Source organism: Halomonas lysinitropha (genome assembly GCF_902500215.1).
Taxonomy (GTDB): Bacteria; Pseudomonadota; Gammaproteobacteria; order Pseudomonadales; family Halomonadaceae; genus Halomonas; species Halomonas lysinitropha.
Genome location: NZ_CABVOU010000019.1, coordinates 1 through 57,671, shown reverse-complemented (window position 1 = coordinate 57,671; position 57,671 = coordinate 1). Strand labels below are relative to the sequence as shown.

The window sequence follows — 57,671 nt, the reverse complement described above, 5'->3', positions numbered from 1 at the left end:
GGCCAGCCCACCCACCAGAGCCATGTCGCCGCCATGATCGCGGTGGATCAGCCGCATCAGGCTCCCCTGCCCCATCCCCATGGCGACACCCATGGCCACCAGCAGCCCCAGGAAGCCCCATAGCGGGGCCGCATAGTGCAGCGTCAGTTCGCCATGAATGCCTTCGATACGCATCGAGAAGGGGGGATAGGAGAGCAGGAAGAGACAGACCAGCACGAAGGCGCTGACCCACCAGCGCAGGCTGCGGAAGTCACGCCAATCGGCCAGGGCGCCACCAATCACCTGTCCCGCCCCGACGGCGAGTGTGAAGGGCAACGCCCAGAGCGCCGCGGCCTGCAGCGAGAGCCCGTAGCGAGCCGTCAGGTGACCGGGCAGCCACAGCGCCAGAGCCACGAAGGCACCGAAGAAGAAGCTGTAGGTGATGGCCAGCCGCCATAGCTGCCAGTCGGCGAGGCAGGCAACCAGACGCATGGCTCGCCTCATCGGCGTGGCGCGAGCCGCCGGCGCCTCCTCATCCTCTGTCCCAACGACGGGCGCGGGTGCATCGCCATCATCGGCAAACAGCCACAGCAGGGCCGCCACCAGCAGCACCGGCATCAGGTAGAGCAACGGTGCCATGCGCCAGCCATAGGCCTGACTGATCAGCGGTAGCAGCAGGTAGCTCAGCCCCGCCCCCACCATTCCGGCTCCATAGAGGCCCAGCGCCAGGCCCGCATGGCGCGATGGCCCCAGTTCTGCCACATAGACCAGACCCGCCGCTAGGGCCCCGGCACCCAGGCCAAGCCCCAGACCGGCCAGCAGGAATTCCAGATAGTGATGCGCCTGACTGATCCACCACAGGAAGGGACAGATCAGCAGCAGGCAGACGAGCATCACCCGACGCCCCCCGAGGCGACGGGCCAGTAGTGCCATGGGCAGGCTGGCCAGGGCCCCGGCGAGCATCGGCATGGCCAGCAGGACGGCGAAGCCGACGCTGCCCAGGGCCAGGTCCCGGCGAAGCTCTACGCCGAGCAAGGCGAACAGGGTCCAGCAGGCGAAGACCAGGGCAAAGGCCAGCGGCGAGAGCACGACCACCACCAGCGAGCGATAGCCGGGGGGCGCCGATTCGCCATGGACCGACGCATCGCGGGGCTCGTTCGGGAAGGAATCGGGAGCGCGAGACATGGGCCGGAGCTCGAGAGGTTTGGCTGAATTCTCGGGAGCCCCGAGGACAGGGTCAAAAGGGCAAGGGAGGTACACCTTTGAGGGAGCAACCACTACCCATTAGGGTATAGTGATGCCCTAGATCACTTCTCTAGTGCCGCGTGCGGAGGGCTCTCCCACCGATGAAACTGCTGCAACGCTCCCTGGTGGCGCGCATCGTCGCCTCGCTGCTGGCGATCAGCGCCCTGGCACTGATCAGCATCGTGGTGACCATGGTGATGGCCAACGGCAGCCGCGGCGATGCGGCTGCCATCAACGTGGCCGGCTCGCTGCGCATGAACACCTACCAGATTGTCGCGGCCCTGCAGCGTTACGAACGCCAACCCGAGCCGGCGCAGCGCGAACGGGTCGAGGCACTCAGCGAGCGCTTTCGCGAACGGCTGGCCAATCCCCGGCTGACCAAGGCCCTGCCCGAGGCCGAGGACCATCCCCTTCAGGCAAAGTACCGGATGCTGCAGGCTCGCTGGGACGAGGCGCTGGCGCCCCAGGTGACCCGCGCCATTGCCGGTGAAGGAGTAGAAGTCGAGGCACTGCGCCAGACCCTGGACGACCTGGTGGGCGACATCGATCAGATGGTCACGCAGCTGGAGCAGAACAGCGAGGCCAAGATTCGCCTGCTCAGCGTGTTGCAGATCCTCTTCCTGGCGCTGACAGCCGTGGTGGTGGCCATCGCCCTCTACGACATCCGCCACAACCTGGTGGCCCCCCTGCACCAGCTGGTGGTGCTGGCCCGGGAAGCCGCCCGCCACAACTTCCACTATCGCACCCGGCTCAAGGGCCGCGACGAGCTCGCCTTGCTGGGTCGCACCTTCGACGGTATGGCCGAGGAGCTGGCCGCCAGTTACGCAGCGCTGGAAAACCGGATATCGCAAAAGAAGGCTGAGCTCGAACGCAGTAACCAGGTCATGCAGGTGCTCCACGACGGCAGCCGAGCCCTATATGGCGGCGGCAACGACCTCTGCGCCAGCGCCGCCCCGATGCTGCGCCGCATTGAACAGGTGCTCGACATCGGTCCGATCCGGCTCTCGCTACATGACCCCGTCGATGATCGCGAGGTGCCGATACTGGCCACCCACTCACCCAGCCGCCCGACCTACTGTCGCGACCACGACTGCCACGCCTGCCTGCTCGACCCCGAGCCCCTGGCGCTCTCCGGGACCGACAAGGCGGAGTGCCTGCTGCTGCCGGTGAGCGTCGGCGCGACCCTGCTCGGCACCCTGGAGGTCTGGTATTCCAAGGACCACACGCTCACCGACAGTACCCGCCGGCTGCTCAACGCCCTGACCGATCAGCTGGCCACGGCAGTCTATTTGCAGCGGCGCATCGAGGAGCAGCAGCAGGTAACGCTGATGAACGAACGCACCATCATCGCCCGGGAACTCCATGACTCCCTGGCCCAGTCACTCTCCTACCTCAAGATGCAGGTCGCCAGGCTCGAGCGCATGCAGGCCAGGGAGATGCCCCGCGAGGCTCAGACGGCAGTGTTCGGTGAGCTGCGCACCGGTCTGGATAGTGCCTACCGTCAGCTGCGTGAGCTGCTGACCACCTTCCGCCTCAAGCTCGAGGGGCCCGGCCTCTCGAGCGCCATGCGCCAGACCACCGAGGAGTTCGCCGAACGACTTGGCTTCCCGGTGGAGCTTCACTTCGACGTGCCACCACATCTTCTCAATCCCAACGAGGATATCCATGTGCTGCAGGTGGTTCGCGAGGCGCTGGCCAATATCCACAAGCATGCCCGTGCCCACTGGGCGGCGGTCACGGTGCGATTCCAGCACGCCCGCCTGCATGTCATGGTCGAGGACGATGGTATCGGCCTGCCGGACGACGGCTCGCCACCCATGCACTATGGCCTGGTGATCATGCGCGACCGCGCCGATACCCTGGGCGGTGAATTCACGGTGTGCAACCGCCAGGCCGGCGGCACCCTGGTGGAGCTCGCCTTCTCGCCAAAGACCGCACGACTGATCACCAAGCAGCCGGCCGTGCCCGACGCCGCCGCCCTTCAACACGGACAGAGAGACTCGCCAGGATGAACCGGACCGATCACGATACCCCTGCCACGATCCTGCTCATCGACGACCATCCGCTGCTGCGCCGCGGCGTGGCCCAACTGCTCGAATTGGAAGACGACCTGGAGCTGGCCGGCGAGGCGGGCGAGCCGGAGGTCGGCATCCGGCTGGCCAGCGAGCTAGACCCCGACATGATCCTGCTCGACCTCAACATGCCCGGCATGGACGGTATCGCCACCCTGAAGGCGCTGCGAGAGCAGGGCTATGCCGGGCGCATCGTGATGTTCACCGTCTCGGATCACGAGGAGGACGTGGTGGCCGCCCTGCGCAACGGTGCCGATGGCTACCTGCTCAAGGACATGGACCCCGACGAGATGGTGCGCCAGCTGCGCCAGGTGGCCCTGGGTCGCATGGTGATCAGCGAGAGCCTCACTGCCCTGCTGGCCGAGGCGCTGCGCAGCCAGCGCAACCAGCCCGCGGCCCCGGACATCCACAGCCTGACCCAGCGCGAGCGGGAGATCCTGTGCGAGCTGGCCGCCGGCCTCTCCAACAAGCTGATCGCCCGAAAGCTCGACATCACCGAGGGCACGGTGAAGGTACACGTCAAGCATCTGCTCAAGAAGCTCAACCTGCGCTCGCGGGTGGAGGCCGCGGTCTGGGCCGTCCAGGCGGGTGTGGACAAGTAGATCCTGTGTGGATACCTCCAAAGACTCCCGGGGCCTCCGCCGCCTTCCCCCTTGCCCCATCTTCCACGAGAAGAACTTTTAAAATCAATGATATAAAACAGGATACCTCCTACCTCCCTGGAGGTATCCTGCGGACTTTCCGGCATTTTCCCCCCGTTTCGTCGTTGCCCCACGAGGCGTATCTTTCGCGGCAAAGCCCCCGCCTTGATATCGGTCAACCAGGATCGCGGGCCGGGGCCTCACGCAAGCGCTCTGAGGGGAAACGCCATGACCAGAAAGAATGCCGACATCGAAAACTGGGATGTCGAGAACGAGGAGTTCTGGGAGAGAGAAGGCAAGAAGGTTGCCAGCCGTAACCTCTGGATCTCCATACCCAGCCTGCTGATGGGCTTCGCCGTCTGGCTGATGTGGGGCATGATCACCACACAGATGCAGAATCTGGGTTATCCCTACAGCGTCGATCAGTTATTCACGCTGACTGCCCTTGCCGGGCTTGCCGGCGCCACCCTGCGCATTCCCGCCTCCTTCATGATCCGCATCGCTGGCGGGCGCAACACCATCTTCCTGACCACCGCGCTGCTGATGATCCCTGCGCTGGGCACCGGCATCGCGCTGATGAATCCGGACACGCCCTTCTGGATGTTCCAGGTGCTGGCGCTGCTATCGGGCATCGGCGGGGGTAACTTCGCTGCCTCCATGAGCAACATCTCCACGTTCTTTCCGAAAAAGCAGCAGGGTTATGCCCTGGGCATGAACGCCGGCCTGGGTAACTTCGGCGTCACCACCATGCAGATCCTGATTCCGCTGGTGATGACCGTGGGTATCTTCGGTGGTCTGGCCGGTGCGCCCATGGCGCTCGAAAGCGCGAGCGGCACCCTGATCGGTCGTATCGAAGCCGGGACCGACACCTGGATCCAGAATGCGGCCTTCATCTGGCTGGTTTTCCTGATTCCGCTGGCCTTCGCCGGCTGGTTCGGCATGAATAACCTGCGCGCCATCACGCCGAATCCGGGCACGCCGGCCCAGGCCTTCGGCAAGATTCTGGGGCTCTATGGCGTGGGCCTGGTGACCTCGGTGATCGGCATGCTGGCGCTGGTCTGGCTCAACATGTGGATCGCCCTGCCGCTGACCATCCTGATCACGGTCTTTGCGCTGCGCCTGATTCCGGGTGACATCCAGCCCAACATCCGGAAGCAGTTCGCGATCTTCAACGACAAGCACACCTGGGCGATGACGGTGCTCTACATCGCCACCTTCGGCTCCTTCATCGGCTTCTCTGCCGCACTGCCGCTCTCCATCAACGTCATCTTCGGCAACATGATGGAAGTGGCCGCCGACGGCAGCGTGACGCGGGTGGTCAACCCGGACGCCCCCAGCGCCCTGACCTGGGCCTGGATCGGCCCCTTCGTCGGTGCCCTTATCCGCCCGGTAGGCGGCTGGATCTCCGACAAGGTCGGGGGTGCCGTGGTCACCCAGGCGATCTCCGTGGTGATGGTGCTGGCCTCCGCCGCCGTGGGCTACGTGATGATGCTCGCCTACAACGCCACCGACCCCAACAGCTACTTCCCGATCTTCCTGATCCTGTTCATCGTGCTCTTCGCTGCCAGCGGCATCGGCAACGGCTCGACCTTCCGCAGCATCGGGGTGATCTTCGATCAGCAGAGCAAGGGACCGGTGCTGGGCTGGACCTCGGCCGTGGCTGCCTACGGCGCCTTCATCGCCCCGCGGGTGATGGGCGAGCAGATCCAGGCCGGCACGCCGGAGATGGCCATGTACGGCTTCGCGGTCTTCTACGCGCTCTGCCTGATCGTCAACTGGTGGTTCTATCTGCGCAAGAACGCCTACGTGAAGAACCCCTGATTCCCAGAGTCGGTCGCGCCCGGGGGTGTCCCCGGGCGATCCCCCTACCCGATGTATAGAGAACCACCATGAAGATCATGCTTGCCTACGATGGGTCGAGAAATGCCAGGCTCGCCCTGGATCAGACCATGCAGATGTTTAAGCAGAATGCACCCACGCTGGTGCTGGTCGGCGTCGCCGAGAACCCGAGAGATAGCAGCGGTGCCAACGAGGAACTCTTCCAGGAAGAGTACGAGGAACTCAAGGGCCACCTGAAAGCGGGCGTCGAAGCCGCCGTCGAGCAAGGTTTCGACGCCGAGATTCTGATCGCCGAGGGCGATGCGCGCAAGCTGTTGCTGCAGGCCACGCACAAGGAGAGGCCCGACCTGCTGGTGATTGCCCGCCACAGCCACGAACCCGACCCGAGCTTTATCGCCAAGTCGCTGAACGCCATCTTCGATGAATTCGACTACATGACCTTCGGCAGCGTCAGCTCCTTCCTGGCTCGTCGTGCCGAATGCCCCCTGTTGATTCTTCCCACTGGCGAATCTGCTTCACAGGAATAAACGATCATGAAAGTCTCTTCCGTCTTCAAGGTGAAAAGCCCGGAGATCCGGGCCCTGCACCTGACCTGGATCGCCTTCTTCATCACCTTCTATGTCTGGTTCAACATGGCGCCGCTTGCCTCGAGCATGCTCAAGAGCGTCGACTGGCTGACCCAGGATGACATCAAGCTGTTCGCCATCTGCAACGTGGCACTGACCATACCCGCGCGCATCATCGTCGGTATGGCGTTGGACCGTTTCGGCCCGCGGCGAGTGTTCTCGATTCTGATGGTCACCATGTCGGTTCCCGCCCTGGTCTTCGCCTTCGGCGATACCATGACTCAGCTGCTGGTCTCGCGCCTGGTGCTCAGCTCCATCGGTGCAAGCTTTGTGGTCGGTATCCACATGACGGCGCTGTGGTTCAAGCCACGGGATATCGGCTTTGCCGAGGGGTTCTATGCCGGCTGGGGTAACTTCGGTTCCGCTGCCGCCGCCATGACCCTGCCCACCATTGCCATCACCATGTACGGCGGCGACGACGGCTGGCGCTGGGCCATCGCCCAGAGCGCCATCGTGATGGCCGCCTACGGCGTCTACTACTGGTTCGGCATCACCGATGGCCCTGATCCCAAGGCCCACCGCAAGCCGCGCAAGGCTGCTGCCATGGAGGTCAGCAGCTGGTCCGACATGATCAAGTTGATCCTCTGGACCATCCCGCTGGTCGGCGTGCTCGGCATCCTGGTCTGGCGCATCCAGAACATGGGCTATCTCTCCACCACGGGCGCCGCCATCGCCTACCTGGTGATCGTCGCGGTTGTCATCTACCAGATCGTGCAGATCCTGCGCGTCAACGTGCCGATCCTAAAGGAGGGCGTTCCCGAGGACGACAAGTACCCCTTCAGCAGCGTGGCGGCACTCAACAGCACCTACTTCGCCAACTTTGGTGCCGAGCTAGCCGTGGTCTCGATGCTGCCCATGTTTTTCGAGGAGACCTGGGGACTCAGTGCTGCCATGGCCGGCCTGATCGCCGCTTCCTTCGCTTTCGTCAACCTGGTGGCGCGCCCCATGGGCGGCATGGTGTCGGATCGCATGGGCAACCGTCGCTTCGTCATGCTCAGCTACATGTTCGGCATCGGCATCGGTTTCGTGCTGATGGCCATGCTCAACTCGAGCTGGCCGTTGATCGTGGCCGTGGCCATCACCATCTTCACCTCCTTCTTCGTACAGGGGGCGGAAGGCGCGACGTTCGGCATCATTCCCTCGATCAAGCGCCGCATCACCGGGCAGATCTCAGGCATGGCCGGGGCTTACGGCAACGTGGGGGCGGTGGTCTACCTGACTATCTTCACCTTCGTCACCCCAACCCAGTTCTTCTACATCATCGCCACCGGCGCCTTCCTCAGTTGGCTGATCTGCCTGCTCTGGCTCAAGGAACCGGAAGGCGGCTTTGCCGAGGAATATCATGTCTCGTCGGTGGATCGCATGATCGAGGAGCAGGCGAACCTCAAGGCTGCACAAGCCTCCCGCTGAAGACCTCACCCGGCCCGGGCGGCTCAACGACTGTCCGGGTCGCTGCGTCTTAAGGCGTTGCGCTCTGCATGTCATGGGCGCCTATCCAGGAGATCTACCACCAGAGGGTTAGAAAGGATTTCTCAAGAGGTAGTGGCAGAAAGACTTGATGCATATCAATCATGACGTCACCAAGCCTGACAGTCTGTAAGACGATACTTCATGCACCAGTGAAGGAGGCACGACATGCAACATCTCGAGGGGGTAACCCGACCCCAGCAGTACCGGGCCCTGACATTGAGTACGCTGGCGTTCACTACCTGCTTCGCGGTGTGGACGATCTTTTCCATCATCGGTGTGCAGATCCAGCAGGACCTGGGCCTCAGCGAGACCCAGTTCGGCATCCTGGTGGCCACGCCGATCCTGACCGGCTCCATCAGCCGAATCTTCCTGGGCATCTGGACCGAACAGTTCGGCGGTCGCCGCGTCTTCAGCCTGCTGATGCTGATCACCGCGGCCTGTGTATTCATGCTCTCCTACGTCGAATCCTACGCCATGTTCCTGGTCGCGGCGCTCGGCGTGGGCCTGGCGGGCGGCTCCTTCATTGTCGGCATCGCCTACACCTCCTACTGGTTCGAGAAGGAGAAGCAGGGCACCGCGCTGGGCATCTTTGGCGCCGGCAACGCCGGTGCCGCGGTGACCAACTTCGCCGCGCCCTTCCTGCTGGTGGCACTGGGCTGGGAACAGACCGCAGTGGTCTACGCCATCGTGCTGACCGTGGTCGCCGTGGGCTTCTGGGTCTTCTCCAAGGAGGATCCGCTGACCCTCTCGCGGCGCGGCCAAGGTGGCAAGAGTACCTCCACCCGAGAACAGTTGGAGCCGCTCAAACACCTCCAGGTCTGGCGCTTCGCTCTGTACTATTTCTTCGTGTTCGGCGCCTTCGTCGCCCTGGCCTCCTACCTGCCCCGCTACTACGTCGGCGCCTACGACGTCAGTATCGCCGTGGCGGGTACCTTAGCGGCCCTCTACACCTTGCCGGCCAGTGTGTTTCGCGCCCTCGGCGGGTGGATGTCCGATCGCTATGGCGCACGGGCGATCATGTACCTGACCTTCATTGCCTCGCTGGTGTGTCTATTCTTCCTTGCCTATCCCGAGACAAGCTACGTCATCCAGGGCAAGGAGGGCGAGATCGCGTTCACCATGATCCTGCCGCTATGGGCCGTGGTGGTCCTCACCGTGCTACTGGGCTTCTTCATGTCGCTGGGCAAGGCCGCTGTCTATAAGCACATCCCGGTCTACTATCCCGAGAATGTTGGCTCAGTGGGCGGCCTGGTCGGCATGATCGGCGGCCTGGGCGGCTTCTTCCTGCCGATAATGTTCGGCGCCGTGCTCGATATCACCGGCATCTGGACGAGTTCCTACATGGTGCTGTTCGTGCTGGTGGCGGTTTCCCTGGCCTGGATGCACGGTGCCATCCGCCGCATGGAGCGCCAGAGGGTTCCCGAACTCGGGGAAGAGCGCTATCGCTACCTGCCCGAGATCCAGGGACCTGCGGAACAGTATGCCGAACGCAGAAGGACCCAGAAGACCGAGGAGTGACATCGCGTGCTGCAAAGACGGAATGCCACCTACCGGGTGGCATTCTCGTTTTCGGCGGGGGTGACTTGATCCAGGCCAAGGCTTCTCGCAACTTCTCGCGATATAGTAGCATCTGTAATGCATCATTAGGTCGGCCCCAGCGCCGGCCAACTGCCAAGCGAGGATCCGCCATGTCCACTCTCCAGGCCTCTCCTGCCGCCGATCACCTCGACAAGGCCGCCCGCGGCCGCGGCGCGGCCATTGTCGTCTACATGCTCTTCCTGGGCAGCGTGCTGGCCGTGGTCACCGCCCCCGTCGGCGTGCTTATCGCCCACCTCAAGCGTCGCAACGCCGAGCCCTGGGTACAGAGCCACCTGCAGTTCCAGATCCGCACCTTCTGGCTGGGCATGCTGGGCGGCGGCCTCTTCGTTGCCACCTGGCAGTTGCTGGGCTTTGCGGGAGCCCCGGCCGTGGCACCCTGGGCGCTGGGCTATATCTATTTCACCGCCTGCCTGATCTGGATGGTGGCACGCTGCGGCGTGGGCATCACCCGCCTGACCTCCAACCAGCCGGTGACCAACCCGCGCAGCCTGGCATTCGGCGGCGCGCGGGTGACCCTGGCGGACGGATGAACGAACGCAAGTTGCCCAACCCCGGGTGGGGGCCCCTCTCGGCACTGCCCGGCAACCCGCTGATGTGGGTGCTGATTCTCAGCGAGATGCTGGTCTTCAGCGCCTTCTTCGCCCTCTATGCCGCGGAACGGGTGTCGGCGACGGCCCTCTTCGATGCTTCCCAGCGCGAGCTCGATCCACTGATGGGCGGGCTCAACACCCTGGTGCTGCTGACCAGCGGACTCTGCGTGGCGCTGGCCGTGGAGGCTGTCAGCGCCGCACGGATCCGCAGGGCCCGCCAGTGGTTGGCCGCCGCCATGGCGCTGGGCGTGCTGTTCGGGGTCATCAAGGTAGTCGAGTATTCAAGCAAGTTCGCCGCCGGCATCACCCCCGAGACCAACGCCTTCTTCGGCTTCTACTACGGGCTCACCGCCTTCCACTTCGCCCATGTGCTGTTCGGTCTGGCACTGCTGGCACTGGTGACCTGGCGAACCACCACCGAGAACGTGGAGACCGCCGCCGCCTTCTGGCACATGGTCGACCTGATCTGGATCCTGCTCTACCCGCTGCTCTATCTGTTGCGCTGAGGGCTCGCTACCTATGACGATGCGGGCCCTCTACTGCGCTGACTCGGAGGCCGTATGACATCGCTGCCCGGCACCCGTCGCCTGCTGATGACCTGGGCCCTGCTGATGGCCCTGACGGTACTCTCGATGGTCTCGGCGCGTCTCGACCAGGACGACTGGCAATCGCTGCCACTCTGGTCGGCGGGGCTGGTGATTGCCGCCACCGGCTTCAAGGCCCAGCGGCTGCTGATGGTCTACCTCAATCTGCGCGCCGCCACCCCTGCCTGGAAGGGCACCTTCGTGGGCCTGGTAATACTGACGCTGGCGTTGATCGCCGGTAGCTACCTGGTGGCAAGATTGACCGGTTGACACCGATACCAGCCACGGATCGAACACGCTGGCGCCTTCAGCGAGCAGCGATGTCGATTTGCCCCTTATCGCTGCCCGCGCGTCAGCGATAACGTGCCACGCACAAGGATGCCTGTTATAAGAGAAAGTGTAGGCGGCAAGCACCGCGCCGTTGGAAGCGTTACATGCACAGATTCCACTTCCGCATTTCTCAACAGCGTCGCTGAGCGACGAAAGGATTATGACCTCGCCACCCTCCACGGCATCCTCCTCGGCATCCGGCACCCTTGTGGCCATTGGCGGTGCCGAGGACAAGACATCCGATCTCGAGATCCTCAGACGGGTCTTCGCCCTGGCTCCGGCGGGCAACCACGAGGTTGCGGTCATCGCCACGGCCAGCAGCATACCCGACCAGGTCCTGCCCGAATACGAAGCGGCCTTCTCCCGCCTGGGCGCCAGCCGTGTCCATTCGCTGGAGATACAGGATCGCCAGCAGGCCGCCGACACCGATACCGTGCGACTGATCGAGCAGAGCGGCGTGATCTTTTTCAGCGGCGGTGACCAGCTGCGCCTGACCAATGTCCTGGGGGGCTCCCGGGTTCTCACGGCTATCCGCGAACGCCTCGACGACGGCGCGGTGGTGGCCGGCACCAGTGCCGGGGCGGCGGCCATGCCGGGCACCATGATCTACAATGGCGCTGCTGCCGATGCCCTGCGCAAGGGCGCCGTCAACATGACCCTCGGCCTGGGACTGGTCGATGGCCTGATCATCGATAGCCACTTCCTCGAGCGTGGACGCTTCACGCGCCTGATGGAAGTCGGGGCCAGCAACCCGGAACACCTCGGGGTGGGCCTGGGAGAGGATGCCGGCGTGATCATCCACCCCCACGGCATTCTCGAGGCCATCGGGCCCGGGCATGTCATCCTCATCGACAGTCGCGACCTGGCGAGCTCGAATATCGCCGGCCTGTCCATGGGCGAACCGGTGGCCATCGAGCACATGATCCTCCATGCGCTGGTCAGCGGCCATGGGTTCGACATCGAAGCGCGACGCTATCTCGTTCCCGATGCGCTCGGCTCACTACTGGCGGAGTCCCAATGAACATTCTTCAGCACCGTGCCCTCCGCGGCCCCAACTACTACAGCCGCTACCAGGCCATCTTCATGCGTCTGGACATCGGCGAGTTGGAGGAGCGACCCAGCGACACCGTTCCCGGCATCGTCGGGCGCCTCACCACCCTGATGCCCAGCCTGCAGGAACACCGCTGCTCGGTAGGCCGCCCCGGCGGCTTCCTGGAGCGCCTGGAGCGCGGCACCTGGGCCGGCCATGTGGTCGAGCACGTAGCCATCGAGCTGCAGAACCTGATCGGCTTCTCGGTGGGCTACGGCAAGACCATCGACTCCTACGAGACTGGCATCTACAACGTGATCTACCGCTACCGCGACGAAGCCTGCGGCCTGGCAGCCGGGGTCGAGGCGGTGGATCTCGTCACGCGGCTGTTCAACGACGATGAGATCGACCTGGAAGCGATTCTCGACCGCCTCCGGCAGGTGCGCGACGACCACATGCTGGGGCCCTCCACGGCCTCCATCGTGGCGGCCGCCGTGCGTCGCGACATCCCATCCACCCGCCTCAGCGAGGACAGCAGCTACATCCAGCTGGGGCATGGCCATCGCCAGAAGCGCATCCAGGCCACGGTGACCTGCCAGACTGACCTGATCGGCTACAGCATTGCCGACGACAAGGACTGGACCAAGCAGATCCTCGGCGATGCCGGCATACCGGTACCCCGCGGGCAGGTGTGCAGCTCCTTCGAGGAGGCGCTCGAGGCGGCGCGCTACATCGGCTATCCGGTGGCGACCAAGCCCCTGATCGGCAACCACGGCCGCGGTGTGAGCACCAACATCGAGGATGACCACGCCCTGCGCGAGGCCTTCGAGATCGCCTCGCACCGCAATCCCTCGGTGATCGTCGAGCAATATATCCACGGCGAGGACCATCGCCTGCTGGTCATCGACGGCAAGCTCGTGGCCGCCGCCAGGCGCCGCCCGGCCCATGTGGTCGGCGATGGGGTCACCAGCCTGCAGGCCCTGGTCGAGAGGGAAAATCAGGACCCGCGGCGCGGCGTCGGCCACGAGAACCTGCTCACCCAGATACAGCTCGACGAGCAGTCCGAGCGAATGCTCGACCAGCAGAACCTGACCCTGCAGAGCGTGATTCCGAAGGACGAGATCGTCTATCTCAAGCCCACCGCCAACCTGAGCACGGGCGGCACGGCCACCGACGTGACCGATGATGTCCATCCCGAGGTGAAGTACGCGGCGGAGCGCATCGCCCGCCTGGTGGGCCTCGATATCATCGGCATCGATCTGCTCGCCGAGACCCTGAGCCGGCCCCTCGAGGAGCAGTCCGCCGGGGTGGTGGAAGTCAATGCCGGCCCCGGGTTCCGCATGCATATCTCGCCCACCCACGGCATCGGTCGCGATGTCGGCCACCATGTCGTCGACATGCTGTTCCCCGACCCCGAGAGCAACGCGCGTATTCCCATCGTCGCGGTCTCCGGCACCAACGGCAAGACCACCACGGTGCGCCTGATCTCCCACCTGCTGCGCCAGGCGGGGCGCAACGTGGGCATGGCCTGTACCGGCGCCATCGAGATCGACAACCATGTCATCATGCGCGGCGACTACAGCGGCCCTCAGGCGGCGAATATCGTGCTGCGCGAACCCACCGTCGAGACCGCCGTCCTCGAGGTCGCCCGCGGCGGCATCATGCGCCGCGGGCTGGGCTTCGACGAGTGCGATGTGGGAGTGCTGCTCAACATCGCCAGCGACCACCTGGGCGAGCACGACATCCACACCCTGGACGAACTGGCACGCTGCAAGACGGTGGTGATCGATGCCGTGAGCAAGAGCGGCACCGCCGTGCTCAATGCCGACGACCCGCGGGTCCTTGCCGGCCAGGAGTGGGCACGAGGCGAGTGCATCTTCTTCACCATGGATCCCGACTCGCGGCCGGTCCGTCAGCATGTTCGCGAACACGGGGTGGCCTTTACCGTCCACAACGAGCGCATCGTGATGCGCCAGGGGCACGTCGAGGCCGAAGTGATCCCGGTGGTGGACGTGCCGATCACCTTCGAGGGACACGCCAGCTTCAACGTCGCCAACGCCCTGGCCGCCAGTGCCGCGGCCTATGCCCTGGGGCTCTCCGTCGCCGATATCCAGATGGGCCTGCGCACCTTCCATCCGACTCCCGGTCAGAACCCCGGGCGCACCAATCTCATCGAAGCCGAGGGCGTCAAGGTTCTCATCGACTACGGGCACAACGTGCCGGCCCTCGAGGCCCTGAGCGAGCTGGTCGGCCGGATCCCCGCCGGCCGGCGCATCAGCGTGGCCAGTGCCCCGGGAAATCGCCGCGACGAGGACCTGTTCAGCCTGGGCACCCTCCTCGCCCGCATGCATGACATCGTCTATATCTACGAGACCGATTCCCGCGGGCGCCCCCCCGGCGAGGCCGCGGGCCTGCTGCGCGACGGCGCCGAATCGGTGGGCGGCACCTCCCGCGTGGAAATCATCATGGAGGAGGCCCAGGCCGTCGACAGAGCCTTCGACGAGGCGAGCCAGGGCGACCTGCTGGTGCTGCTGATCGACGACATTGCCGGTGCCATCGAGCGCTTCCGCGGCCGGCGCTTCACGCCTACGCACGAATCCGGCGGCGAGTCGACCTGATGGGATCTGGCCTGATAACAAAGACCGACAAGCCGTTGCTGACGCTGCTGCGGGTGGGACGTATCCAGGCACCGGAAGCCGTAGCGGCTACCGATATCCTGATCGCCGACGGACGCATCGCCGCCCTGGGGCGTGACCTGGCAATCCCGTCAGGCTGGCCAATCGAGGTGATCGAGGCGCGCGATCTCATCGCCGTGCCCGCCTTCATCGACCAGCACGTCCACGTGACGGGGGGTGGCGGCGAAGGGGGCTGTGGCAATCGCTGCCCCGAGATCAGCGCCGATGAGATTGCCGCCATGGGCATCGCCACCGTGGTGGGCGTGCTCGGCACCGACAGCATCAGTCGCTCCCCGCCGGACCTGCTCGCCAAGGTGCGCGGGCTGCGCGCCGAGGGCATCGCGGCCTACATGTACACCGGCGCCTATCGTGTGCCTCCGCCCACCCTGACCGGCGACCTCCAGCGCGACCTGGCATGGATTCCCGAGGTGATCGGTCTGGGCGAGCTGGCGATCTCGGACCATCGCTCCAGCCAGCCCCGCCAGGACGAGATCGAGCGGCTGGTCAGCGAGACCCGTGTCGGCGCCATGCTGGCCGGCAAGCGCGGCATCTGCCACTTCCACGTCGGCGACGGCCGGCGGGGCCTGGAGCCGCTACGCCGGCTGCTCGCGGAGACCGAGATTCCCGCCGACCAGGTGATTCCCACCCACGTCAATCGCCACCGTGCCCTGCTCGAGGAGGCGGCCGACTATGCGCTGGCGTTCGAGGCCTGCGTGGATGTCACCGCCTTCGACGAAGTCGGCGAGGAGGACATTTCCGCCTTCGAGGCGGTGTCCTTCCTGCTCGAGCACGGTGTGCCCGCCGAGCGCATTACCATGAGCTCCGACTGCAACGGCAGCCTGCCCGAGTTCGACGCCAAGGGCACGTATCTGGGCATGCGGGTGGCCCGCAATACGGCCCTGATCGGCGACTGGCAGCGCCTTGTTCGCGAGGGCGTGCTACCTCTGGAGCAGGCCCTGGGGCTGATCGGCGCCAACGTGGCGCGAGTGCTGGGCCTGCAGGATCACAAGGGTCGCCTGACCGTGGGCTTCGATGCCGATATCACCCTGATCGACGACGAACTCCAGCCACGACAGACTTTCGTGGCAGGGAAATGCCTCTATCACGACGCCTCGCCGTCTTGACCTAAAGGGGCTCATCGACGTGGCATCCCTGTCAACGTCGCGCCGTGCTAGCATCGCACGAACACTCGATCCGAGCCCTCCTGACGACTGATACCTCCAACGACCGAAGGAACGAGGCGCGAATGAATCACGGCAAATCCGTCTTCGGATGCCTGGCCTGGCTCTGCCTGGGCCTTTTCCTGGCGACACCGGTGAGCGGTGCCCAGTTGCAGGTAATCGATGCCAGCACCGGCGAACCGCTGGAGAATGCCGTGATCGAGGTGCAGCTTCCTGACGCCTCCCCCGCGGCTGGCTACAACGCGCAGGTGACGCAGCGTGATGCCACTTTCCTCCCGCATGTCTCGGTGGTGGCCGTGGGTGGCCGGGTCATCTTTCCCAACCGCGATACCACTCGTCATCACGTCTTTTCCTTTTCGCCGGCCAAGGTCTTCGACCTGGAACTCTATCTGCAGGATACCCCACCGCCCGTGATCTTCGACCAGGCTGGCGTGGTGGTGCTGGGGTGCAATATCCATGACCACATGCAGGCCTTCATCGTGATCAGCGATGCCCCCGGGATCGCCATGACCGGCGTCGACGGCCGTGTCACCCTGCCCGACCTTCCACCGGGCCGTCACCCGCTGCGCGTCTGGCATCCCCGCCTGGATGACACGCATCAGCAGTGGTGGGACGGACAGATCACCCAGGGAGACATCCGCACCGTGGCGCTCAATCTCGAGGCCAGACTGCCGGTACCCGCCGAGCCCTCGGCACTCCAAGAACGATTCAAGCAGGCGCTCCAAGACCGCGAGGGGTCGTGAATGTCGTTTCGCCGCCGCCTTCTGCTGGTAATGCTGGCCGTCGTCGTCATCGCTCAACTGGTGGCCGCGGGGGCCACGCTGCGTACGCTTCAGCAGGACACGCTGGCTAGAGGCGAACGCGAACTCGGCGTGGGGCTTGATGTCACGCGTCAACTGCTCCAGGAACGCGGCCGCCAGCTACGCGATAACGTGGCGATACTCGCCTCGGACTTCGGCTTCAAGAGTGCCGTGGCCACCCAGGACACCGACACCCTGATAAGCGTGCTCGCCAACCACGGCGACCGCGCCAACGCCGACATGGTGCTGCTCGGCGACCCCGAGGGCCAGTTGCTGGCCAGCAGCCACCATTCGCCCGACATCCCCCTGCCCTTCCCCGAACTGTGGCAACAGGCTCGCGAGAGCGGCGAGGCAGTCGAAGTGGTGATGCACGAAGGGCGCCCCTATCAGTTCGTGCTGATGCCGGTGCGCGCCCCGGGGCTGATCGGCTGGGTCGGCATGGGCTTTTTGCTCGATGCCGACTTGGCCGAGGAGATCGGCGCCCTGACCCGCCTGGAAACCCGCTTCGTCAATGAAGAGCAGCGCGATGCACTGATCGCGGACGACCGCTACCTGAGCCGCAGCCAATTGCTCTATGACGGCGAGGAAGGACAGGCCTATGCAGTGGCGCAGCAGCGGCGCAGCGACCTGCTCGCCGCTTATGCGGCGCTTCGCTGGCAGTTACTGGTGATCTTCACCCTGACGCTGCTGTTGACTGCGGTGATCGCCGCACTGAGTGCGCGCAGCATGGCGCGGCCGTTGACAACGCTCGTCGATGCCGCCCGCCGCATCGGTCACGGTGAGCGCCTGCGCGACATCAAGGTATCGCCGAAAGGCGAGATCGGACTGCTGGCCGATACGCTACTGACCATGCAGGAGGACATCGCCAGGCGCGAAACCACGCTGCGCTTCCAGTCTCGCCATGATCAGCTCACGAACCTTGCCAACCGCCATTCGGCGGTACAGGACATCGACGACGCCATCGCCCAGGGTGAGGCCTTTACCCTGCTACGCCTCTCGATCACCGACTTTCGTACCATCAACGACACCTTCGGCTATGCCATCGGCGATCAGGTGTTGAAGGTCCTAGCCGACCGCCTCGACCGCCTGCCTCCACCGCAGGTCGAGGCCTACCGCCTCAGTGGCGACGAGTTCATGCTGTATCTCGCAGCGCCGTCTGCGGAGCCCGGCTGGCTGGCGGCGTTACAGGAGCGCCTGACGCAACCGATCGATCTGGAAGGTTCGCCGATTCGCCTGACGCTGGCCATCGGCGAGGTGCGCTATCCCCTCCATGGCGACAATGCCACGCTGTTGCTGCGGCGCGCCGAAATCGCCCTGGACATGGCCCGCCGTGCCCGGCGTGGGCATCAGTGCTACCTGGAGGGTCAGGACGAGCTGCACCTGCGCCAGCTGACGCTGGTACGCGACCTGCAGGAAGCGGTGACCCAGGACCAGCTCACGCTGGTCTACCAGCCCCAGCTCGACGCCCGGACCGGGCGGCTTTCCGGCGTCGAGGCGCTGATGCGCTGGCATCACCCCAGCCTGGGCTTCATCCCGCCGGACGAATTCATCGCCCTCGCCGAACACTCAGGGCATATTCATCGCCTGACCCGCTGGATGCTGAACAAGGTATGCGCCCAGCTCCACGTCTGGGACCGACAGGGCTGTTCGCTGGTGGCCGCTGTCAACCTTTCGGCCAAGGACGTCACCGATATCGACCTGCCCGCCCGGCTGCGCGCCTGCCTGGCGGAATACGGCATGGGCCCGGAGCGTCTGCGTCTCGAGGTGACCGAGAGCGCCATCATGCAAGACCCCGAACACGCCAGCCGACAACTCGAAGAGCTGCGCCGAGCGGGTCTGCGTATCGCCGTGGATGACTTCGGCACCGGTTACTCGTCGCTGGCTCAGCTCAAGCGCCTGCCAGTCCAGGAGCTCAAGATCGACAAGTCGTTCATCCTCAAGCTCGAGGAGAGCGCCGACGACGAGATCATCGTTCGTTCCACCATCGAACTCGGCCATAACCTGGGCCTCGCAATCGTCGCCGAGGGCGTGGAAACCACCGCCGCGCGAGCACTGCTCGAACGGCTTGGCTGCGACACTCTGCAGGGCTACCTGATTTCACGGCCACTGGCGGCCGAACATATCGTCGACTGGGCCACCCACCATCAGGCCTCCCTGTCCGAGGAGCAGACCCCATGAGCCACCCGCCGCGACTCGCCAGCCTGTTCTGTAAACGCCTCGTTTCAGGAATGGGTCTGCTGCTCTGGGTGATCATCACCATCTCCCCTGCCCTGGCCGGCAGTCGGCTGCTGGGCACCGGTGGCGTAACGCAGATCGAGGGCGCCGCCGGGGGTGGTCTCTCCTCCTGGGGGGTGCTGGCCGGCACCGCCAGCGAGGGCGAATGGGCCGTCACCGCGAATCGCACCGAGGCCCGGCTCGACGACTATCGGCTAGCGGTCAGCGGTGTCGCTTTCAACTGGCAGGATCGGGTCGAAGTGTCCCTCGCCCGCCAGCGCCTGGGCCTCGATACGCTGGGTGGCGATCTGGAACAGGACATCCACGGCCTCAAGCTGCGGATGGTCGGCGACGTGCTCTATCACCCCTGGGGCATCTGGAGCCTGGGCGTACAACACAAGCGGCTGGATGACGGCAGCCTGGCCCGGGCGGTGGGCGCGGACTCGACCCAGGGCAACGACATCTACCTCAGCGGCAGCAAGCTGCTGTTCGACGCCGTGGCCGGTCGCAACCTGCTGGTCAACCTCACGCTGCGTTCGACCCGGGCGAATCAGGGCGGCCTGCTGGGCTTCGGCGGTGACGAGAAAGAGAGCCGCTCCCTGGTGGCGGAGGGCTCGGTGGGCCTGTTTCTCACCCCGAACTGGGTGATGGGCATGGAGTATCGCCAGAAGCCCGACAATCTCGGCTTCGCTCGCGAGGATGACTGGCAGGATCTCTACAGCGCCTACTTCTTCAACAAGCATGTGTCGCTGACCGGTGCCTGGCTCGACCTGGGTTCGATCGCCGGCCTGGACCAGCAGCGTGGCGGCTACCTGTCGTTGCAGGTCGCCCTCTAGACAGGAGCCCTTCATGAAACGCGTTCGCCGCCTTGTCGTTCTCGTCCTCCTCGCCCTGTTGCTGAGCGGCTGCATGCAGCGGCCCACCTCGCCAACACCGACCCTGTATACCCAGCTGGGCGGCGAGGCGGGCGTGGCGGCGATCGTCGAGGATTTCACCTATCGGCTGGCCGACAACGACGAGATCGTGGTGTTCTTTGCCAATTCCAATATCGATCGCTTCGTCACCTCACTGGAGGAGCAGATCTGCAGCATCAGTGACGGGCCCTGCGTCTACAGCGGCCCGCCCATGGATCGCGCCCACCAGCACATGGGCATCACCGACGCCCACTTCAATGCCCTGGTCGAGCACATGCAACAGACGCTGATCGATCAGGACATTCCCCCCGGCCCACGCAATCAGCTGCTGGGCCGCCTGGCCCGGCTGCACGGGGAGATCATGTCGTTGCAGTAGAACGGGTAGCTCGCGCTACCCCGACGGCGGCTCGCTCGCCCGAGCCCAGCCTTCCAGGGCACGCCCCAGGCGCAGCAGGCCGTAGACCACGAAGGGCACCAGCAACATCAGGCCGATGCCCCAGTCCCGGTTGTTGATCAGCCATACCAGTGGCAGCATCACTGCCACGGCGGCCAGGCACCAGATCGCCACGGCGAGGATGAGTCGGGTTGGCGTCGTCATGACGAGGCTCCTCGAGAGTGGCTCAGGTGGCGATGATCTGGCGATAGATGCCGGGCAGCGCCTGGGAGAGGTGCTCGGGACGCTGCACGATGGCATAGCCGCCGCGGCCGAACAGGTGGGGAATATAGCGCCCCGCCTCGCGGTCGATGGTCACGCCGAACACCCGCACCTCCTGGCGACGCGCCTCGAGCACCGCCTTGCGGGTGTCCTCGATGCCGTAACGCCCTTCGTAGTAGTCGTTGTCGTTGGGCTTGCCGTCGGTGAGGATCAGCAGCAAGCGGTGCCGATTGGGGCGCTCGGCCAGCTGGCCAGTCAAGTGGCGGATCGCCGGCCCCATACGGGTATAGCTGCCTGGCTTGAGGGCGGCGATGCGCCGCGAGACTCGGTCACCCATGGGTTCATCGAAGTCCTTGAGGGTGTTGACCCACACCTTGTGGCGCCGCTGAGACGTGAAGCTGTGGATCGAATAGTCATCCCCGCAGCCGGCCAGGCCGTGGCCCAGCACCAGCAGTGCCTCCTTGGCCACGTCAAGCACTCGGCGATCCTCCAGCCAGGCCTCGGTGGAGAGCGAGACGTCCACCAGGATCGATACCGCCAGGTCGCGAGCCTGGGTGCGACTGTCCAGGTAGAGCCGATCGCTGGACTCGCCGGTAGCCGCCAGGTCGCAGTGGGAGCGAATCACCGCGTCCATGTCGAGTTCGCTGCCATCCAGTTGGCCACGCAGGATCTCGCGCCGTGGGCGCAGGGCTTCGAACTCTCGACGCACGCGGCGGATGCGCCGACGAGTCGCCTCGTCGGGCGCCCAGTTCTCTCCCTCCTCGCTCTGGACGTCGCTGAGCACCACGCAGTGATCGGGCAGATAGGCCTGCTTGCGATGATTCCACTCGGGGTAGACATGACGCCCCTTCAGTCGGCCGCCGGTAGCCTCGTCCGGAGCCAGGTCGAGGTCGAGCTTGAGTCGGGTGGCCGCCTTCTTGCGGTTGGGCGTCAGCACGATCTCATCGATCTGGTCGGCGGCCTTCTTGGCTTCCTCTTCCTCATCGTCGTCCACGAGGCGGTTGAGGTTCACCATTTCGGCCCAGGAGAGCATCTTCTCCATGTTGTTGAGCATCAGCGGATCATCGCGGTCGGCCTGGTCCTGCTCGCGACGGTCGGCCTTGCGCTTGCCCTGATCGTCCTCGGGCGAGTCGCCTGCCGGCGCCATCTCTTCATCATCGTCGACAGTGGCTTCGCGAGCCCCGTCACGGGTCCCCAGGGTCACAGCCTGGCCCCATAGCGGCACCGGCAGCGGCGGGCGGTAGCCACGCGGAGCACGGAACTCCTCGAGCGGGACGTCCGGCTCGCGAATGGCGCGCTGCATGGCTGCGGCCCACCCTCCCTCGGGGTCAGGGGCGCCCAACTCTGCCCGCACCGCGGCCTCCAGGTCCGCTTCGCGAGCGGGTAGCCGCATGCGCCGCGGGCGGATGGCAAGCAGCTCTCCGCACAGGCGAACATAGCGATCCGTCAGCCCCGGAAAGCGGGTCAGGGCGGTCCGTGTCGTGCGACGCGCCTCGCGCAGGCGCTGTAGATCGGCCTGCAGGGGATCAGTGGAAAGCGTGACCGGCCGGGCCTCGGCCAGGAAGGCGGTGAGCCACAGATAGAGGTCACGGTTGAGGGCGGCCTCCGGAAAGAGCGCCAGGCGCGGCGGCAGCAGCAGGTTCTCCTCGTCGCGGCGAGCCTGGTCGAGGTCCTCCTCGTCGAGTCCCAGGCGCTGACGCAGGCTTAGTCGGTGGGCCGAGGCGCGACGGGCGATGGCGGCCACCTCGATGCCCTGCTCGCCGCCACCGGCGCGGAAAAAGACGCTGAGCATGGGGCGCAGGCTCTCGAGGCTCACTGCCGCTTCGGGGTGATCCGGATAGCTCGCCGCGCCGGAGGCCCAGCGGTGCCAGAAGCGGCCGACGGTCTCCTCGACCTCAAGAAAATCCAGCATTTACACGCTCCTGCTTGGAAATGGCGGCTGTTGTGGAATAGGTCGGTTCGACGCCTCGACTTTCACGGCGATGTTTACCCTCCGCCTTTCGCGGTGCGAGCACCGCTCCTACAAAGCCGCTGCGCCCATGGTTGGGGGAGCGTTTTATGGGAGCTGTCGATTCGGCGCCTCGACTTGCATGGCGATTGTGGGAGCTGTGCTTGCACGGCGATTCGTGCCCCCGCCTTTCGCGGTGCGAGCACCGCTCCCACGTGTTGTCATTACCCATGTTCAACCAAAGGTGGCCTGAATGGCTTCCATGAGTCCTTCCTGAACATCGGCATCGTCGGAGAGCGGCTCCACCAGGGTGGCACGAGCGGCATCGAGGATCGGCATGCCGGCATGGATCAGGGTCGCGCAGTAGACCAGCAGGCGGGTGGAGACACCCTCCTCCAGGTCCTGGCCCTTCATGTCGCGCAGGCTGGCCGCCAGGTTGACCAGGGCGCTGCACTGCTCGAGCGGCAGACCACTCTCGCGGGCGACGATATCGCGCTCGACCTTGGGAGGCGGAAAATCGAAGGACATCGCCACGAAACGCTGGCGGGTGCTGGGCTTCAGGGACTTGAGGATATGCTGGTAGCCGGGGTTGTAGGAGACCACCAGCATGAAGTCGTCAGGCGCCTCGAGGAGCTCACCGGTGCGTTCCAGCGGCAGCAGGCGTCGATCGTCGGTGAGCGGGTGCATCACCACGGTGACATCCTTGCGCGCCTCCACCACCTCGTCGAGGTAGCAGATACCGCCCTCGCGCACGGCGCGGGTCAGAGGGCCATCGACCCAGCGGGTCTCGCCGCCCTGCAGCAAGTAGCGTCCGGTGAGGTCGGCGGCGGTCAGGTCATCGTGGCAGGAGACGGTGAACAGCGGCTTGCCGAGCTTGGCCGCCATATGGCTGACGAAGCGGGTCTTGCCACAGCCGGTCGGCCCCTTGAGCAGCAGCGGCAGGCGCTGCTGGAACGCCTGCTCGAACATCGTGCACTCATTGCCCACGCTTTCGTAGTAGGGAATCTCTTGCTCATTGGCCTCGGTGGCCACGGAGGAAAGGGGCATGAAGATCACTCCTGTCAGGGTGATGTACGAAGAACCGAACGAAAGAGGGCCCCGACCGGGGCCCTCTGTTGGTCAGGCGTGTTCGGGGCCTGCGGTCAGCTGGGTCCCGCCACCAGGCACCTGCTCGCGGGCCGGGCCGAAGAAGGCGTAGAGCAGCATCACCGCACCGATGGCCACGGCGATACCGGCGCCCAGGCGCATCATGTAGAACAGGCCGAGTTGGTCCTGTACCTCCATGTAGTTCATGCCCAGCACGCGTTGCAGGTGAGTCTGGACGACACCGGCGAAGGTCAGCGTGAAGGTCATGAAGCACATGGCACCGGTCATGATCCAGAAGCCCCACATGTTCAGCACCTGGTTGTAGGGCTGGACGCGGCGCAGATGCGGCATGGCGAAGGTGATGATGCCAAGAATCAGCATCACATAGGCGCCGTAGAAGGCCAGATGGCCATGGGCGGCGGTGACCTGGGTACCATGGCTGTAGTAGTTGACCCAGTGCAGGGTGTGCATGAAGCCCCATACGCCGGCGCCGAAGAAGGCCACGGTCGGGCAACCCAGGGACCACAGCATGGCAGCCTTGTTGGGATGGTTACGGCTACCCTTCCAGAACATGGTGAAGGCGAATACCACCATGGCGAAGAAAGGAATCACCTCCAACGTGGAGAAGATGCTGCCGATGGGCTGCCAGTAGCTCGGCGCGCCGATCCAGTAGTAGTGGTGGCCGGTACCCAGCAGGCCGGAGAACAGCGAAAGGCCGACGATGATATAGAGCCACTTTTCGATCACCTCGCGGTCGACACCGGTCATCTTGATCAGCAGGTAGCCCAGCAGCGCCGCCATGATCAGCTCCCAGACGCCCTCCACCCAGAGGTGCACCACCCACCACCAGTAGAGCTTGTCCACGGCGAGGTTGGTGGGGTTGTAGAAGGCGAACAGCCAGAACACCGCCGCCAGCCACAGGCCCAGCATCAGCACCAGGTTGATGGCCGTCCGGCGCCCCTTGAGCAGGGTCATGCTGGTGTTGAACAGGAACATCAGGAAGGAGATGGTGATCAGCACCTTGACCCAGAACGGCTGCTCCAGGAACTCGCGCCCCTCGTGAATGCCGAACTGGTAACCGACCAGGGCGGCGGCCCCGGCAAAGGCGAAGATGGCCAGCTGAATATAGGCAATGGTCGGGCTGTGGATTTCTCGCTCGGCCTCTTCCGGCATCAGGTAATAGGTGGAGCCCATGAAGCCGATCAGCAGCCACACGATCAGCAGGTTGGTGTGGCTGACCCGCATGATGTTGAAGGGCATGACCTCGGCCATGAAGTTGGGCCAGACATAGACAGAAGCGGCCAGCAGCCCGAAGACGACCTGCAGGGCAAAGAGCGCCATGGCCACCATGAAGAATGGCAGCGCCACCTTCTGGGTTTCGTATTTCATTTGTGTCGTTCTCCTTGATTAATCCGCGGTCCGGCGTTCAGGCGGCTCAGCCGGCAGGGTGCGGCGGCCAGTCCTGGTCATCGATGCCGTCGGTCCACTCGAGGAAATCGATCAGTGACTGCATCTCTTCCTCGCTGAAATCGTAGGCCGGCATCTGGCGGCGCCCCTGGGCGCCCAGCGGCTGGGCCCGGATCCAGGCGGCGAGACCCGCCCGCGCGGCTTCCGGATTATCATGTCCCCCGTAGCGTTCCCAGACATTACCCAGCTCAGGTGCAAAATAGGCACCTTCGCCCATAATGCTGTGGCAGTTGATGCACATGTTCTTTTCCCACACTTCCTTACCGTGCTCGACGGACTCGGTGAGTCCCTCGCTGTCGGTGGACGTGTTGACCATGTACCAGTGGCTGTGGGCCGTCAGCGCGGCAAACAGCAGAAAGAAGAACAGCGACCCGCCGTAAAAGATGTTGCGGGCCGCCGACTTGGTGAGACCGTCGGCCATGGACCATACCCCCCTTGCTCGTGTGGCAGTGCCGCCGCCCCTCACGGCAAACAGCCCTGCATCCCTTTTAAGATGTATAGCATATACCTGTTAAGCGTAGCAGCAGAGTACGGGGCAGGGCTTTGACGCCGGTCAATTTCTGAGGAAGGAAGGGGGCGACGTCCGAACAGGACGTCGCCAGGCAGGACTCAGTGGCCGAGGATCTGGCTGAGGAACAGCTGAGTGCGCTCGGACTTGGGGTGGTTGAAGAAGGTCTCGGGGGGCGCCTGCTCGATGATCTGCCCCTGATCCATGAAGATGACCCGATCGGCCACGGTCTTGGCGAACCCCATCTCGTGGGTCACACAGAGCATGGTCATGCCGTCGCGGGCCAGCTCGACCATGACGTCGAGCACCTCCTTGATCATCTCCGGGTCCAGCGCCGAGGTCGGCTCATCGAAGAGCATCACCTCCGGCTGCATGCACAACGCGCGGGCAATGGCCACCCGCTGCTGCTGGCCACCGGAGAGTTGGCCCGGGTACTTGAGGGCCTGGTCGGCGATCTGCACCCGTTCGAGGATTTCCCTGGCAGTGCGCTCTGCCTCAGCGCGCGGCTTCTTCTGTACCCAGGTCTGGGAGATACAGCAGTTATCCAGCACGCTCAGGTGAGGAAAGAGGTTGAAGTGCTGGAACACCATGCCGACGTTGCGGCGGATCTGCTCGATCCGCTTCACGTCCCGGGTCATGGGCACGCCATTGACCACGATGCGCCCTTCCTGGTGCTCCTCGAGATGGTTGATGCAGCGGATCAGCGTCGACTTGCCCGACCCCGACGGGCCGCAGATGACGATCCGCTCGCCCCGCGCGACCGTCAGGTCGATGTCACGCAGCACGTGGAAGTCGCCGTACCACTTGTTGAGCCCGGCGATCTCGATCATCGGCGAGTCGGCCTGGGCAGCAGTTGCCTCGTTCATGAGAAGACCCCGTTCGTGATGGTTTGTTACTAGTGGCCGGTGTGCAGGCGCCGTTCGATGTGTTGGCTGTAGCGCGACATGCTGAAGCAGAACACCCAGAACATCAGAGCGGCGAAGACATAGCCCTCGGTGGCAAAACCCAACCAGTCGCTATCGGTAAGCCCGGCGCGGATGATCGCCAGCAGGTCGAAGAGCCCGATGATCAGCACCAGCGAGGTGTCCTTGAACAGCGCGATAAAGGTATTGACGATGCCGGGGATGACCAGCTTGAGCGACTGCGGCAGCACGATCAGCCCCATGCGCTGCCAGTAGCCCATGCCCATCGCCTTGGCCGCCTCTTCCTGCCCGCTGGGGATTGCCTGCAGGCCGCCACGCACCACCTCCGCCATGTAGGCGCTCCAGAAGAACATGATGCCCACCAGGGCACGCAGCAGCTTGTCGAATTCCACTTGGGTGGGCACGAAAAGCGGCAGCATCACCGAGGCCATGAAAAGCACGGTGATCAGCGGCACGCCGCGCCAGAACTCGATGAACACGACGCAGAAGCCCCGTACCAACGGCATCTGCGAACGCCGCCCCAGTGCCAACACCACCCCGATGGGTAGCGAGCCGACGATCCCTACGGTGGCAATGGTCAGGGTCAGCATCAGCCCGCCCCAGTCGCGGGTCGGCACATGCTCCAGACCGAAGCTGCCGCCCACCAGCAGGAAGAAGGCCAGCACCGGGAAGCCCACCAGGGCGAAGAGCCCCACCCAGCGCTTGGCGGGCAGGCGAGGGATGACCAGCCAGGCCACCAGCACCGCCATCAGCAGGAACACCAGATTCACTCGCCAGCGCTGAGCCTCCGGATAGAAGCCGTAGATGATGGACTCGAAGCGTGCGCTGATGAAGACCCAGCAGGCCCCCTCACCACTGCACGCCTCACGTGAGTCGCCGAGCCAGTCGGCCTGAAACACCGCCCACTGCAGGGCGGGCCAGAGCACCATGGCCAGTAGCGCCAGGGTCACCAGAGTGACCACGCCGTTGAGCGGGGTATTGAAGAGGTTGGTATGCAACCAGCCGAGCAGGCCGCGGCGCAGGTCAGGAGGCCGGCGCTCGGCGACCATCTCGGTCTCGGTCGAGGTATCCACCATGTCAGCGCTCCTTGAGCAGCGTGCGCGCGTTGTAGAGGTTCATCAGCGCGGACACCACCAGGTTGATCAGCAGGTAAACGGCCATGGTCATGACGACGATCTCGATGGCCTGCCCCGTCACATTCAGCGCCGTGCCGGAGAACACCGCCACCAGGTCCGGGTAACCGATCGCCGTGGCCAGCGAGGAGTTCTTGATCAGGTTGAGGTGCTGGCTGGTCAGCTGCGGCACGATCACCCGCATCGCCTGGGGAATTACCACCTTGCGCAGGATGATGCCGCCGGGCAGGCTCAGCGCCTTGGCCGCTTCCACCTGCCCCTGGGGCACCGACTGGATACCCGAGCGCACGATCTCGGCAATGAAGGAGGCGGTATAGATAGAAAGCGCCAGCCAGAGGGCCATCAATTCGGGCAGTACCGTCACGCCGCCCTGGAAGTTGAAGCCCTTGAGCTCGGGTATGGACCACTCCAGCGGCATGCCAGTGACCAGGAAGGTAGCGAGCGGGAGGCCGATCAGCAGCAAGGTGCCCAGCTTGAACACCGGCAGCGGCCGGCCAGTCTTTGCCTGCCGGCGCCTCGCGAACCGCACCATCCACCAGGTAGCGATCACCGCGACCAGCAGCGCCCAGGGGGTAGCGGCAAAGCCAGCCAGTGGCTGCGGATCGGGCAGGACCACTCCGCGAACGTTGAGAAAGACCACCTCGAGCAGCGAATGGCTATCCCGCGGGCTGGGCAGGGCCTGCAGCACGGCGAAGTACCAGAACAGGATCTGCACCAGAAGCGGGATATTGCGGAAGATCTCCACATAGGCGGTAGCCAACCGGGCCAACAGCCAGTTGGGTGATAGCCGAGCGATACCCACAGCGAAGCCGATCAGGGTCGCCGCCACGATGCCCATGGCAGAGACCAGCAAGGTATTGAGCAGGCCCACCACGAAGGTACGGGCATAGGTGCTGTCGCCGGAATACTCGATCAGGGTCTGAGGGATGGAGAAGCCGGCTCGGTCTTGTAGGAAGCCGAAGCCGGTAGTGATGCCCCGGGCCTCGAGGTTGGCCATGGTGTTGGAGACCACCATGGCGATGAAGGCCCCAAGCGCCAGCAGCAGGATGCCCTGCACCAGCAGGGCACGGAAGGCGGGGTCACGCCACAGGGGCCCCCGCTCCCGTGAGGAAGAACGCAGCATATCGAGCCTCGCAGACGTACCCGAAACGGCACCACGCATGTTGCCATGCGTGGTGCCCGGTCATTGGACGTTCAGGTTGGGTCAGCGGATCGGCGGTGCGTAGAGGATGCCGCCTTCGTTCCACAGCGCATTCACGCCGCGGCTGATCTTCATCGGGGAATCCTCGCCCACGGTGCTGGTGAACACCTCACCGTAGTTGCCCACGTGCTTGACGAGGTTGTAGCCCCAGTCGTTGCCGATACCCAGCTGCTCGCCGTAGTTGCCATCCTCGCCCAGCAGGCGCGCGACCTGAGGATTGGGCGGATCAGCCTTCATCTCGTCAACGTTGCCGGAATTCACACCCAGCTCCTCGGCATTGACCATGGCGAAGATCGACCACTGAACGATATCCAGCCACTGGTCGTCACCCTGGCGCACCACGGGGCCCAGAGGCTCCTTGGAGATCAGCGTCTCGAGGATCTCGACGCTGTCCGGTTCCGGCAGCTGCAGGCGCAGGGCGCTGAGCTGGGAGGTATCAGAGGTCAGGATGTCGCAGCGGCCGCTGGCGAACCCCTGAGCGGTCTGGTCGGGGGTGTCGAAGGTAACGGTCTGGATATCGATACCGCGGGAGGGAAAGTAGTCGGCCAGGTTGAGCTCGTGGGTAGTGCCGGACTGGATGCAGATCGAGGCGCCGTCGAACTGCTCGGGTCCCTCGATACCCAGGTCCTTGGCCACCATGAAGCCCTGGCCGTCGTAGAAGGTAGTGGCGGTGAAGTTCAACCCCAGCGAGTTGTCACGTGTCGCCGTCCAGGTGGTGTTGCGCGAGAGAACATCGATCTCGCCGGACTGCAGGGCAGTGAAGCGCTCCTTGGCCGTCAGCGGCGTGAAGGAGACCGCCTCGGGGTCATCGAAGATGGCGGCGGCGATGCCACGGCAGGTCTCGACGTCCAGTCCCTGCCAGGTACCATCCTGATCGGGTGAGGAGAAGCCGGAGAGGCCGACGTTGACGCCACAGCGCAGCTGGCCACGCTCCTTCACCTCGTCCAGGGTGGCAGCCGAAGCAGAGGAGATCACACCAACGCAGAGGGCGGCGGCAGAAAGAGATAGCAATGTCTTGTTGTTGTACCGCATGAAAAGACTCCAGAATCTGTTGTGTCGAGTGTTGCTTATACATCACGCTCGAGACTAGCAGACCCCGGAGCCTCGTCGCCAATCAGCGATTAAACGCTTGTCTTAACTGCTTCGCCGTGGTCAAGACTCCGTGATGTCCTCGATCCAGGTCAGGGCCGCAACGCCGCTGGGAAGCCCCAGGGTGGGGATCGCCAGCATGGCCACCTGCTTGAGGGCTTCGGCGGATTCGCCCTCCTCCAGCCCGCGACGCACATGGGAGTGCACGGCACCTTCGGAGCGCGCCCCCACGGCCAGCGCCAGCTTGACCAGGCGGCGAGTGCGCGCGTCCAGCGGGCCGGACTCGGCACAGGCCCGGCCCAGCTCGGCGTAGGCCTCCCAGATCTCGGGATATTGCTCGGCCACCTGGCCGGCACCGGCGGGAAGTTCCTGTTGCGACATGCTGTACTCCTCGTGAGTGGTGAGTGATAGAAGCAGTATAGGCCAGTCCCCTGGCATCTCGATTCAGACCAGCCAGGAGAGCGGGCTATGGCGGATCGCCGCGCCCAGCATGTAGGCGAAGGTGGCCACCGCGGCCAGGGCGGCAACGGCTCTCACGCGGGGGGTGCTACCGCGCTTGATCGCCACCGTGCCCAGGCCGATATAGGCCAGCAGGGCAATCAGCTTGGCGGCAAGCCAGGGATGCTGGTGGGGCCACAGCGAGAGCATCACCATCAGCACCACGCCCAGCACCAGCAGGGTGGTATCGATCACATGAGGCGCCACCTTCACCCAGCGACTCTGCAACAGAGTTACCTCGCGCACCGACCACCAGGCCCTCAGCATGAAGAACAGAATACTCAGGGTGGCGGCGGTGACGTGCAGATGCTTGATCAGGACATAGTGCTCGATCATGGCGCGCTCCCCGGCCGTGACTAGCCATCCTTGCCATCGGCTCGGGCCGACAGTAGTGGCCACGTATAGTGGAACAGGAAGATGACGTAGGCCAGACACCAGAAAATGATGCCCAGGTTATAGGTCCAGTGAGTGATCTGCGGAAAGAGCGCCAATATCGGCGAGCGCAGCAGGGCTGCGGCCACCATCAGCGCCAGGGCCACTCCAATACCGGGCAGGGTACGAATGGGGCGTGCCGTATGGCCGAGTGCGACCCTCGACATCATGGCCAGCATCATGGTCCCCATGCCGCCGATGGTGAGGGCATGTAGCGCGGCGTCGGCGCGGCTGCCGCCAAGCAGCGCCAGGGCCCACATGGCCAGGCCTACCGGGATGAAGGCATAGCTCAGGTGCAGCCCCCAGAGCAGCGGCTCGCGCCAGCTATGCAGGCCGCCCCAGCGTGACAGCCGCACGGCGTTGGCGAGCGCCGCCAGGCCCATCACGGCCGCCAGCAGGGAAGCAGGAACGGCCACACCGAGCATTACCAGCAGCTGGCCCAGCACCACCGCCATGACGCTACCCAGGCTCAGATATTCCAGTGCGGGAATCGGTGGTTTGCGGGTCAGGCCCAGGCGGTTGGCGGTGAACATCGCGATCACCCTGCCACCCACCACCACCATCAGCAGGGAGAACAACAGCACCACCAGATGGGCGGCGTGGCGAATCAGCTCGGCGTCACCGGTCATCACCCCCAGGTGCATGGCCAGGTTGCCGAGAGTCAACAGTGCCAGGGCCGGCAGGAAGATCAGGTTGCGCCAGCGCTTCGCCGCGATCACCAGCCGAGCCATGATCCCTGCCACCGCCGGCAGGAACGCCAGGTCGACCAGTGCCGGCAGCCAGGGCGGCAGACCCAGGGGAAAGGCCATCAATAACCGCCCGGCCAGCCAGACGCCGACAAGCACCAGCAAGGGGCCACCCTTGATGCTGGGCAGGCCGGTCCAGTTCTGCACCGCCGTGAGCAGGAAGCCCGCCACCACGGCGGCGGCAAACCCGAACAGCATCTCGTGCTGATGCCAGAACATCAGGCCACCAAAGGGGCGCAGCAGGATGTCGCCGTGCCAGAAGGCGAACCAGATCCCCAAAGAGAGCACGCTGAACAGTGCCGCCAGCAGGAAGAAGGGGCGAAAGGCCAGCCTCGCCACCGGAAGGCGCGTCAAGGTGGAGGAGCGGACGGAGGAGGAAGAGCTCGATTGCATGGCGCCATACCCGACTAAAACGCTTGGTTATGGCTATTGTGCCCCACTCCCCTCGCCCCTTCCATGACAGGTATCAAGAATACTTATTATCGAGCTTTCAATGGCTGGTGCCTTCCTCGTAGCGGGTCTTGTTCCAGACGTTGTACTTGCCGGAGGGCTTGCTCATGGGAATGCGCTGCTCTTCCTCCAGGGTGTCGCCGTCGTAGACGATCACCGCGCCGTCCTCTTCCCACAGGCTCAGCAGCAGCTTGTCACCATAGCGGTCGAACTCCACGTGGGCGGCGGTCTTGCCGGGCTCGGGGATCAGCGTCTCGACGATCGCAAGGCTCTTCTTGTCGATCACGTGGACCCGATCGCGGTTGGGGCCGAAGAAGACGTCCACCCAGACATAGGGCGAGTTGGCATGGCTGCGCATGAAGAAGCCGGGGCCGTCGGTCTCGAGTGTCTCGATCACTGTCCAGTCCGTCATGTCGATGATCGATACCGTCGCCTTGGTCAGGTGCGGCGTGGCCATCACGCGGCGTCCCTCATGCTCCCAGGTGATGCCGGAGCCGAGGTGCGGCATCCCCTCCAGGGGTAGGTCGGCCACCTTGTCGCCGCTGTCCAGGTTGACCACCATGCCGCCCTGGCCGTCACTATCACCACCTCGGGAGGCGCCGATCACATGCTCATACTCGAGGTCGAAGAAGAAATCGTCCAAGTAGTCGGGCACCGGGATGCGGCGTACCCGGAAGTTGGGCGTGTCGTGGCTACGCTGCGTCGCGAGCGGGGTCGCCATATGGCCGGTGGAGACCACCGGCTCGATGGGCAGCGGCCAGGGGATCTCCCACACCTCCTCGATGTCCTTGAGCGCAGCGATGAAGCTGCCCCGCGGCGGCGCGGCATAGACAGCACTGACGCGTGAGCTCTCGCCGTTCTCACCCACCGCCGGATAGACCTTCATCAGGTCGAGATTGTGGGCATCAAACAGCACCAGGCTGTGGGGCAGATAGTTGGCGGCCATCACGTAGCGGCCGTCGGCGGAGACGGCGATATTGCGCATGTTGATGCCGGCGCGCACCTCGGCCACCACCTCCATGTTGTAGATGTCGTACTTGGTGATCCAGCCGTCCCGGGAACCGAAGAAGACATGGCGCCCGTCAGGCGTGTATTTGGGCCCACCATGCAGGGCGTAGCGGGTCTCGAAGCGGTGGATACGTTCGAAGGTATCGCCGTCGAGAAGACTGGCATGGTGATCCCCGGTCTCCACCACGATGAAGAGGTTGAGCGGGTCGGCGTCGAAAAGCAGCTCATCCGGCAGCGATCCGTCTGGATGACTGACCTCATGGCTGGCAAGAATATCGTCGCGGCCCCAGGTGGGTTCGACCTCGGGCGCGCGGTAGATCCACTCGGCCAGGGAACGGATCTGACTGTCGTCGAGTTGCTCGCCGAAGGCGGGCATCTGGCTGGCCGCTCGCCCGTAGCGTATCACTGCCTCGGCGGCCTCCGGCTTGAGCCGCGAGAGGTTGCCAGGCAGCAGCGCCGGGCCGATGCCGCCGAGGCGATCCTCGCCGTGGCAGGACGCACACTGGACCTGATAGAGATTGCGGGTGTCGTCGGCGCTGGCCGGCAGCATGACCGTGAACAGAACCCCGGCGGCCAGGGCATTCAAGAATGTCCGAAGAGAGGTAACGCACTTCACAGGGCAATCCGCTCCCGCACCAGTTCCAGGGTCTCGCCCTCGACGAAGGTTGCATCCTTGGGGGCCGGCTGGGCCAGGGTATTGGCCAGGCGCACCACCTTGCCCACCACGATCAGGGTGGGCGGCCTGAGCCCCTCGCGCGCGATGGTCTCGACCAGCTCGCTCAGGCAGGTGATCACCTGGCGCTGCTCGGGGGTGGTCCCCCGCTCCACCAGGGCCACCGGATGGTCCGCGGGCAAGTCGTGCTCCTGCAGCTGACGGCTGATCAGCTCGGCATTGGCCAGCCCCATGTAGAAGACAACCGTCTGGTTAGGACTCGCCAGCGAAGACCAGTCCAGCGCCAGGTCGCCGCCACCCTTGCAGTGGCCGGTGACGAAGGTGACGCTTTGGGCGAAGTCGCGATGGGTCAGCGGGAAGCCGCCGTAGGCGGCACAGCCCTGGGCCGAGGTGATCCCCGGCACCACCCGGAAATGGATGCCATGCTCGATGAGCACCTCGGCCTCCTCGCCGCCGCGGCCAAAGATGTAGGGATCGCCGCCCTTGAGCCTCACCACCCGCTTGCCCTCCTCGGCCAGGTGCACCAGCAGGGCATTGGTCTCGTCCTGGGTCAGGGCGTGACAGCGCGAGGCCTTGCCCACGTAGAAGCGCCGGGCCTTGGGGCTGGCCAGGGCCAGGACCTCCTTGGAGACCAGGCGGTCGAAGACCAGGCAGTCGGCCTGCTCGAGCAGCGACAGGGCCCGCAGAGTCAGCAGCCCTGGGTCGCCGGGTCCGGCACCGACGATGGCTACCTCGCCGGGCACCAGGGGCGCCTCGGCGAGATCATAGGAAACGCGACGTGACGGCATGGCGGAGATCCTCGTCAGCCTTACTGGATTTCGACGGCCTGGATGGCCTCATAGGGGGCGGAGATACGACGTTCACCCTCGTCGGCGACCCCGATCTCGCCATTGGTCAGATAGCAGCCGGGATCCTCCTCCCAGGGATCGCCGGAGACCTTCCAGGCACGCACCCGGGTGTTGCCGTTGCAGATCGACAGGAAATGGCACTCGGCACAGCGCCCCTTCACAGGCCGCGGCCGCTGGCGCATGCCCAGCATCATGGGGTCCCGGGTATCGCGCCAGATCGCGGAGAAGGGCCGATCGCGAACGTTGCCCAGGTCGTGGTCCCACCAGAAGGTATCGGGGTGGACATTGCCCAGGTTGTCGATGTTGGCAATGTTCTCGCCGGAGGCGTTACCCCCCCAGTTGATCAGGCGCTGCTCCAGGGCCGCGGCCTGATCGGGAAAGTGCTCGCGAGCCCACATCAGCAGGAAAGGGCCGTCGGCGTCGTTGTTGCCGGTGACATACTCGCGTTCGATACCGCGCTCGAGTTCACTTCGGCAGTGATCGAACAGGCGGGTCATGGCATCGCGGGTCATCTGGTGCCAGGCGTCCTGCTTGCTGTGGCGCCGGCCGCGACCGCCGTAGTTGAGGTGCGAGAGATAAAACTTGTCGACGTCGTGCTCCTCGAGCAGCGCCAGTATATCGCCGAGCTGCTCGTAATTCTCGCGGGTCAGGGTAAAGCGCAAGCCGACCTTGATGCCACGCTCCTTGCAAAGCTTCACAGCACGCATCGATTCACGGAAGGCCCCCTGCCGCTGACGGATGACGTCGTGGGTCTCCTCGAGGCCGTCGATGCTGATGCCCACGTAGTCGTAGCCGACCTCGGCGATGGCGTCAATGTTCTCTTCGGTGATCAGGGTGCCGTTGGTGGAGAGGCCAGTGTAGATGCCAAGCTCCCGGGCGCGGTGCGAGAGCTCGAAGATATCAGGACGCATCAGCGGCTCGCCGCCGGAAAGAATCAGCGCCGGCACACGAAACGCGTGCAGGTCGTCGAGCACGGCGTGTGCCTCGGCGTTGGAGAGCTCGCCGGCGAAGTCGATGTCGGCCGAGGTGGTGTAGCAATGCTTGCAGGTCAGGTTGCAGCGGCGAATCAGATTCCAGATCACTACCGGACCCGGCGGCTTGCGCGCCGGTGGGATGGGGCCCGGTTCCATCAGGCTCTTGATATAGCGGGTGACGCGAAACATGGCGTTCTCCTGCTGGATTTGCTGTGCTGAGTCACAGCGGCGGGCGCAACTCAGCCTCGCCGTTCGGGTTCCGCCGAGGCGGCACTCGGCCGGGCCCCGGCAAGACGCAGCCCTGTCTTCTTGAGGATGCGCGAACTATAGAGGATGCGATAGTCACGGCAGGCTTCGCCGAGCAGTTCGCGAATTGCCTCGGCCTGGTGCTCGACCTCACCGAAGCTATGTCCGTGAAGCATGGCAAAGAGATTGTACGGCCAGTGGGGCAGGTGCCGCGGGCGCCGATAGCAGTGGCTGACGCCCTCGATGCGGGCCACCTCGCGTCCCAGCCAAGTGACTTGGGTATCGTCCACGTTCCATACCGTCATGCCGTTGGCCACGTAGCCGAGCCGATAGTGATTGGGTACCGCGGCGACCCGGCGAATCACCCCGCGTGCCTGCATCTGCTGCATTCGCGAAAGCACCTCCTCGCCGCTCATGCCCACCTCGCGACCCACCGCCTCCCAGGGCTCCGGGACCAGCGGGAGGCCGGCCTGCGTGGCCAGCACGATGGCGCGATCGGCGGCGTCGAGCCCCTGAACGCTGCGAGGCGAATCGTCCTGATTCGGTGGCATCCTAGACCGGCAAGTGGAGACGGACATGAAACTCCTCCTCCTTGGGCATGTTGTAGACCGGCAGGCCAGTGGCGGACTCGATGTCGGCTATGGCTGCGTCGATGGCCTCGGGCGTCTCGGTGGCCAGCACGAACCACATATTGAGTTCGTGTTCCCGGCGATAGTTGTGTGCCACCTCGGGGAAGGCGTTGACCGTCTCGGTGACCCGATCAAAATCCACCTCGGGGACGGCCAGCGCCGCCAGGGTCAGACCGCCGCCTAGCCGTTCCGCGTGGTACATGGGACCGAAGCGACTCAGCACCCCGCCCTCACGCAGGCGCTCCAGGCGGTAGAGCAGGTCGCCCTCGGTGATGTCCAGTTCCTCGGCGACGGCCACATAGGGCCGTTCCACCAGTGGCAGGCCGTCCTGCAGGCGGTTGATCAGGCGACGGTCGACAACGTCCAGGTCATCGAGGGTCATGCTGCGCCCTCCTGCACGTAGCGACCACCGCACTGACGATAGGCATGAGTACTGAACAGCACTCGGTGCTCCAGATCATCCAGTCCCAGACGCTCGACGATAGCCGTGAGCTCCGCCAGAACCCGCTCGCGACGGGCACCATGGATCATGCAGAAGAGGTTGTAGGGCCAGTCAGGCAGACGACGCGGGCGACGGTAGCAGAGCGTCACCGCGGTTTCCCGGGCAAGCCGACGGCCCACCAGGGCGACCCGCTCGTCCGGCACGTCCCATACCACCATGGCATTGGCCTGAATCCCCAGGCGGCGGTGACGCACCACCAGGCCGAGACGCTTGATCATGCCGTCGGCCTGCCAGCGGCGCACACAGGCCATCACCTCCTCCTCGGCCATGCCGGCCTGCTCTGCCAGAGTGCACCATGGCCGCGGCGTGAGTGGTAGCCCTTGCTCGAGCAACCCGCGCAAGCGGCGGTGGGCATCCGTTTCGCCGGGTGAACGGTGGGCCTCAAGGGACAGCGGGGTCGCGGTACTCATATGCGCTCCAGTTCGGCCCAGGGAATAGGGAAAGAAAGGTCGATATGGTAGCCCTCGAGCATCGGCAGGCGCAGGATCGGCACGCCCAGCCGTGCCTCCAGCGCTTCCAGCCGCGCCTCGAGCTCGGGCTCGTCCGACGCGGTCATCACGAACCAGAGGTTGTAGTCATGTTCACGAGCATAATTGTGGTTGACGCCGGGAGCGGCGTTGATGAGTTCTGCGAAGACATCGCGCTCCGCCTCGGGTACGGCCACGGCGGCGAGCAGGCTGGCGCCAGCCCTGGCATGGTCGAACACCGGCCCCACGCGGCTGAGCACGCCCAGCGACTGCAACCGCTCCAGGCGTGCAATCACCTCGGCCTCAGAGGTACCCAGGCGCTCAGCCACGGTATGGAAGGGCCGAGTACAGACAGGCAGGCCGCGCTGGTAACTGTCGATCAGTCGACGATCCAGTCTATCGAGGTCTTGAACATGGCATTGCATATTGCATAGCTCACTTGCTGCAGGTGGCGGCGGGCTTGCGACCTGATTCATCAACGGACCAGTACTGAGCAGACGCCGCGCTGACCCACGGGGCGACGGTGATGATCACCCTCGCGGGGCATGAGACACCGTTCATTCCTGCTCATCGCTCCACCTCTGTCATGATCCTTGAAGGCGCTGCCACCAGGACATGAGCGTGTCATTATTGTCATTTGCCGGATGGCCCATCGGCGTGGCCTGGCAATGACCTTGCTACGTCAGAGGTTGGCCCATTAACGCGTATAATTCATGCATCTTTAACGTGTCTCACACCGCTTTCCCCAGCAAGGTTGACCTGCGTCAAAAGGGTTCGGAGCTACCTCCAAAGAAACATTGCGAGACCAGAGGGATCATGCTTCATGGGCCCTGCAGGACGACACTTTGACCCCCGTCAAGGCGTGTCCGGCCGCCAGCGGTGACACTACCACCAGCCACGACATTGGGACTTACCGCGCCCCCGAGGAGATATCATGCCCCTGCCCACCCCCTGCCGTTTGCTGCTACTGGCACTCAGCTGGCTGCCGATGGGCGTACTGGCTGACAGCTCGCTTTCCGTCGAGCGCATGCAGGAGCTCGAGACCCTGCTCTACCAGGATTGCGGCTCCTGCCACGGTATGACGCTGCGCGGTGGCCTAGGGCCGGCGCTCCCCGAATCGCGCATGAACGCCTACAGCCGCGAAGGCCTGGCTGCGCTGATCCTCAACGGCGTTCCCGGCACCGCCATGCCCGGCTGGCAGGGCCTGCTGACCGAGGAGGAGGCGCGCTGGCTCGCCGACCACCTGCAGAACGACAACCCCCTGGATGAGTGAGCAATCTCGATGACCCAACAAGGAATGAGAATGGCCATGCTTCCCTCCACCCTTCGCAAGCCCCTCGCCGCCGTCTCCCTGCTCGCCCTGCTGGCCGGCTGCCAGGCCACTCCGAATGCGGAACTGCGCGGCACCGGCGACCTGGGCGTGGTGGTGGAGCGCGCCACCGGAAGCCTCGCGGTAGTGGACACCAGCCACCACCGAGTCCTTGATCGGGTGGAGGAGCTGGGCGACCTGTCCCACGCCTCGGTGAAGTTCTCCCGGGATGCCCGCTACGCCTTCGTCTTCGGCCGCGATGGCGGGCTGAGCCGGGTCGACCTGCTCACCGGCGAGATCACTCACCGGGTGATGCAGTCCGGCAACAGCATCGGCGGCGCCGTCTCCCAGGACGGTTCACTGGTGGCGGTGGCCAACTATGAGCCGGGCGGTGTGAAGATCTTCGATAGCGAGACCCTGGAGGAAGTGGCGGAGATTCCCGCGACGTACCGGGACGACAACGGCGAAGAGCAGCGCTCCAAGGTGGTGGGCCTGGTGGATGCCCCTGGCAACCGCTTCGTCTACAGCCTGTTCGACGCCGGCGAGATCCACCTGGTCGACATGCACGGCGAAACGCCCGAGGTATCCCGCTTCACCGATATCGGCGAGAAACCCTATGATGCCCTGATCGGCCCCAGCGGGCGCTACTACATCGCCGGACTGTTCGGTGAGGATGGCCTGGCGCTGCTCGACCTCTGGCACCCGGAAGCGGGCGTACAGCGCATCCTGCCCGACTACGGACGCGGCGAGGAGCGCCTGCCAGTCTACAAGATGCCCCATCTGGAGGGCTGGGCGATGGCCGGCGACGCGGCCTGGCTGCCGGCCGTGGGTCGCCATGAGGTGCTGATCGCCGACACCGGTGACTGGTCGCTGATCGATCGCATCCCGGTCCACGGCCAGCCGATTTTCGTGATGTCTCGCCCCGACGAGCGCCAGGTGTGGGTCAACTTCGCCCATCCCGACAACAACGTGGTGCAGGTAATCGACACCGAGCGCCGAGAGATCGTTGCCACCCTGGCACCGGGCGAGGCGGTGCTGCACATGGAGTTCACCCCCAAGGGCGAGCAGGTGTGGATCTCGGCCCGGGACAGCGACCGGGTGGTGGTCTACGACACCCGCACCCTGGAAGAGGTCGCCCGCCTCGACAGCGAATCGCCTAGCGGCATCTTCTTTACCGACCGAGCCCATCGTATCGGGTTGTGAGGGATCAGCGGTGCACGTGCAGCGGTACCTCGGAGTAGCCGCCTGCGGGGTAGAGCGCGCGCACCGCTGGCCGGCCCGGCACAGGCTCGATGTCGGTCGTGGCATCGAGCAGTGCGTCCATGAAGTCCTGAAGCTCCATGCGTGCCAGCGGTGCTCCGGGACAGACGTGAATACCCGCACCGTAGAGCAGGTTATCCTTCGAATCGCGGTCCAGGCGTAGCTCGTCGGGGTCGCCGAACACCGCCTCGTCGCGGTTGGCCGAGCCCCACAGGATCGTCAGGCGTTCACCGGCCTCAAGGCGACGGCCGCCGATCTCCACCGGGCAGGTGGTGATGCGCCGATTCGACATCAGCGGTGCATCGAGACGCAGGATCTCGTCAATGGCCGCCGGCAACAGGCAGCGATCGGCACGCAGGCGCTCTTGCAGCTCAGAGTTGGCCGCCAGGTAGCGCATCAGGATGCCGATGCTCGCCGAGATGGTACCGAGCTCCCCCACCGTCCAGTTGCGCAGGATGCTGACGATCTCCTCGTCGGTCAGCGCTCGCCCTTCGACGGTCTCGTTCATGATGCGGGTCGTGACATCATCCGGGGCGGCGTCGCCGGCGTCGCAGCGGCTTGCCAGCAACTCTCTGATCACCCCGTCGAACTCCAATGCCAGTTCGCCCAGCGCCTCGCGGTCGCCCGCCAGGGTAGCGGCCTGCTGACGCTTGACCCAGGCACGCAGCGGCTCATGCAGACTGGTAGGCCAGCCCATGAAGGCGCACTGGATCTCCAGGGCGAAGTCCTGGCCCATCTCGGTCATCGCCTCCACCTCGCCGTCGGCGGGCAGGCGACCCACCACACTCTCGGCGATGGCCCGGCACTGCGGGGCGAAGGCAGCCATGGCCTCGGGGCCGAAGTAGGGCTCGATGATACGCCGGAAGCGGGTGTGCTCGGGCGGATCCATGGCATTGGGCACCGAGAGATGGCGACTCGCGGCGTTGCTGAAGGTCTCGTGGTCCTCGAGCACGCACATCACGTCCGCGTGGCGGAACAACGACCACTGTAGATAGTCACTGAAGGCCACCGGGCAGCGACTGCGCATCTCGTCATAGGCGGCGATCTGGTCGTTAAGCACGCTCTCGGCGCGCGGGTCCCAGTCCTGGGTGTGTCTATCGCTCATGTCATCTCCTGGGAAAGGGGATTCAGGGCTGCCTAGGAAAGCAGAAGCCGCCAAAAGTCGCATTGACTCAGGTCAGCGGTCCTCTCTATGGCTCAGGGCACGTCCGGCCAGCCCGGCAGGTGGAACTCCTGCTGCAGATGGCGCAGCTCGGGCTGATGCAGCTCGGCGATTCGACGCGCCAGTTCGGCGCCACGGGCCAAGAGGTGCACCTCGATGCGTCGACGGTCGTCACGGCTCGGCCGCCGTTCCACCAGCCCCAGCTGCTCGCAGCGGTCCACGAGCATCACGGTGCCGTGGTGCTTGGCCTGCAGACGCTCGGCCAGCTCGCTCATCGTGGCCCATTCGCGACCCGCAAACCCCAGCAGGTGCAGCAACAGTTGATACTGCAGCGGCGTCAGGTGGTGATCGCGGCAGATGTCGTCGCTCTGCCGCAGGAAGCAGCGCAGCTGGTAGCGAAAGTGAGAGAGTCGCTGGAAGTCCTGCTTGGTCAGGGAGTCGTCACTCATGGGAAGCATCCAGATCATCAGGGCTATGGTTCGTTGGCTTGACAGCGCGGAAGTCGCAGCCTAATAGTTAAGGTAAAATATCACAACATGATATGTATTACCCCCATCGCCACCCGAAGAGGACTCGACCATGAATCTTGTCACCGTGATCAAATTGCCATTCACCCGCCAGGTCGGCTGGAAGGAACTTCAGCGCCGAAAACCTTCCATCCCGCTACTGGCATGGGCCATCGTTCTTCCCATGTCGCTTCTGCCGCCAATAATGCTCTACTATGCCGGCACCCATTACGGCGACGATTTTGTGGCCGGCTTCGGCGACCACCAATGGCGTTTTATCACCACCATCCTGTTCCTGGCTGAACTGCTCACCTTCTTCCTGATGGGCTGGCTGATCCATGCCGTGGTCAACGGCACTGGAGAACTGTCGATCGACTACCACGACGCCTACCTGCTGGCCGCACTGGCGCCGCTGCCGCTGTGGTCGTCTGCGATCGTGCTGCTGATCCCCAGCCTGTTGCTCAACGCCCTGGCAGTGCTGGTGGCACTCGGTATCTCCTGCACACTCGTCTACCACGGCCTGCAAGCGTTGTGTGAGCGCAGCGACAACGACGTCAATACCATGTCCGCCACCTACACCATCATGGCCGCCGGTTTGCTGGCCTGGGGACTGTTGATGGCCATCATCTGGGCCTATTGATAAGAGCGCACTGCACCGCGACAGGATGTCGCCATGGGTCACCCTCCCGGGGCATAACATGTATTTTATATACTTCTTAAAATCATTCCCCGACACGGAGCCATGCCATGCTGACCCAGGAGCAGGAACGCCTGATCGAGGCCACCGCCCCGGTGGTAGCCGAACACCTTGACGCGATCACCCAGCGCTTCTATCCGCTGATGTTCGAGCGCTACCCGGAAGTGAAACCGCTTTTCAACCAGGCCCACCAGCAGGACGGCGGCCAGCCGCGGGCCCTGGCCGGTGCGGTTCTGGCCTATGTGGGGCTGCGCCAGGATCCCCAGCAGGCGCGTGGCGTGCTGGCCACCGTGGTCAGCAAGCACGTCTCCCTGGGCATCCAGCCCGACCAGTACCCCATCGTCGGCGAATGCCTGATGGCTGCCATCGGCGAGGTGCTGGGCGAAGCGGTGACACCGGAAATCGCCGCGGCCTGGAGCGACCTCTATGAGGAACTCGCCGGCCTGCTCATCGAACTGGAAGACCATCGCTACCGGGAGTTCGAGCAGCGCCCCGGTGGCTGGCGCGGCACGCGCCGCTTCCGCGTCGCCGACACCCGGCAGGAGAGCGCGGTGATCCGCTCCTTCGTGCTGGAACCCGAGGATGGCGGCCCGGTACCCGGCCACCGACCGGGCCAGTTCATCGGCGTGAAGCTGACCATCGACGGCGAACCCGTCTATCGACACTACAGCCTGTCGGACGTGCCGAACGGCCGCCACTACCGGATCTCGGTGAAGCGCGAGCCGGAGGGCCGCGCCAGCCGTCACCTGCATGACACCATGAGCGTCGGCGACACTCTGGAACTGCTGCCGCCGGCCGGCGACCTGACGCTTGCCGATGGCGACGAGCCCCTGCTGCTGGCCAGCGGTGGCGTCGGCCAGACCCCGATGCTGCCCATGGCCCGCCACGCCCTAGCCGAAGGGCGCCGGGTGGTCTACCTGCACGCTGCCCTGGATGCCGAGCATCACGCCTTCCGCGACGAGGTGGCGGCCCTGGCTGCCGAGCACCCTCAGCGGCTCCGGGCGGTGAGCGTGCACGAGCGCGGCGATGACGCCGACCATACCGGCCGGATCGATCGCGAGCTGCTCGCTAGCCTGCTACCCGACGATGCCCGCTGCTACTTCGTGGGCCCCCAGGGTTTCATGACTGCCGTAGACCGGGCACTCGCCGAACTGGGGGTGCCCCGCGAGCGTCGCCACTACGAGCACTTCGGCCCCTCACGCCCCCTCGACGCCGCCTGAAGCCAACCTGAAACACGACGTCTCGGCCTGGCGGGACGTCGTCGCTCTGCCTGAAGATTGTGACCTCCCATGCCACCGCCACTCCTTGACGCCCAACAGCTTCGGTCTGGCGGCGGTGAACTCGGTATCGAACTTGATTAGCTGCCCGCAACACCTCGTCGGGTAGCAGCCGGCGGCCGGGTTAAAGCGCGGTGGCCGGGCATGCCGATGCTTTCGTTCACCCACCTGCTAGGCCCGATAGCGGGACAGGTAGCTGGACACCTGGCCCTTGACGAACTCGATGGCCGCCCGGCGCAGGTAGAACGGAAACTTGTAGAAGCGTCGAATGAAGTGGCGATGGCGCGGCTGGTTTGCTCAAAGCCGCCGTCACTTCACGTCCCGAGGAGGATTCACAAAGGGCTGAAGCAGCATGCGGTCCAGACGCAGGTCTTGCACGTCTCTGAACACCTCGATGCCGATCGTCATGCCGAGGTGCCCGGCGGCGGGCTGGTCTCTATAGGTGCCGAACAGCCGATCCCACCAGGGCAGGTTGAAGCCGAAGTTGCTGTCGGTTTCCCGACGGATGATGGAGTGATGGACCCGGTGCATGTCCGGGGTGACCACCACCAGGCGCAGCCAGCGGTCGGCCCTGGCGGGCAGGCGCACATTGCCGTGGTTGAACATCGAGGTGGCATTGAGTACGACCTCGAAGATCAGCACCGCCAGCGCCGGCGCCCCAAGCAGGGTCACCACAGCGAGCTTGATGCCCATCGAAAGCAGAATCTCCAGGGGGTGGAAGCGAAGCCCCGTGGTCACGTCGAATTCCAGGTCCGCATGGTGCATGCGGTGCAGGCGCCACAGCCAGGGAACAGCATGGAACAGTCGATGCTGAAAGTAGATGGCCATATCCAGCACCACCACGGACGCCAGTACCGCCAGCCACATCGGAGCGGCGACCCCATTGAACAGTCCCCAACCCCGCTCGGCAGCGAGCATGGCCGCGCCGACGGCGGCCAGGGGAAAGACCAGGCGAACCGCTAGCGTGTCCAGGACGACGATCAGCAGGTTGCTTGGCCAGCGCTGCCAGCGACGAACACTCTGAGGCCGCCGTGCGGCAAGAACTTCCCAAACGGCCATCAGCAGCAGGACACTGCCGAAGGCAGTGATCCGGATCCACGGCTCATGCGTCATCAATGTGTCATTCATGACAACCCTTACCCACTACATTACGGGCAGGCCCGCGGCTTTCCATTCGGGGTAGCCCTCCTCGAAACGCCTGACTCGATACCCCAGCTGGCGAAGGCGCTGTACGGCTTCGTGCGAGAGGGCGCAGTAAGGGCCTCGGCAGTAAGCCACGATCTCCTTGTCGCGGGGCAGATCATCAAGCATTGCCTCCAACTGCTCCAGCGGGATGTTGATCGCCTCGGGCAGGTGACCCGCCTGATATTCGTCCGCGGGGCGCACGTCAAGCAAGGCCACCTCGCCGCGCTCCAGGGCGGCCAGAAGCTCACGACTCGATACGGCTTCCAGGGCTTCACTCGCATCGTCTTCGGCAAATAGCTGGCTCACCAGCCGCTCCATCTCGGCCAGGTTAGTCTCGGCCACCTGCCTGAGCAGCGCCAGCAGGGTGATGATCCGCTCGTCGGTCAGCCGATAGATCATCTGCTTGCCGGAGCGACTGGCCGTGACCAGGCCGGCTCGCCGGAGCTGCTGCAGATGCTGCGACGCGTTGCCGATGGAGAGATCGGTGGCGGTGGCCAGCGTCTCCACGGCAGCGCTGGACTGCGCCAATCGCTCGAGCAATGCCAGGCGATGGCCATTGCCCAGAGCGCGGGCAACCTGCGCCAACGTATCGAAGAGGTCCTGTTGTGACGTCATCGCACTCTCCACTCACACTCTCCCGTAAAAGACACGAAAGGATATCCAATCGCTTGACAACAGGATAGCATATTTCCATCATTCAATTGTTTCATTGAACGAATAAGGAGGAACCATGACCATGAAGACGCTGATCATCATCAACGACCCGCCCTATGGCACCGAGCGCCTATACAACGGCCTGCGCCTGGCCCATGCGCTGATCAAACGCGAAGCGGAGGTCACGGTCTTCCTGATGGGCGATGCCGTCTCCGGCGCCAAGAGCGGTCAGAAGACACCGGACGGCTTCTACAATACCGAACGCATGCTCAAGCGGGTCACTACCAAGGGTCAGGTGCTGCTGTGCGGGACCTGCATGGATGCCCGTGGCCTCACCGACGACGAGGTAGTGAAAGGCGCCGAGCGCAGCACCATGGATGCCCTGGCCGAAGCCACCGAGCAGGCCGACAAGGTGCTGGTCTTCTAAGGACGCACCCTGCTACCTACATCGTCCCGACAAGGAGCCCTGCCGATGTCGACACTGCCCCGCGAAATACTCAACGTGGCCATCCTGGTCACCGGCCAGACCCTGTTCATGATCGCCATTGTGACGGTGATGACCCTGAGCGGAGTGGTCGGTCAGCAGCTTGCCCCCGACCCAGCACTGGCCACCCTGCCCATTGCCGCGATGATGGTGGGCACAGTGGTCACGACGCTGCCCGCCTCGCTGTTCATGAAGCGCGTCGGTCGGCGCCTCGGCTTCATGAGCGGCGCTACCCTTGGCGGCATGGGGGGCGGGCTGGTCAGCTTTGCCGGCATCGCCGCGGGTTCCTTCTGGCTGTTCTGTGCCGGCAACCTGCTGCTCGGCCTCTATCAGGGCTTTGCCATGTACTACCGCTTCGCTGCGATCGACGTGGCCAGCCCGGCGTTTCGTAGTCGCGCCATCTCCTTCGTGATGGCTGGCGGCGTGGTGGCAGCCTTTCTCGGCCCCTGGAACGCCAGTGCGGCACAGCACTGGATCGCCAGCGTTCCCTCGGGTGGCCCCTATCTGGTAATCGCTGTCCTCGCCCTGGTGGCCATCGGTCTGTTAAGCCAACTCAGGGTACCCGCCAGCGGTGAACCGCAGCCCGGCGAAACCTCACGCCCGATGAGCGTCATTGCCGGCCAGCCAGGCTTTCTGGTGGCGGTGCTAGCTGGAGCCATCGGCTATGCCGTCATGATCCTGGTGATGACCGCCACACCACTGGCGATGCGCGCCAACGACTTCTCTATGGGCCAGGTGGTGTTCATCATGCAATCCCACGTGCTGGGCATGTTCGGCCCGTCGTTCTTCACCGGCAGCCTGATCATGCGCTTCGGTGTCGACCGTATCCTGCTGACGGGGGCCGCGCTGCTGGCCGGTTCGGCAGCGGTGGCGGTGATGGGTCTCAGCATCACCCACTTCTGGGTGTCGCTGGTGCTGCTGGGCGTTGGCTGGAACTTCCTGTTCATCGGCGGCAGCGCCCTGCTCTCCACCGTCCATTCAGAGCCCGAACGCGGCAAGGTGCAGGGCATCAACGACCTGATCATTTTCTCGCTGGTGGCCATCGGCTCACTGATGGCCGGGCAGCTGCTTCACCGGCTGGGCTGGGAAGCCCTCAACCTGGCGATGCTGCCACCGGTGCTGCTGGTGGCCCTGGCCACTCTGTGGTGGCAAGGGCGACGCCGGCTCGCCAACCAGCAGACCGGCTAACTGCCGAGCCGGCCAGGCGGGCGCCGATCTCGACCAGTTCCAGGGATTTGTCCGCTTCCCAGGGCGGCGCGGGTTGTCGCGATCATGATGACTCGCGACGGCTCTAGCGGAAAACCAGCTCCACCTCTCGGGAATCCAAGCGCCAATATCACCTTATATAAGCCAAAACCGATATTTGGTTATTGCCCGTCACCCTGCCATTGGTAACGCCTCGTCTTAACGCATTCACAGCAGCCCCCGTCTCGATAACCGTCCTTGACCTCGCGCCTTGCGGCCACCCTGCCGATTCACCATGATGGCCTCTATCATCAGCCGGCTAAGCGCATTCATCGCCGCCAGAACGACAGGGACGCCCCATGAGCCAGACCGACGCCCAGCTACGCGAGCTGCTTCTCTTACTCCTGCCCGAAGACGGCGGCACCATAGGGAACTTGCGGCTTCGCAATCTGATGGCGGCCAAGCTGTATGCCAGGGTAGAAGAGGAAGACTACGAGCGGGTTCGCGATGCGTTGGTCACAGAGGGTGTGCTGGGCAAGGGGCGCGGCCGGGGCGGCTCCGTGTTCCGTCTCTCTCCTTCGGCACCGCAAGAAGCCTCGACCCCTGACACCACGCCCCCTGACCTCACCCTGCAGATGCAGGAGGTCCCAGCCGAACTGCCGCTGAACCAGCAGCAGGCCAAGCCGAAGCGGACCACCAAGCCGCGCCAGAAGAAGCCTGATCAGGCCGAGGTGCTCTCCTACCGCTACGACGAGAAGCGCAAGAACAACCCCCACGTGGGCATGGTGGATACCGCCAGTGACGGCGTGGAGGAGACCACCACCTGGGCCTACGACCCGCACCTGGACCCGGAGCTGCAGTTCGATTCCTCCGCCACCCGTGCCCAGGTCGAGACTCTGATCGACGATGCCCTGGCCTCTGGTGACCAGGCACAAATGAAAGCCGCCCTCGAAGAGCTCAAGCGGCTACAGTCGCCCTACCTGCAGTGGACCGGCAAGGCCGAGCGCACCAGCTTCGAGGTGGATACCGTCTCCCTGCACGTTCACGAGCGCATCGACCCGGCGACGATCCTAGGCGAAGTGCAAAAGCGCATGAAGGCCGGCAAGAAGGGTGGTAGTGCCTTCCAGCCAGACATGTTCCACGCCCCCTTCGAGAACCTCCCGCTACGCGAGGCCATCGACTTCTACAAGCACGAGCGCGACTGGGCGAACCGCCTGATCGCCGGCGACTCCCTGCTGGTGATGAACTCCATGCTGCAGAAGGAGGGCATGGCCGGGCAGGTGCAGATGATCTATATCGACCCGCCCTACGGCATCAAGTATGGCTCCAATTTCCAGCCGTTTACCCACAAGCGCGACGTCAAGGATCGCAAGGATGAAGACCTGACCCAGGAGCCGGAGATGATCAAGGCCTTCCGGGATACCTGGGAACTGGGCATTCACTCCTACCTGACCTATCTGCGTGACCGGCTACTTCTGGCGAGGGAGCTGCTCAGTGAAAGGGGCTCTGTTTTTGTTCAAATTTCTGATGAAAACGTTCATTTGGTAAGGTCTTTGTTGGATGAAGTTTTTGGCGTTAAAAACTTTGCCGGAATGATTGCCTTTGATAAAACGGGAGGTCAGCCTTCTAGCCTTCTGCCCTCTGTGTGTGATTACATTATCTGGTATTCAAAAAGCATAAAAGACACCAAGTATCGTCAATTGACAACACCGAAGCAGCCAGGGGAGAAAGGGGCTACTGGGTATACTCTTATTTTTGATGAAAGAAGCCTTAAGTGGCGGAGCATGGACAAAAAAGAAAAGGAACATCCTGGTTCGCTTCCTGCTCATTATAAGGTTTTTGATGGCACCCCGTTAGTTTCCGATGGTTCTTCGGATGCTGGCAATGATCCGTTTGAGTGCTTTGGGGAGAAGTGGGAGATTGCTGCCAATAATCATTGGAAAACATCGGAGGAAGGGCTAAAAAGACTTCTTAAGGCCAATAGGATCATCCAGATTGGAAATAGAATTGAATATCGAATGATGCTGGATGATTTTGGCCAGACCCCTAGGTCTAATCTTTGGCTCGGCCTAGGTGAGAGAGGATTTACCGGTAAAAAAGTTTATGTGGTTCAAACGGCGGCCGAGGCTATTCAGCGTTGCCTCCTGATGACCACCGATCCTGGCGACCTGGTACTGGACCCCACCTGCGGCTCCGGCACCACCGCCTATGTCGCCGAGAAGTGGGGCCGGCGCTGGGTTACCTGCGATACCTCCCGGGTGGCCGTGACCCTGGCCAAGCAGCGCCTGATGACCGCCAGCTACGACTACTACGAGCTCAAGTACCCGCAGGAGGGGCTTGGCGGCGGCTTCATCTACAAGACCGTACCGCACATTATGTTGAAGTCGATCGCGCACAACCCGGAGATCGACCAGGTCTACGAGCAGCACCATCCGGCCATCGAGCAGGCGCTTGCCGAGCTGAACGACTCTCTCCAAGGTCATTCGGTCAAGGGCGAGCCCATTACCTTTACCGTTACCGAGGGCGGCCGCAAGGGCGACAAGGTCGACTTCTCCGCCCCCGACAGCAAGACGGTCACGCTCCCTTCGGAGGAGACCGCCAAGGTCAACGAACTGCTCGAGTGGGAGGTCCCCTTCGATTATCCCGACGAGTGGCCGGAGGCCACTAAAACGTTCTTTGACGCTTTCCACAGCGCCCGCCAGGCCATGCAGCGCCGCATGGACGAGAGCATCGCCAACCATGCCGGCCAGGAGGTCCTCTACGACCAGCCCGAGGTAAGCCGCGACAAGCTGCGCATCACCGGCCCCTTCACCGTTGAGGCGGTGCCTTTCGCCACCGTGCTGGGCCTGGACGAGGCCGAGCAGCCCAAGGAGGCCGACGTCGCCGTGGCGCGCTCCGGGGCGACCTCTCGCCATGCCCAGTGGCGCGAGGAGCTGCTCAAGGCCGGTATCCGCGGCAAGGGCGGTCAGCATCTCAAGTTGATGGACCTGGAGACCCTGCCCGGCGCCAAGTACCTGCACGCCGTGGGTACGGTGGCCGAGACCGGTGACCGAGTCGCCGTCAGTTTCGGCCCCGAGTACGCCGCCCTGGAGCAACGCCAGGTGGAGATCGCCAAGAACGAGGCCGGCGACCTCTTCCCGACGCCCAGGCTGCTGGTGTTCTGCTCCTTTACCTTCGATCCAGAAGCCGCCAAGGACATCGACAGCATCAAGGGCATCCAGGCCCTCAAGGTGCAGATGAATACCGACCTGCTCACCGAGGACCTCAAGAAGAACGCTCGCAGCAACGAGTCCTTCTGGCTGATGGGCCAGCCGGACGTCGAGGTGCATGAGCTGAAGGACGGCAAGCTGCAGGTCGAGGTGCATGGCTTCGACTATTTCGACACCAAAACCGGCGAGCTGAAGTCCGGTGGCAAGCGCGACATCGCCGTATGGGAGCTGGACACCGACTACGACGACCGCTCCCTCTACCCCCGTCAGGTGTTCTTCCCGATGGCCGGCAAGCAGGAGGGCTGGTTCAAGCTCAAGAAGGATATCCGAGCCGAGCTCAACGAAGAGCTGCTGAACGAGTTTCACGGCACCAAGTCGTTGCCCTTTGAGCCCGGCAAGAATCAAAGCCTGGCAGTGAAGATTGTCGATAATCGCGGCATCGAATCGCTGAAAGTCGTTCGGCTGGACTGACCCATGACACAGCACACCAGCCTTTTCGAGGTGCTGGCTCGCCATGAGGGAGTCGATACCGAGTACAAGGCAGCCCGGGGCGGGCTGCCCAAGAGCCTGTGGGAGACCTACAGCGCCTTCGCCAACACCGCGGGTGGCACGCTCTACCTGGGGGTGAAGGAGGGTGATGACGGGCCATCCACCGCCGGTCTCACTGAGGCGGATGTGGATAAGCTGCGCGGTGAATTCTGGGTCACGCTCAATAACCCCCAGAAGGTCAGCGCCAATATTCTCCAGGAGCACCACGTCAGCGTCGAGATCTACCAGGGCGACGCCATCCTGGTGATCGAGGTGCCCCGTGCCACACGCAGCGAGCGGCCGGTCTATATCGGCGTCGACCCCTTCAAGGGCAGCTACCGCCGCAACCACGAGGGCAACTTCCGCTGCAACGAGGCCGAGGTGCAGCGCATGTTCGCCGACCGCCTCGACCAGGAGCCCGTGGACAGCCGCATCCTCGAGTACTTCGGTTTCGACGACCTCGACACCGCCTCGCTCAAGCAATACCGCAATCGCATGGCCTCACGCGACCCCAACCATGCCTGGCTGACCGAGGATGACCTCGGCCTGCTGACCAAGCTCGGAGGGTGGCGCAAGGATCGCCGCACTCAGCAGGAGGGGCTGACCCTGGCGGGGCTGCTGATGTTCGGCCAGACGCAGGCCATCCAGGATCCCTTGGCTGTGCCGGGCTTTCATCTCGACTACCGCGAGCGCCTGGCCGAGGACGACGACATCCGCTGGAGCGATCGCCTCACCATCGACGGCACCTGGGAAGCCAACCTCTTCCAGTTCTACCAGCGCGTCGTACAGAAGCTCAGCCATGATCCTGCCCTCAAGGTGCCCTTCCGGCCCGACCGTCGCGCCCAGAGCGATGCTCACGAGGCGCTGACGGAGGCCCTGGTCAACGCCCTGATCCATGCCGACCACACCGGCCAGGGCGGCATCGTGGTCGATCGCTTCAAGGAGCGCTTCGAGTTCTCCAACCCCGGCACCCTGCTGCTCTCCCAGGAGCAGTTGATGACGGGGGGCGTCAGCGAGTGTCGCAGCAAGTCGCTGCAATTGATGTTCCAACTGCTCGGGGTGGGCGACAAGGCGGGCTCCGGCCTCGACAAGATACGGCGTAGCTGGCACGCCCACCTGTGGCAGCCGCCCAGCCTGAAGGAAACCCTGCGGCCTGATCGCGTGATCCTCACCCTGCCGCTGATCAGCGTGATGCCCGAGGACGTGCTGGCACAACTGCAACAGCGCTTCGGCCAGGCTTTCGAGGCACTCTCCCCCGACGAGGCCCAGACGCTGGTCATCGCCGTCCTGGAGCAGCAGGTCACCAACCGTCGCCTGCAGGAGATGCTGACCCTGCACCGGGTCGATATCACCCAGATGCTCAGCGGCCTGGTGGAGAAGGGCATGCTGGTACCTCATGGGCGCAACAGAGGGGCTTACTACACGCTGCCCCTGGCGGCCCCAACGATCCTGCAAGTGGAAGCCAGCTTCCCCCACAAGGACACTCGCTCCCCCCACAAGGACGCTAGCTCCCCCCACAGTGAGGAGCACTTACCGCATAGCGATACCGGCAAGGACGTTCCGATATGGGAAGAGCTAGAGCGGATCGCCGCCCCAGTCGCGGAAACCAGGCGCACACCACCGGAGACGATGCAGGCCACATTACTCCTCCTCTGCCGAGGCCGATTCCTCACACTTGCTCAGCTGTCTGACCTGCTCCGTCGCTCGCCCAAGAATATTGGTGAGCGCCACATCGCCCCCCTGGTCAAGGCTGGCAAGCTGCAGCTGCGCTACCCCAATGTCCCGAACCACAGCCGGCAGGGCTATCGCACGGTAGAAGGAGTTACCGAATGACGACCCAATCACTGATCATCAACTCGCCCTACGATGCCCCCTCGACCTACTGGGAGCGCGACGGCAAGCAGATGAACCTCCAGCAGGGCCGTCGCCCGGCGGCCTACGAGATCTTCGACACCCGCAACAACACCCAGCGCACCGAGCCCCTGGAGCAGGTCAACCGCATCCGGCAGCGCGTCGATGAGTGGCGGGCGGATGGCTACCCCGGCATCACCAGCGTCAGTCGCCAACTTCTCTATCACTGGATAGAACGCGGTGACTGGGACCCGGATGCCTGTCGCTGGGAGGGCGGGCCGCGCCAGTACCCGTTCTACTTCTGCCAGCTCGAGGCCATCGAGACCCTGATCTGGTGGCTGGAAGCCCAGGAGCCCTACCGCCAGGGCATCTTCCTCAGCGGTGACGGCGGCCCCTGGGAGCGCATCTGCAACAAGATGGCCACCGGCTCCGGCAAGACCTCAGTGATATCGCTGATCATCACCTGGCAGACCCTCAACGCCATCCATTACCCCAAGGACCGCCGTTTCTCCAAGGCGGTGCTGATCGTCACCCCGGGGCTCACGGTGAAGAGTCGCCTGCAGGTCTTGAAGCCAGGCCACCCCCAGAACGTCTATGACGAGTTCAATCTCTGCCCCAACGAAGCCATGCGGCAGCAGCTCAACCGGGTCGAGCTCGTCATCGAGAACTGGCACACCCTGATGCCGTTGAAGGAGCAGACCCGCTCCGTGGTCAAGAAGGGCAAGGAGAGCGACGAGGCCTTCACCCGCCGGGTGCTGGGGTCGCTGGCCAACGAGCGCGACCTCATCGTGATCAACGACGAGGCCCACCACGCCTATCGCCAGCAGGCCGAATCCAAGGTCAGCAAGAAGCAGGCCGAGGAGCTGGGCATCGACCTGGAGGAGGCCACCCGCTGGATCGAGGGGCTGGACCGCATCCACAAGACCCGTCGCATCCGCCGCTGCTTCGACCTCTCCGCCACACCCTTCGCCCCCACCGGCAAGAGCAACACCGAGTCCGGCCTGTTCGAGTGGATCGTCTCCGACTTCGGCCTCAACGACGCCATCGAGGCCGGGCTGGTGAAGACTCCGCGGGTGGTGGTGCGCGACGATGCCCTGGCCAACGCCAAGACCTACGCCAGCAAGCTCTACCACCTCTACCGCGAGGATGAGGTGAAGGAAGACCTCAACCGCCGGGCCGAAGCCACCGCCCCGCTGCCCGACCTGGTACAGAAGGCCTACGCCCTGCTGGCCTACGACTGGAAGGAAACCCGGAACCAGTGGGAGGCGGCCGGCCACACCATTCCCCCGGTGATGCTCACCGTCTGCAACCGCACCGAGACCGCAGCGCGCATCGAGAACTTCTTCAACGGCGGCGACTGCCTGATCCAGGATACCCAGGCCCCGGATGCCACCCTGCGGGTGGATTCCAAGGTGCTCGAGAAGGCCGAACAGGGAGAAACCACCAGCACCAAGGACAAGCAGTATGCCGCCCGGCTGGAGGCCCTCATCAAGGCCGCCAAGCTCCCTGCCGACAAGGAGGCCGACCTGCTGGCCATGAAGCAGGAGGAACAGCTGCGCGCCCTGGTCGACACTGTAGGCAAGCGCGGCCAGCCGGGGCAGTATCTTCAGAACGTCATCTCGGTGGCCATGCTCTCCGAGGGCTGGGACGCCGCCAACGTCACCCACATCATGGGGCTGCGTGCTTTCACCAGTCAGCTGCTGTGCGAGCAGGTAATCGGGCGCGGGCTGCGTCGCGTCTCCCATGACATGGACGCCGATCGCAAGTTTCTCCCCGAGTACGTCAACGTCTTTGGCGTGCCGCTCTCCATCTTCCAGGACGCCAGCGAAGGCGGCGAGGCCCCCCCGCCGCCCAAACCAAGCGTGCGCATCGGAGTCGAGCCTGGTCGCAACCACCTGGAAATCCGCTGGCCCAACGTCGATCGTATCGACAACGTGCTCAAGCCGGAGCTGGTGATCGACTGGCAGAGTGTACCCACGCTGCCCCTCGACCCGGCCCAGACCCCGCTCAATGCGGATATCGCTCCCTCGCTGACCGGCTCCCCTAACCTGGCCATGGTCACCGAGATCGACCTCGAGCGAGCGGTGGAGGAGTTCCGGCTGCAGAATCTGATCTTCCGTGCGGCCCGCAAGCTCTACCTGCAGAACCAGGCCACCTTCGGTGGCGACAAGCAGTACCTCGCGGTGCAGCTGATCCGGCTGGTCGAGCAGTTTCTCTCCAGCGACAAGCTGGATATCCCCAGTCTCTGGCATCAGAACCCGGTGCGCCGCCGTCTGCTCTTTGCCCTGAACATGGACACCGTGGTGGGCCATGTGAATCGCCACGTCACCGAACAGAACGTGGAGCGTCAGGAGCTGATCTTCGATGAGCACCAGCCCATCGGGGCCACCGCCTACATGCGGCCCTGGCTCACCACCAAGCCCTGCGCGCCAACCGAGCGCTCCCAGATCAGCCATGTCGTCTACGACAGCACCTGGGAGAAGATGGTCGCCGACGTCTGCGAAGACCACCCCAGCATTGCCGCCTGGGCCAAGAATGACCACCTCGACTTCAAGGTGCGCTACCTCTGGCGGGGCTCATCGCGCAACTTCGTGCCCGACTATCTGATCCGTCTTACCAACGGCAAGACGCTAGTGCTCGAGGTGAAGGGCCAGGACAGCCAGCAGAACGCCGAGAAGCGTGCCGCCATGGAGACCTGGGTGAAAGCCGTCAACGAGCAGGGCGGCTTCGGTCAGTGGACCTTCGACACCGTGTTCGAGCCGGCAAAGGCTCGTGATGTCATCGAGAGGCATCTCTAGAGAAGGAGCCGTGCAGTCTGGCCTACACCAGCATGAACGGCTCGATGTCGCGGAAGATGCCGGTCTTGGTCATGTCGCGACGCAGGGTGAAGGCCTCCATGGCCGCGACCGGGTCGACCTGATCCAGCTTGTCGAAGTGGATCTTTCCCCACTGCGTGCGGGTGACCTTTACGCTGAACAGGTACTGATCTCGCTCCCCTCCGGTGGCGGGGTCGGTGATCTGGCGATAGCCGGAAATGCGCGCCTCCTGTACAGCGGGCAGGCGGGCGAATACAGCGCCTAGCACGCGAAAGGCGATGCCATGTACATGATCCCGGTAGAGCTTGCGCTGCCGGGTATCACTCAGCTCGCGAGGGGTGAGCTTTACCTGCTTGGCGGGCATGGTCCAGTAGCGGTCTGGCATCTCATCCTCGCCGGGAAGCTCGATGTCCACGGCAATGGTGCTGACGTCGCTGCCAAGGTCGAAGTCGATCGCGGTTTCACGAGGCCATTCGATCTCTTCCAGACGCTCTCGCAGGGTCTGCTCCATGGCGTCCGTGTCATGCCACACCTCCTCGGCTTCCCGGTGCTGGCGAGCAAACTCCGCCGCATCATGCTCCGCCTTGCACCACTCCCAGTCTCGGTAAGCTTCCTCGAACGCCGCCTGGCGGCGACGGTTCTCCTGCGCTATACGCCGCTTTGCTGGCGGCCATAGAACGTGCCACCAGGCTGGCTGCTGATGTTGCGGCGGCGACGGCGGAGCGTCGGTGAACGCCTGGCTGGCGTAGCCATTCTTGCCCGGATGAGGCGTTTCCTCGTGCAACTGGCCTAGCCGGTCAAGATCCGCGTTGAGGCGTTCGCAGTGGTGCGCCAACTGCTCGCGAAGCGACTCCCTGGCGTGCCGCCGCAGCACGCGGGCCTCGTCATCGCTCATCGGCGTGCCATCGCCATGGAAGTATTGAATGCTGCCTTCTGCTTCGATCTCGAGCTGGACTGGGAGCTGTTCGCCATCTGCCAGTAGCGCATCAAGAGCGGCAGCGGGACTGGAGCCCACGGTGCCACCGCTAGAGCTGGACGCGCCCCGGTTTCGGGTATTCAGCTTCTGCCGATAGGCTAGGCCGGTGCCAGGAATGCCGGCATGGCCGTGCACGCCACTCTGCCCCACGCTGAGGCTGGCTCCCCGCGGGCCCACGGAGAGACCGAGTCCTCGCTTGCTCAGGTTCAGCCGGATGCCCGGCGCGAGGGTGATACGGCGCTGGAAACGAAAGCCCACAGCGACCTCCTTGTCGGTAGATGCAGACAGCCTTTCATTCTGCACTGGCGTGGTACATTGCTGATAGCAAGTATCGCAAGAAACAGTAGAGTCAGAGGGTTAGAGGCAGCTCTCCACTACCTCGAGAGAAACCTGTCCAGCACCCGGTATCGGCTGAATACCAGCGTGCTGGGGGGCATGACAAACCGAGAGATCACACCTAGCCCCGGCGTTCCAGCATGGCCAGGCCGACGGCCGGGAAGCCAGTATCGACAACTCCACTGGCCGGTCGTATCCAGGCCACTCATCCACGCAGTTCCAGGCGACGGAAGGCAGGCTTGAGGCGATGCACGAGTTCGTGAAGCTCGGCGGTCGAGGGGGCCGACGTCACCGGGCGGGCATAGGCGTCGTCCAGACACTGGCCCGGGCGCGCTACCTGGATGGCATAGCGCGCCACACCTTGTGCGGCGAGGTCCAGGGCCAGGCAGTGCAGCTCTTCCAGTTCGAGGTCGCGCCAGTGGACCGTGGTGCGACATTCGAATGCCACTTTGCTGGCCAGCAGTTGGACCAGGCTCTCCCGATGGGCGGCGCCCATGCCGGGGCGGCCGACGATGGCGTCGAAGTGCGCGTCTGGCCCCTTCACGTCCAGCCCCACCCAGTCGAGATAGGGCAGCATCGCCGCCAGGCGCCGGGGGTAGACGCCGGCGGTGTGCAGCCCGACCTTGAAGCCCAGGGCGCGGACTCGCGCGGCGGCCAGCGGCAGGTCGGCGTGCAATGTGGGCTCACCTCCGCTGAACACCACCCCTTCCAGCAGGCCCCGGCGCGTCTCGAGGAAGGCCTCGACCTCCGCCCACTCATCGGGCCTGGCCCTTCCCGGTTCGAGCATCTGCGGGTTGTGGCAGTAGCCGCAGCGCAAGGGGCAGCCCTGCAGGAAGATCACGGCGGCCAGGTGGTCGGGATAGTCCAGGGTGGTCATGGGGGTCAGGCCGGCCACGGGGAGATGCGGCCGGCGGGGGTCGAAATCAGACATGGGCGCTTCCAGGCAGGCGCCCCGGGGTCGGCG

51 protein-coding genes (1 of these 51 running past the window's edge) are annotated in these 57,671 nt (G+C 64.4%); 25 read left to right on the top strand and 26 right to left on the bottom strand.

Annotated elements, in window-relative coordinates:
• Nucleotides 1-1,164 carry the 5' portion of an MFS transporter gene (locus HALO32_RS02940; RefSeq protein WP_151442295.1) on the bottom strand. It extends 168 nt beyond the left edge of the window, so 1,164 of the gene's 1,332 nt are visible here — the first part of the coding sequence; it begins with the start codon at nt 1,162-1,164; its stop codon lies beyond the left edge, outside the window.
• Nucleotides 1,165-1,325: 161 nt separating this feature from the next.
• Between HALO32_RS02940 and HALO32_RS02935 the strand changes: the two genes are divergently transcribed.
• The 16 genes from HALO32_RS02935 to HALO32_RS02860 all read left to right on the top strand — a co-directional run bounded on the left by HALO32_RS02935 (nt 1,326) and on the right by HALO32_RS02860 (nt 20,165).
• On the top strand, nt 1,326-3,236 hold the full coding sequence (locus HALO32_RS02935; RefSeq protein ID WP_151442294.1) for a type IV pili methyl-accepting chemotaxis transducer N-terminal domain-containing protein: 1,911 nt from the start codon (nt 1,326-1,328) through the stop codon (nt 3,234-3,236).
• The gene (gene narL / locus HALO32_RS02930; protein ID WP_151442293.1) at nt 3,233-3,898 is read left to right on the top strand and encodes a two-component system response regulator NarL; all 666 of its coding nucleotides are present in this window, start codon (nt 3,233-3,235) and stop codon (nt 3,896-3,898) included. Before HALO32_RS02935 ends, narL begins: the two co-directional genes overlap by 4 nt.
• 267 nt (nt 3,899-4,165) lie before the next feature.
• Nucleotides 4,166-5,758 carry an MFS transporter gene (locus HALO32_RS02925; RefSeq protein ID WP_151442292.1) on the top strand — a complete coding sequence of 531 codons (1,593 nt, stop codon included), beginning with the start codon at nt 4,166-4,168 and terminating at the stop codon, nt 5,756-5,758.
• Nucleotides 5,759-5,826: 68 nt separating this feature from the next.
• The gene (locus tag HALO32_RS02920) at nt 5,827-6,303 is read left to right on the top strand and encodes a universal stress protein (protein WP_151442291.1); all 477 of its coding nucleotides are present in this window, start codon (nt 5,827-5,829) and stop codon (nt 6,301-6,303) included.
• Between the two features lie 6 nt (nt 6,304-6,309).
• Entirely contained in the window at nt 6,310-7,812 is a 1,503-nt protein-coding gene (locus tag HALO32_RS02915) for an MFS transporter (protein WP_151442290.1), read from the top strand.
• Between the two features lie 225 nt (nt 7,813-8,037).
• Nucleotides 8,038-9,390, top strand: coding sequence for an MFS transporter (locus HALO32_RS02910; RefSeq protein ID WP_151442289.1), 1,353 nt, complete (start codon nt 8,038-8,040; stop codon nt 9,388-9,390).
• Nucleotides 9,391-9,560: 170 nt separating this feature from the next.
• On the top strand, nt 9,561-10,001 hold the full coding sequence (locus tag HALO32_RS02905) for a DUF4870 family protein (protein WP_151442288.1): 441 nt from the start codon (nt 9,561-9,563) through the stop codon (nt 9,999-10,001).
• Nucleotides 9,998-10,567, top strand: coding sequence for a cytochrome c oxidase subunit 3 family protein (locus HALO32_RS02900; RefSeq protein ID WP_151442287.1), 570 nt, complete (start codon nt 9,998-10,000; stop codon nt 10,565-10,567). Before HALO32_RS02905 ends, HALO32_RS02900 begins: the two co-directional genes overlap by 4 nt.
• Nucleotides 10,568-10,621: 54 nt before the next feature.
• Complete coding sequence (locus HALO32_RS02895) at nt 10,622-10,915, top strand: cytochrome C oxidase subunit IV family protein (protein ID WP_151442286.1); 294 nt, start codon at nt 10,622-10,624, stop codon at nt 10,913-10,915.
• Between the two features lie 220 nt (nt 10,916-11,135).
• Complete coding sequence (locus HALO32_RS02890; protein WP_151442285.1) at nt 11,136-11,996, top strand: cyanophycinase; 861 nt, start codon at nt 11,136-11,138, stop codon at nt 11,994-11,996.
• Complete coding sequence (gene cphA / locus HALO32_RS02885; RefSeq protein WP_151442284.1) at nt 11,993-14,623, top strand: cyanophycin synthetase; 2,631 nt, start codon at nt 11,993-11,995, stop codon at nt 14,621-14,623. Before HALO32_RS02890 ends, cphA begins: the two co-directional genes overlap by 4 nt.
• Nucleotides 14,623-15,804 (top strand): beta-aspartyl-peptidase, encoded by a 1,182-nt coding sequence (iadA, locus tag HALO32_RS02880; protein ID WP_151442283.1) that lies wholly within the window; start codon nt 14,623-14,625, stop codon nt 15,802-15,804. The genes cphA and iadA overlap by 1 nt, the downstream gene beginning before the upstream one ends.
• A gap of 122 nt (nt 15,805-15,926) precedes the next feature.
• Nucleotides 15,927-16,604, top strand: coding sequence for a methylamine utilization protein (locus HALO32_RS02875; protein WP_151442282.1), 678 nt, complete (start codon nt 15,927-15,929; stop codon nt 16,602-16,604).
• Nucleotides 16,605-18,839, top strand: a complete 2,235-nt coding sequence (locus HALO32_RS02870) for a putative bifunctional diguanylate cyclase/phosphodiesterase (protein ID WP_151442281.1) — start codon at nt 16,605-16,607, stop codon at nt 18,837-18,839.
• The gene (locus tag HALO32_RS02865) at nt 18,836-19,711 is read left to right on the top strand and encodes a DUF3034 family protein (RefSeq protein WP_225809696.1); all 876 of its coding nucleotides are present in this window, start codon (nt 18,836-18,838) and stop codon (nt 19,709-19,711) included. The genes HALO32_RS02870 and HALO32_RS02865 overlap by 4 nt, the downstream gene beginning before the upstream one ends.
• 13 nt (nt 19,712-19,724) lie before the next feature.
• Nucleotides 19,725-20,165: a group I truncated hemoglobin gene (locus tag HALO32_RS02860; RefSeq protein ID WP_151442280.1), complete on the top strand. Its 441-nt coding sequence runs from the start codon at nt 19,725-19,727 to the stop codon at nt 20,163-20,165.
• Nucleotides 20,166-20,180: 15 nt separating this feature from the next.
• On the opposite strand, the gene HALO32_RS02855 is transcribed toward HALO32_RS02860, so the two are convergent.
• The 19 genes from HALO32_RS02855 to HALO32_RS02765 all read right to left on the bottom strand — a co-directional run bounded on the left by HALO32_RS02855 (nt 20,181) and on the right by HALO32_RS02765 (nt 37,697).
• Nucleotides 20,181-20,387 carry a hypothetical protein gene (locus tag HALO32_RS02855; protein ID WP_151442279.1) on the bottom strand — a complete coding sequence of 69 codons (207 nt, stop codon included), beginning with the start codon at nt 20,385-20,387 and terminating at the stop codon, nt 20,181-20,183.
• A 22-nt stretch (nt 20,388-20,409) separates the two neighbouring features.
• Nucleotides 20,410-22,356: a nitric oxide reductase activation protein NorD gene (locus HALO32_RS02850; protein ID WP_151442278.1), complete on the bottom strand. Its 1,947-nt coding sequence runs from the start codon at nt 22,354-22,356 to the stop codon at nt 20,410-20,412.
• A 270-nt stretch (nt 22,357-22,626) separates the two neighbouring features.
• Nucleotides 22,627-23,439, bottom strand: a complete 813-nt coding sequence (locus HALO32_RS02845) for a CbbQ/NirQ/NorQ/GpvN family protein (protein ID WP_151442277.1) — start codon at nt 23,437-23,439, stop codon at nt 22,627-22,629.
• 72 nt (nt 23,440-23,511) lie between these two features.
• Nucleotides 23,512-24,867, bottom strand: a complete 1,356-nt coding sequence (locus HALO32_RS02840; RefSeq protein WP_151442276.1) for a cbb3-type cytochrome c oxidase subunit I — start codon at nt 24,865-24,867, stop codon at nt 23,512-23,514.
• 46 nt (nt 24,868-24,913) lie between these two features.
• The gene (locus HALO32_RS02835; RefSeq protein WP_151442275.1) at nt 24,914-25,366 is read right to left on the bottom strand and encodes a c-type cytochrome; all 453 of its coding nucleotides are present in this window, start codon (nt 25,364-25,366) and stop codon (nt 24,914-24,916) included.
• A gap of 188 nt (nt 25,367-25,554) precedes the next feature.
• Nucleotides 25,555-26,283 carry an amino acid ABC transporter ATP-binding protein gene (locus tag HALO32_RS02830; protein ID WP_151442343.1) on the bottom strand — a complete coding sequence of 243 codons (729 nt, stop codon included), beginning with the start codon at nt 26,281-26,283 and terminating at the stop codon, nt 25,555-25,557.
• A 65-nt stretch (nt 26,284-26,348) separates the two neighbouring features.
• Nucleotides 26,349-27,452: an amino acid ABC transporter permease gene (locus HALO32_RS02825; RefSeq protein ID WP_192576418.1), complete on the bottom strand. Its 1,104-nt coding sequence runs from the start codon at nt 27,450-27,452 to the stop codon at nt 26,349-26,351.
• A gap of 1 nt (nt 27,453) precedes the next feature.
• Nucleotides 27,454-28,632, bottom strand: a complete 1,179-nt coding sequence (locus HALO32_RS02820) for an amino acid ABC transporter permease (RefSeq protein ID WP_151442274.1) — start codon at nt 28,630-28,632, stop codon at nt 27,454-27,456.
• Nucleotides 28,633-28,713: 81 nt separating this feature from the next.
• Nucleotides 28,714-29,742 (bottom strand): amino acid ABC transporter substrate-binding protein, encoded by a 1,029-nt coding sequence (locus tag HALO32_RS02815; RefSeq protein ID WP_151442273.1) that lies wholly within the window; start codon nt 29,740-29,742, stop codon nt 28,714-28,716.
• A gap of 120 nt (nt 29,743-29,862) precedes the next feature.
• A complete protein-coding gene (locus tag HALO32_RS02810) occupies nt 29,863-30,180 on the bottom strand; it encodes a carboxymuconolactone decarboxylase family protein (RefSeq protein ID WP_151442272.1) in 318 nt (105 codons plus the stop codon).
• 63 nt (nt 30,181-30,243) lie between these two features.
• Complete coding sequence (locus HALO32_RS02805) at nt 30,244-30,633, bottom strand: SirB2 family protein (protein ID WP_407646816.1); 390 nt, start codon at nt 30,631-30,633, stop codon at nt 30,244-30,246.
• Between the two features lie 20 nt (nt 30,634-30,653).
• Nucleotides 30,654-31,868, bottom strand: coding sequence for an NnrS family protein (locus HALO32_RS02800; RefSeq protein ID WP_151442271.1), 1,215 nt, complete (start codon nt 31,866-31,868; stop codon nt 30,654-30,656).
• A gap of 97 nt (nt 31,869-31,965) precedes the next feature.
• A complete protein-coding gene (locus tag HALO32_RS02795; RefSeq protein ID WP_225809695.1) occupies nt 31,966-33,519 on the bottom strand; it encodes a nitrite reductase in 1,554 nt (517 codons plus the stop codon).
• Nucleotides 33,520-33,545: 26 nt separating this feature from the next.
• Nucleotides 33,546-34,394 (bottom strand): uroporphyrinogen-III C-methyltransferase, encoded by an 849-nt coding sequence (gene cobA, locus HALO32_RS02790; protein WP_225809693.1) that lies wholly within the window; start codon nt 34,392-34,394, stop codon nt 33,546-33,548.
• Between the two features lie 20 nt (nt 34,395-34,414).
• On the bottom strand, nt 34,415-35,617 hold the full coding sequence (gene nirJ / locus HALO32_RS02785) for a heme d1 biosynthesis radical SAM protein NirJ (RefSeq protein WP_151442269.1): 1,203 nt from the start codon (nt 35,615-35,617) through the stop codon (nt 34,415-34,417).
• Nucleotides 35,618-35,667: 50 nt separating this feature from the next.
• Nucleotides 35,668-36,252, bottom strand: coding sequence for a siroheme decarboxylase subunit beta (ahbB, locus tag HALO32_RS02780; protein ID WP_225809691.1), 585 nt, complete (start codon nt 36,250-36,252; stop codon nt 35,668-35,670).
• Complete coding sequence (locus HALO32_RS02775; RefSeq protein ID WP_151442268.1) at nt 36,227-36,685, bottom strand: Lrp/AsnC family transcriptional regulator; 459 nt, start codon at nt 36,683-36,685, stop codon at nt 36,227-36,229. The genes ahbB (HALO32_RS02780) and HALO32_RS02775 overlap by 26 nt, the downstream gene beginning before the upstream one ends.
• A complete protein-coding gene (gene ahbB / locus HALO32_RS02770) occupies nt 36,682-37,215 on the bottom strand; it encodes a siroheme decarboxylase subunit beta (RefSeq protein WP_192576417.1) in 534 nt (177 codons plus the stop codon). The genes HALO32_RS02775 and ahbB (HALO32_RS02770) overlap by 4 nt, the downstream gene beginning before the upstream one ends.
• The gene (locus HALO32_RS02765) at nt 37,212-37,697 is read right to left on the bottom strand and encodes an Lrp/AsnC family transcriptional regulator (RefSeq protein WP_151442267.1); all 486 of its coding nucleotides are present in this window, start codon (nt 37,695-37,697) and stop codon (nt 37,212-37,214) included. The genes ahbB (HALO32_RS02770) and HALO32_RS02765 overlap by 4 nt, the downstream gene beginning before the upstream one ends.
• A gap of 509 nt (nt 37,698-38,206) precedes the next feature.
• Between HALO32_RS02765 and HALO32_RS02760 the strand changes: the two genes are divergently transcribed.
• Both HALO32_RS02760 and HALO32_RS02755 read left to right on the top strand, forming a co-directional pair.
• Complete coding sequence (locus tag HALO32_RS02760) at nt 38,207-38,545, top strand: c-type cytochrome (RefSeq protein ID WP_151442266.1); 339 nt, start codon at nt 38,207-38,209, stop codon at nt 38,543-38,545.
• Between the two features lie 36 nt (nt 38,546-38,581).
• A complete protein-coding gene (locus tag HALO32_RS02755) occupies nt 38,582-39,784 on the top strand; it encodes a cytochrome D1 domain-containing protein (protein ID WP_151442337.1) in 1,203 nt (400 codons plus the stop codon).
• 4 nt (nt 39,785-39,788) lie between these two features.
• Here the strand turns inward: HALO32_RS02755 and HALO32_RS02750 are convergent, their stop codons facing one another.
• On the bottom strand, nt 39,789-40,946 hold the full coding sequence (locus HALO32_RS02750) for a cytochrome P450 (RefSeq protein ID WP_151442265.1): 1,158 nt from the start codon (nt 40,944-40,946) through the stop codon (nt 39,789-39,791).
• 92 nt (nt 40,947-41,038) lie between these two features.
• On the bottom strand, nt 41,039-41,452 hold the full coding sequence (locus HALO32_RS02745; RefSeq protein ID WP_151442264.1) for a MarR family transcriptional regulator: 414 nt from the start codon (nt 41,450-41,452) through the stop codon (nt 41,039-41,041).
• Between the two features lie 130 nt (nt 41,453-41,582).
• Between HALO32_RS02745 and HALO32_RS02740 the strand changes: the two genes are divergently transcribed.
• Nucleotides 41,583-42,149 carry a YIP1 family protein gene (locus HALO32_RS02740; protein WP_151442263.1) on the top strand — a complete coding sequence of 189 codons (567 nt, stop codon included), beginning with the start codon at nt 41,583-41,585 and terminating at the stop codon, nt 42,147-42,149.
• A gap of 107 nt (nt 42,150-42,256) precedes the next feature.
• Nucleotides 42,257-43,426 (top strand): NO-inducible flavohemoprotein, encoded by a 1,170-nt coding sequence (gene hmpA / locus HALO32_RS02735; protein ID WP_151442262.1) that lies wholly within the window; start codon nt 42,257-42,259, stop codon nt 43,424-43,426.
• Nucleotides 43,427-43,792: 366 nt separating this feature from the next.
• Here the strand turns inward: hmpA and HALO32_RS02730 are convergent, their stop codons facing one another.
• Complete coding sequence (locus HALO32_RS02730; protein WP_151442261.1) at nt 43,793-44,611, bottom strand: sterol desaturase family protein; 819 nt, start codon at nt 44,609-44,611, stop codon at nt 43,793-43,795.
• Nucleotides 44,612-44,626: 15 nt separating this feature from the next.
• Nucleotides 44,627-45,283: an ArsR/SmtB family transcription factor gene (locus HALO32_RS02725; RefSeq protein ID WP_151442260.1), complete on the bottom strand. Its 657-nt coding sequence runs from the start codon at nt 45,281-45,283 to the stop codon at nt 44,627-44,629.
• 115 nt (nt 45,284-45,398) lie between these two features.
• Here HALO32_RS02725 and HALO32_RS02720 point away from each other — a divergent pair, with 115 nt between their 5' ends.
• The 5 genes from HALO32_RS02720 (at nt 45,399) to HALO32_RS02700 (ending at nt 55,377) form a co-directional block, all read left to right on the top strand.
• Nucleotides 45,399-45,749: a DsrE/DsrF/TusD sulfur relay family protein gene (locus HALO32_RS02720; RefSeq protein ID WP_225809688.1), complete on the top strand. Its 351-nt coding sequence runs from the start codon at nt 45,399-45,401 to the stop codon at nt 45,747-45,749.
• Between the two features lie 45 nt (nt 45,750-45,794).
• Nucleotides 45,795-46,994: an MFS transporter gene (locus HALO32_RS02715; RefSeq protein WP_225809686.1), complete on the top strand. Its 1,200-nt coding sequence runs from the start codon at nt 45,795-45,797 to the stop codon at nt 46,992-46,994.
• Nucleotides 46,995-47,350: 356 nt separating this feature from the next.
• A complete protein-coding gene (locus HALO32_RS02710; protein WP_151442258.1) occupies nt 47,351-50,671 on the top strand; it encodes a site-specific DNA-methyltransferase in 3,321 nt (1,106 codons plus the stop codon).
• A 3-nt stretch (nt 50,672-50,674) separates the two neighbouring features.
• Nucleotides 50,675-52,561, top strand: a complete 1,887-nt coding sequence (locus HALO32_RS02705; RefSeq protein WP_151442257.1) for an RNA-binding domain-containing protein — start codon at nt 50,675-50,677, stop codon at nt 52,559-52,561.
• On the top strand, nt 52,558-55,377 hold the full coding sequence (locus HALO32_RS02700; RefSeq protein WP_151442256.1) for a BPTD_3080 family restriction endonuclease: 2,820 nt from the start codon (nt 52,558-52,560) through the stop codon (nt 55,375-55,377). The genes HALO32_RS02705 and HALO32_RS02700 overlap by 4 nt, the downstream gene beginning before the upstream one ends.
• A gap of 22 nt (nt 55,378-55,399) precedes the next feature.
• On the opposite strand, the gene HALO32_RS02695 is transcribed toward HALO32_RS02700, so the two are convergent.
• Together HALO32_RS02695 and HALO32_RS02690 are read right to left on the bottom strand one after the other, a co-directional pair.
• Nucleotides 55,400-56,629, bottom strand: coding sequence for a DUF4236 domain-containing protein (locus HALO32_RS02695; RefSeq protein WP_151442255.1), 1,230 nt, complete (start codon nt 56,627-56,629; stop codon nt 55,400-55,402).
• A gap of 283 nt (nt 56,630-56,912) precedes the next feature.
• Nucleotides 56,913-57,671, bottom strand: a 759-nt coding sequence (locus tag HALO32_RS02690) for an anaerobic ribonucleoside-triphosphate reductase activating protein (protein ID WP_325063447.1), incomplete at its 5' end; no start/stop codon positions are given.

Coding starts and splice junctions, on each gene's coding strand:
- HALO32_RS02765 (WP_151442267.1), bottom strand. CDS start 37,697: ATGCAATGCCATGTTCAAGACCTCGATAGACTGGATCGTCGACTGATC.
- HALO32_RS02935 (WP_151442294.1), top strand. CDS start 1,326: ATGAAACTGCTGCAACGCTCCCTGGTGGCGCGCATCGTCGCCTCGCTG.
- HALO32_RS02745 (WP_151442264.1), bottom strand. CDS start 41,452: ATGAGTGACGACTCCCTGACCAAGCAGGACTTCCAGCGACTCTCTCAC.
- HALO32_RS02715 (WP_225809686.1), top strand. CDS start 45,795: ATGTCGACACTGCCCCGCGAAATACTCAACGTGGCCATCCTGGTCACC.
- ahbB (WP_192576417.1), bottom strand. CDS start 37,215: ATGAGTACCGCGACCCCGCTGTCCCTTGAGGCCCACCGTTCACCCGGC.
- HALO32_RS02750 (WP_151442265.1), bottom strand. CDS start 40,946: ATGAGCGATAGACACACCCAGGACTGGGACCCGCGCGCCGAGAGCGTG.
- HALO32_RS02775 (WP_151442268.1), bottom strand. CDS start 36,685: ATGACCCTCGATGACCTGGACGTTGTCGACCGTCGCCTGATCAACCGC.
- hmpA (WP_151442262.1), top strand. CDS start 42,257: ATGCTGACCCAGGAGCAGGAACGCCTGATCGAGGCCACCGCCCCGGTG.
- HALO32_RS02700 (WP_151442256.1), top strand. CDS start 52,558: ATGACGACCCAATCACTGATCATCAACTCGCCCTACGATGCCCCCTCG.
- HALO32_RS02850 (WP_151442278.1), bottom strand. CDS start 22,356: ATGCTGGATTTTCTTGAGGTCGAGGAGACCGTCGGCCGCTTCTGGCAC.
- HALO32_RS02725 (WP_151442260.1), bottom strand. CDS start 45,283: ATGACGTCACAACAGGACCTCTTCGATACGTTGGCGCAGGTTGCCCGC.
- HALO32_RS02815 (WP_151442273.1), bottom strand. CDS start 29,742: ATGCGGTACAACAACAAGACATTGCTATCTCTTTCTGCCGCCGCCCTC.
- HALO32_RS02760 (WP_151442266.1), top strand. CDS start 38,207: ATGCCCCTGCCCACCCCCTGCCGTTTGCTGCTACTGGCACTCAGCTGG.
- HALO32_RS02875 (WP_151442282.1), top strand. CDS start 15,927: ATGAATCACGGCAAATCCGTCTTCGGATGCCTGGCCTGGCTCTGCCTG.
- HALO32_RS02915 (WP_151442290.1), top strand. CDS start 6,310: ATGAAAGTCTCTTCCGTCTTCAAGGTGAAAAGCCCGGAGATCCGGGCC.
- HALO32_RS02910 (WP_151442289.1), top strand. CDS start 8,038: ATGCAACATCTCGAGGGGGTAACCCGACCCCAGCAGTACCGGGCCCTG.
- HALO32_RS02865 (WP_225809696.1), top strand. CDS start 18,836: ATGAGCCACCCGCCGCGACTCGCCAGCCTGTTCTGTAAACGCCTCGTT.
- cobA (WP_225809693.1), bottom strand. CDS start 34,394: ATGCCGTCACGTCGCGTTTCCTATGATCTCGCCGAGGCGCCCCTGGTG.
- ahbB (WP_225809691.1), bottom strand. CDS start 36,252: ATGTCCGTCTCCACTTGCCGGTCTAGGATGCCACCGAATCAGGACGAT.
- HALO32_RS02870 (WP_151442281.1), top strand. CDS start 16,605: ATGTCGTTTCGCCGCCGCCTTCTGCTGGTAATGCTGGCCGTCGTCGTC.
- HALO32_RS02805 (WP_407646816.1), bottom strand. CDS start 30,633: ATGATCGAGCACTATGTCCTGATCAAGCATCTGCACGTCACCGCCGCC.
- HALO32_RS02800 (WP_151442271.1), bottom strand. CDS start 31,868: ATGCAATCGAGCTCTTCCTCCTCCGTCCGCTCCTCCACCTTGACGCGC.
- HALO32_RS02900 (WP_151442287.1), top strand. CDS start 9,998: ATGAACGAACGCAAGTTGCCCAACCCCGGGTGGGGGCCCCTCTCGGCA.
- HALO32_RS02830 (WP_151442343.1), bottom strand. CDS start 26,283: ATGATCGAGATCGCCGGGCTCAACAAGTGGTACGGCGACTTCCACGTG.
- HALO32_RS02820 (WP_151442274.1), bottom strand. CDS start 28,632: ATGCTGCGTTCTTCCTCACGGGAGCGGGGGCCCCTGTGGCGTGACCCC.
- HALO32_RS02720 (WP_225809688.1), top strand. CDS start 45,399: ATGACCATGAAGACGCTGATCATCATCAACGACCCGCCCTATGGCACC.
- HALO32_RS02920 (WP_151442291.1), top strand. CDS start 5,827: ATGAAGATCATGCTTGCCTACGATGGGTCGAGAAATGCCAGGCTCGCC.
- iadA (WP_151442283.1), top strand. CDS start 14,623: ATGGGATCTGGCCTGATAACAAAGACCGACAAGCCGTTGCTGACGCTG.
- HALO32_RS02740 (WP_151442263.1), top strand. CDS start 41,583: ATGAATCTTGTCACCGTGATCAAATTGCCATTCACCCGCCAGGTCGGC.
- HALO32_RS02890 (WP_151442285.1), top strand. CDS start 11,136: ATGACCTCGCCACCCTCCACGGCATCCTCCTCGGCATCCGGCACCCTT.
- narL (WP_151442293.1), top strand. CDS start 3,233: ATGAACCGGACCGATCACGATACCCCTGCCACGATCCTGCTCATCGAC.
- HALO32_RS02810 (WP_151442272.1), bottom strand. CDS start 30,180: ATGTCGCAACAGGAACTTCCCGCCGGTGCCGGCCAGGTGGCCGAGCAA.
- HALO32_RS02860 (WP_151442280.1), top strand. CDS start 19,725: ATGAAACGCGTTCGCCGCCTTGTCGTTCTCGTCCTCCTCGCCCTGTTG.
- HALO32_RS02835 (WP_151442275.1), bottom strand. CDS start 25,366: ATGGCCGACGGTCTCACCAAGTCGGCGGCCCGCAACATCTTTTACGGC.
- HALO32_RS02845 (WP_151442277.1), bottom strand. CDS start 23,439: ATGCCCCTTTCCTCCGTGGCCACCGAGGCCAATGAGCAAGAGATTCCC.
- HALO32_RS02710 (WP_151442258.1), top strand. CDS start 47,351: ATGAGCCAGACCGACGCCCAGCTACGCGAGCTGCTTCTCTTACTCCTG.
- cphA (WP_151442284.1), top strand. CDS start 11,993: ATGAACATTCTTCAGCACCGTGCCCTCCGCGGCCCCAACTACTACAGC.
- HALO32_RS02855 (WP_151442279.1), bottom strand. CDS start 20,387: ATGACGACGCCAACCCGACTCATCCTCGCCGTGGCGATCTGGTGCCTG.
- HALO32_RS02755 (WP_151442337.1), top strand. CDS start 38,582: ATGCTTCCCTCCACCCTTCGCAAGCCCCTCGCCGCCGTCTCCCTGCTC.
- HALO32_RS02840 (WP_151442276.1), bottom strand. CDS start 24,867: ATGAAATACGAAACCCAGAAGGTGGCGCTGCCATTCTTCATGGTGGCC.
- HALO32_RS02905 (WP_151442288.1), top strand. CDS start 9,561: ATGTCCACTCTCCAGGCCTCTCCTGCCGCCGATCACCTCGACAAGGCC.
- HALO32_RS02825 (WP_192576418.1), bottom strand. CDS start 27,452: ATGGTGGATACCTCGACCGAGACCGAGATGGTCGCCGAGCGCCGGCCT.
- HALO32_RS02925 (WP_151442292.1), top strand. CDS start 4,166: ATGACCAGAAAGAATGCCGACATCGAAAACTGGGATGTCGAGAACGAG.
- HALO32_RS02705 (WP_151442257.1), top strand. CDS start 50,675: ATGACACAGCACACCAGCCTTTTCGAGGTGCTGGCTCGCCATGAGGGA.
- HALO32_RS02895 (WP_151442286.1), top strand. CDS start 10,622: ATGACATCGCTGCCCGGCACCCGTCGCCTGCTGATGACCTGGGCCCTG.
- HALO32_RS02730 (WP_151442261.1), bottom strand. CDS start 44,611: ATGAATGACACATTGATGACGCATGAGCCGTGGATCCGGATCACTGCC.
- nirJ (WP_151442269.1), bottom strand. CDS start 35,617: ATGTTTCGCGTCACCCGCTATATCAAGAGCCTGATGGAACCGGGCCCC.